A 56,301-nucleotide genomic window follows, 5' to 3' on the forward strand; every position below is an offset into this window, starting at 1 on the left:
CGGCGGCGAAGCTCTGCAGCGCCTGGGCGAAGCCGTCCAGTGGAACCAGGCGGCGCTCGTAGTGCAGCGACTGGCCCGTCAGTTGGGCAAAGCGCGCGTGGATCCACGGCGAGCGGCTATGGGCGATGGGGTTGCCCATCACGCAGTAGAGGTCGGCGGCGGCGGTCATCAGCGCAGGTCGGTTTCCAGGGTCTGGTCGCGCGTGAACTTGAAGCGCGAGACCACGGCGATCTGATCGGCCTTGGCGCGCATCGCCGGGCCGAAGTGGCCAAAGGGCCCCGCGGCGCGGGCGATGGCCTCGGCGCGGCGGTCCAGCAGGCGGTTGCCCGAGCCCTGCACCACCTCGGTGGCCAGCACGCGGCCGTCATGGTTCACGGTCAGGATCATGATCAGCTCGCCGTAGAGCTTCTTGCCGCCCTGCTCGGGGAAGTTCTGCGTGCCCTTGTCCTCGACCTTGCGGCGCAGCGCGTCGTAGTACACGGCATACACCTCCTCGCGCGTGGCGGGGCTGATGTAGCGCTTGCGCGGGCGGGCGTTTTCCTCGTTGATGCGCTTTTCGATCTCGGCCAGCAGCTTCACCAGCTGGCGGCGCTTTTCGTCCTGGGCCTGGCTGTCGGTGCTCTGGCTGGGCTTGCGCGGGTCGGGCTCGGGCAGCACGGCGAGCTGCTTGCGCAGCTGGGCCAGCATCTGGGTCTGCTGCTCCAGCATTTGGTCCATCTTGCGCTGGGCTTCTTCCAGGTCGTCGCCGATCGTGGTGAGGGCCGAGTAGGGCAGGGGGCTGGTGGCGCGTCCCTTGGCGGCCTCGCCGCCACCGGCCAGCGACGCCTGCGCGATGGCCTGCGCCTTGTCGGGGCGCTCGTTGGACTGCGCGTTGACCAGGATCACCTCCAGCGGCGTGTCCTGGAACACGCGGTTGAAGCTCTCGGGGTCCACGAAGCGCACCGTGAGCAGTGCGGCATGCACGGCGATGGAGACGCCCAGCGCGATCTGCAGCGTCGTCAGGCGTTGAAGCAGGGTGGAGATTTTCATCGTCGGGCCGCCATCACTGCAGGCCGCGGCGCCCCTGTAGGGCGGCGCGCTGCATGGCGGTGGAGCAAGGGAGCGGTTGTCACGGCGCCCGATTATCAGCGGTGCCGCCGGCGCCCTCGCCCTCGGCCTCGTTGACATCGACCGCGATGGCGATCGGGCCGGCCACGGCCTCCTCGTCGCCCTCGTCCTCGTCCACCGGGCCGTCGTCGCTGGCATCCAGCGGGTCGTCCAGGCGCGCCACCAGGGTGCCCGCCACGTCCAGCGTGATCTCGTCGATCTCGCCGAGCTTGACGCGCACGCGTGCGCCGCGCGGCAGTTGCTGCGCGCCCAGCACGGGCAGCACCAGTGGCAGGGTGTCGGCGCGCACCAGGAAGCTGCCGTTCGGCCCTTCCTTGAACACGGTGGCGTCCAGCTCGGTGATCTGGTTCTGCTGCAGGTACTTGAGCGTCCAGAAGCGCTCCATGCCGGCCTGGTAGCCGTTGTAGGCGCTGTAGGCGGCATCGAAGCTGCTGATGATGGAGAACAGCTCCGCGTCCTTGGGCTTGAACGGTGCGGCCAGTGCAGCTGTCTTGCCGTGGCGCGCGCAGGCAATGATCTGCCACTGGTTCACCAGGTCCACGTAGCGGCGCAGCGGCGAGGTGGCCCAGGCGTAGCTCTTCACGCCGATGCCGGCGTGCGGCAGCGCCTTCGTGGACATGCGCACCTTGACCCCCGGCGCCAGGCTGGCCTGGCTGCGGTAGATGCCGGGCACGCCGTGCTCGGCCAGCATGTTGCCCCAGGTGCTGTTGGCGACGATGGCGGCCTCGGCCACGATCAGGTCCAGCGGCGCGCCGCGCTTGCGGGTGGTGATGTCCACCGTTTCGCTGCCGTTGGGCTCGGCGCCGTCGTTGCGGGGCTTGTGGGCCCCCACGCTTGCCGCTTCGCTGGCTGCGCTGCCCCCCGCGGGGGCGTTCGCGCCTTCGGGCGGCCGGGCGGCGCTCAGCCGGAAGGTGTAGTCGGGGCGGTTGAAGGTTTCGGGCTTGCCGCGCACGACTTCGCGCTGGGCCTTGAGCTGCTTGGCCAGTCGGTGCAAAAAGGAGAGCTGCTCGCGCAGATCCAGCAAGGCCTGTGGCGTGTTTTCATGTTGAATGGTTGGGTCGGCCAACCACTCTTCCGTCACGATGTGGTCCAGCTGGTCGTGGCGCAGGTTCACCGTTACGGGCACGCGCTCCAGGCGCGTCTCGGTGGCGGTGATGGCCAGCGTGGCCTCGTCGATCGTCACATACAGCGACACGGCCGGGTTGGCGCGGCCCTCGTCCAGCGTGTAGATCTGCACCACCTCGTCGGGCAGCATGGTGATCTTGTAGCCCGGCATGTAGACGGTGGACAGGCGCGTGCGCCCCAGCTTGTCCAGGTCGCCCCCGGGTTGGATCGCCAGGCCCGGCGCGGCAATGTGGATGCCCAGCGTCACGGTGCCGGTGCCCAGGCCCTGTACCGACAGGGCGTCGTCGATCTCGGTGGTGGCCGAATCGTCGATGGAATAGGCCTGCACATCCGCCAGCGGCAGGTCGGCCGGCGGCTGGGGTGCCGCCAGCTGGGGAAAGCCCGTGCCCTTGGGGAAGTTGTCGAACAAAAACCGCTTCCAGTGGAACTGGTAGCTGGAGTCGATCGCACCCGCGGCCTGCAACAGGTCCAGCGGAGCCTTCTGCGCGCTGCGGCTGGCCTCGACCACGGCCTTGTACTCGGGCGCGTTCTTGTCGGGGCGGAACAGAATTTTGTAGAGCTGCTCGCGCACGGGCTGCGGGCAGGTGCCGGCGACGAGCTCGGCGGCCCAGGCGTCGATCTGCGCCTGGATCTGCTTTTTCTTCTCGATGGCGGCGAGGGCCTGCTGCAGCACCTCGGCCGACGCCTTGCGAAAACGCCCCTTGCCCGCGCGGCGGAAGTAGTGCGGCGCCTCGAACAGCGCCACCAGCATGCCGGCTTGCTCGGTCACCGGCGCCTGGGCAGAAAAATAGTCGCGCGCCAACTCGGCGAAGCCGAACTCCTCCTCGGGCGCGAACTCCCAGGCCAGCGGAAGCTCCACGCCGGCGGCGATCTCGCGCGCCTGCGCCAGCAGCTCGGCCGGGGCGGGCTTGTCGAACTTCAACAGGATGTTGGCGGCCTTGACCTTGACGCGTTTACCCGAGTCGAGCTCAATCTGTGCCGAGCTTTCGGCTTCGGAGAGGATGCGGCCGGCCAGGAACTTGCCGGCTTCGTCGAACAGTGCATGCATAGGGGCGCGATTTTCCCATGGCGGCGGGCAGCGCCCCTGTTCGCGGCAGGTGATTGCGGGTGTTTGTCACGCCAGGCCTTCGGCGTGCGTCCAATGGGCAAAGGGTCTCAACGAAAGCGAGGCGAGCCATGCACCCATCCGAGGACTTACCGCAGGCGGCGGTTGTCACTGCCATCCCCATCGCCGACCGTGCGGCGGACGCGGCCTTGGTGACACGCGCCCTCGCCGGCGAGGCGGGAGCCTTCGCCGCCATCATGCGGCGCCACAACCGGCTGATGTTTCGCGCCGCGCGCGGCGTGGTGCATGACGACGCCGAGGCGCAGGACGTGGTGCAGGAGGCCTATTTGCGCGCCTTCACGCGGCTGCGGGCCTTCCGCGGCGATGCCGCGCTGGGCACCTGGCTGGCGCGCATCTGCCTGCGCACGGCCTTGGACGTCTTGCGCCGGCGTGCGCGCAGCGTGGCCATCGACCCCGCGCAGGCCAGCGACCAGGAGCCGCAGCCGGAGGATGCCATGTCCTATTTCGCCCCGCCCGACGACGCACCCGACCAGGCATTTGCGCGTGCCCAGTTGCGCGCCCTGCTGGAGTCGGCCGTGCACAGCCTGCCGCCGCTGTACCGCAGCGTGTTCCTCCTGCGTGCCGTGCAGGAGATGAGCGTGCAGGAGGCGGCCTTTTGCCTGGACATCAGCGAAGAGCTGGTGCGTACCCGCTACCTGCGCTCGCGCGCCATGTTGCGCGACGCGCTGGGCGCGCGGGCGGAGGCCTGCGCCGACAGCGTCTTTCCGTTTGCGGGCGCGCGCTGCGACCAGGTCGTGCAGCAGGTGCTGGACGCACTGGCGCGGCGCGGGCTGCTGGCCTGACGGGCCGGCGCCACCCCGCCCACGCCTATGGCCCGTGCGCCGCTGTGCGCCGCGCCGATTACCCGCGCCGCCGGCGCGGCCCTTGTCCCTTTTCTTCAAGGAGATGACCATGAACCGCTCTTCCTTCTTCCTGCCTCCTTCTACTTCTGCGCTGCTCGCGCGCCGTCGCACGTTGGGCGCGGCCGTGCTCTCGGCCTCGGCCGTGGCGTTGCTGGGTGGGCGCGACGCGCTTGCCGCCGCTGCCAAGACCGATGCGCGGCAGCATGAGGCCGACGTGCGCATCCTCAACACCGCACTGGCGGCGGAGTACGAGGCCGTGGCCGCCTACCAGGTGGGCGCCGAGAGCGGTCTGCTCACCTCCGGCGTGCTGCCCCTGGCGCAGCAGTTCCAGGGCCACCACAAGGAGCATGCCGACGCGATCGCCGGCGCCGTGCAGAAGATGGGCGGCAAGCCTGTGCAGGCCAAGGCGCAGTACGGCTTCCCGACCGACAAGCTCAAGGCCGAAGCCGACGTGCTGCGCTTTGCCGCCGGACTGGAGCGCGGCGCCGTGTCGGCCTACCTGGGCGCGGTGCCGCTGTTTGCCGACCGTGCCCTGGCGCAGGTGGCCGCCAGCATCTTGGGCGATGAGGCCATGCACTGGGCCGTACTGCGCCAGGCCCTGGCTGAGGCGCCGGTGCCCTCGGCGTTCCTGTCGTGACCCGCGTCCAGGCGGGTGGGGGCATGCGGGCCTGGGCATTGGTGGGCGGATTGGCGCTTGGAGCTGCGGGCATGGCGGTCGCCGGGCCCGCGCCGGCAACGCAAGCGCCGGCCGCGCCCCAGCCCATGGCGCCTGACGCGGCCCAACTGGCACGCGGCCAGCAGATCTACGCGCGCTGCGCGGGCTGCCACGCCATCGAGGGCCACCGCACGGGGCCTCAGCACTGCGGCCTGTTCGGCCGCCGCGCGGGCACGGCGCCGGGTTTCGAGGGCTATTCCCCAGCCATGCGGGCCAGCGGCATCGTCTGGGACGAGCGCACGCTGCAGCGCTTTCTGAAGGACCCGCCAGCCACCGTGCCCGGCACGTCCATGGGCTACGCGGGCGTGAAGGACGATGGCGAGCGTGCGGCGCTCATCGCCTGGCTGCGCCAGGCCACGCAGCCGGGGAGCGCCTGCACCCTCAGGTAGTCCATTGCTCTGCCTTTGATAGCTGCCAGCGCTTGCTACAAAAGCGCTGGAGGCATTTTTGGCTTGAAGTGCGGCTGGTGCCATGGCGGCGCCTATGATGGGCGCCACCATGACGTCCACGATCGCATTTGCACCACCGCCCCGCCATGCGTCCTGATTTCGCGCCGCTGGCGGTCCTGGCGATGGCGCTGCCCTTCGTCTTTGGCATTACCGAGGCTCCGTATTCCAACTTTTGGCCGCTGCTGGCCAGCGGCGCCTGCGCCTGGCTGCTGGCGGCGCTGGCCTGGTGCGGCGCCTGGCGTCCCAGTGCCGCGCGCCTGGGCGCCCATCTGGCGGCGGGTCTGCTGCTGGCGGCGCTGGTGGCCGCGGCCATCGGCCTGGTGCAGTTCTTCATGGGCGACCCGGGGTGGGCGCCGTGGGTGCATGCCTCCAGCCCGGGCCTGGCCTTCGGCAACTTGCGCCAGCGCAACCAGCAGGCCACGTTGCTGGCGCTGGGCGTGTGGGCGCTGCTGTGGTGGGTGGCGCGCCTGCAGGAGCAGGTGGACGGCAACCCGGTGCTGGGAGGGCGCGGCGCGCGCTGGCCGGTGCTGGCGGCGGTCGCGGTGCCCTGGGCCATGGTGCTGCTGGCCACTGCGGGCGCGGCCACGGCTTCGCGCACGGGGGCGCTGGAGTGGCTGGTGGTATTGGCGCTGCTCGCCGTGTGGCGGCGCAGCAGCGGCGCACTGGCGCTGGGCATGGCCGGCGTGGGGCTGGCGGTTTATGCGGTGGCGGCGTGGGGCTTGCCGCAGCTGCTGCTGCGGTGGACGGGCATGCGCATGGACGGCCTGTTCATGCGGATGGCCGATGGCTCCCAGACCTGCGTCGGCCGCGCTACGCTGTGGTCCAACGTGCTGGAGCTGATCGCCCAGCGGCCCTGGGCCGGCTGGGGCTGGGGCGAGCTGGACTACGCGCACTACATCCACCCGTTTGCGGGAGAGCGTTTTTGCGTGCTGCTGGACAACGCCCACAACCTGCCGCTGCATCTGGCGGTGGAACTGGGCCTGCCGGCTGCGCTGCTGCTGTGCGGCGTGCCGCTGTGGGCCGCGCTGCGCGCGCGCCCCTGGCGCGAGGCGCAGCCCCACCGCCAACTGGCCTGGGGCGTGCTGGCCCTTGTGGGCGTGCACAGCCTGCTGGAGTTCCCGCTGTGGTACGGGCCGTTCCAACTGGCCACCGCGCTGGCCGTGCTGGTGCTGCTGGCGCCCTGGCTGTCGCGTGCGGCGCGCTGGCGCCCCGTGGGTGCGGTGGTGGCGGGCGTGGCACTGCTGGCGGCACCGGCCATGGGGTTCGTACTGGTACGGGACTACGCGCGCGTGAGCGCGCTGTACCGTCCCACGGCCGAGCGGCCCGCGGCGCTGCGCGCGCTGACGGCTGCCGACGCAGCGCGGCAGGTGTGGCTCTTCCGTGCGCCAGCGCAGTTCGCGCAACTCACCACTGCGGTGGTCACGCCCGCCAATGCGGCCGAGATGCATGCCCTGGCGCTGCAACTGCTGCACTACTCGCCCGAGCCGCGCGTGATCGAGAAGCTCATCGCCAGCGCGCGGCTGCTGGGCCGCGAGGACGAGGTGGCGCTGCACACCGACCGCTACCGCCGCGCCTATCCGTACGACTTCGGGCGCTGGCAGCGCGGCCAGCCTTCCGGTGGCCCGCCGCTGGAGCGCTGATCAGACCAGGTCGCAGAACGCCAGCACCTCGGGCAGGTGCTGGGCGAAGTCGCTCAGCGCGTGGTCGCCGCCGGGCAGTACGCGCTGGGTGGCTTGCGGGTAGCGCGCGACCATCTCGCGCCAGTCCAGCAGTTCGTCACCCTGCGCGGCGATCAGCAGCTCCGGCCCCGCGGGCGGCAGGTGGCGCACGTCCAGCGCCTGCAGCTCGGCGATGTACTCGGGGCGGAAGAAGAACCGCTCTTCGGGGTTGTGCCACGCGGTCTGCTCGCCGATGTAGCGTTCCAGGTCGCGCGCGGGGTGGACGGCGGGGTTGAGCAGCACGCTGGTACAGCGCGCCTGTTGCGCCACCCAGCTGGCGTAGTAGCCGCCGAGCGACGAGCCGACCACCGCCATGCCCGGTCCCTGTGGCCAGGTGGCGATGCCGCCTGCGACCAGCGCCATCGCCGCGCGCGGCGAAGGGGGCAGCTGTGGGCACCAGAACGTTACGCCCGGGTGGTGCTGGGCCACGTGCGCGGCCACCTGGCGGGCCTTGGTGGACTGGGGCGAGGAGCGAAAGCCGTGCAGGTACAGCAGGTGGGTGGTGGGCATGGCTGTCAGCGTCGGCGCTGTCGAAAGGCAAGTGCCGGTCCGGCAACGGTTTTTGGTGGATGATGCGTGGATCTTGTAGCCAGCTTACGCCATGCCCGATTCCGTTTCCCGTCCGGCCACCCTGGGCGCTGCAGCGGGCGCCATGCCCGCTCGCCAGCGCCTGGGGCGATTCGAGTTGCAGCACGTGCTGGGCCGGGGCGCGCAGGCGACCGTGTGGCTGGCGCGGGACACGCGCCTGCACCGCGAGGTCGCGGTCAAGTGGCTGGCCGACGGCGGCGACGCGCAGGCGCAGGAGCAGTGGCTGCGCGAGGCGCGCCATGTGGGCCGGCTGTCGCACCCGCGCATCGTGCCGGTGTTCGAGGCCGACGTGCACGAAGGCCAGCCCTACCTGGTGTTCGAATATGTGCCAGGCTGCACGCTGGCCGAGCATCTGGCGCATCAGGGCCGCTGTGCGGTGCACGACGCGGTGGAGCTGATGGTGGACGTGCTCGAAGGGCTGCAGGCGGCGCATGAGGCCGGCATCGTGCACTGCGACCTGAAGCCGTCGAACGTGATGGTGGATGTCCAGCGCCATGCGCGGATCATGGATTTCGGCATCGCCGCGGCCATGGCCAGCCCTGGGGGCGGCCCCATTGCGCGCGGCACGCCGGCCTACATGGCGCCAGAAGCGGTGGCGGGCGCGGCGCCCGCGCCCGCGTCGGACATCTACGCCGCTGCGCTGGTGCTCGTGGAACTGCTCACCGGCAGGCGCTTGATTACTGAGCGCGATCGGGCGCAGGCGCTCGCGCATGTCGCCCGCCACGCGCCGCAGCTGCCCGAGGATCTGGGGGCGGGCGTGGACGATGGCCTGCGCTCCATCCTGCGCCGGGCCCTGGCGCGCGACCCTGCCGAGCGCTACGCCAGCGCGCAGGAAATGTGCGATGCCTTGCGTGCCTGGGCGGCGCCGGTGAGCGCCCCTACCGCGGCAAGCAATGCCGCGCTGGACTTCCTGCTGCGGCGCATGCGCCACAAGAGTGACTTTCCGGCGCTGTCCGATTCGGTGGCGCGCATCCAGCGCATGACCCACTCGGAGGACGACAGCATTGCCGATCTGACCAACGAGATCCTCAAGAGCGTTGCCCTCACCAACAAGCTGCTGCGATTGGTCAACAGCGCCCCCTTTTCCCACCTGGGGGGCGGCATCGGCACGGTCTCGCGCGCGGTGAGCCTGGTGGGCTTCAATGCGGTGCGCAACATGGCGCTGTCGCTGGTGCTGCTGGAGCACATGCAGGACCGGGGGCATGCCAAGCAGATGCGCGAGGAATTCTTGCGCACCATGATGGCCGGCGCCGTGGCGGCGCAGCTGTGCGGGCCGAGCGACCAGCGCGAGGAAGCGTTTCTCGGCGCGATGTTCCAGGGCCTGGGGCGCATGCTGTGCTCGTTTTATTTCCCGGAGGAGGCGGCCCAGATCCGTGCGCTGGTGGCCTCTGACCGGCCGTCGGGGGGCGATGAGGCCGCGGCTTTGCAGGTGTTGGGACTGAGCCTGGAAGACCTGGGTGTCGGCGTGGCGCGTGTGTGGAGCCTGCCCGATTCCCTGCAGCGCTGCATACGACCGCCGCAGGGGCGGCCGCCGCAGCGCCCGCCCGAGGGCGTGGAGCGGTTGCGCTGGGTGGGACGTGCCGCGAACGAGGCGGCCACCATCATGCTGCAGCATGAGCCGGAACCCGCTGGCGCCCGCCTGCAGCAGCTGGCGGCGCACTATGCGGTCGCTTTCTCCATGACGCAGCAGGAGTTCGTCAAGGCCACGGTGCTGGCACGCGAGCAGCTCATCGCCATGGCCGACGCCCTGGACTTGCGCGTGGACAAGGGCTCGCCCGCGGCGCGACTGCTGGCTCCGCCCGCCGCCCTGGATGCGCCGCCGGTATTGGCCGACCCGGCCACGGGCCATGAGCTGCATTACGACGCCCTGCAGACCCTGCCCCTGACGCTGGCGCAGTCCACTGATGCGGCGTCTTCCGTCAGCCAGGCGGCCGAGGTGCTGGCCGCTGGCATCCAGGAGGTCAGCAACGCCATGGTGGAGGACTTCCGCCTGAATGACATCGTGCGCATGGTGCTGGAAACCATGCTGCGTGCCCTGGGCGCGCGGCGCATCGTGTTCTGCCTGCGCGAGGTCAAGACCGAGCGCATGACCGGGCGTTTCGGACTGGGCGAGGGCAGCGCAGACGCCGTGCGCGCCCTGGCCGTGCCCCTGAAGGACGCGGATGACCTGTTTGCCGCCGTGTGCCAGCGGGGCGCCGATACCCTGATTGCCGACGCCACCGAGGAGCGTGTGCGAGCGCGTCTGCCGGCATGGTTCCTCGGCAGCTTCGATGCCACCAGCTTTCTGCTGCTGCCGCTGTCGATCAAGCAGCGTCCCTTTGCTCTCATCTATGCCGACCATGAGCGCCCTGGCGGCCTGGTGGTGGACGACAAGGTGCAGGGGCAGCTGCGCACGCTGCGCAACCAGCTGGTGCTGGCGTTTCGCCAGGCCGACTGATGCCTAGTCCTGGAATCACGCAGGGGGCTTGGCCTAGCGCCCGATAATCGCGCCCCATGGCCGCCGCTTTCGACAAACCTTCCCTGCCGCAACGCCTCCTGCCGCTGCTGCGCGGCTTTGACTGGCCGCTCATCGCGCTGCTGCTGGCGTTGTCATCCATCGGCCTGGTGGCCATGTATTCGTCGGGTTTCGATCACGGCACGCGCTTTTACGACCATGGCCGCAACATGCTGCTGGCCGCAGGCATCCTGTTCGTGGTGGCCCAGGTGCCGCCGCAGCGGCTGATGATGCTGGCCGTGCCGTTGTACACGCTGGGCGTGGCGCTGCTGGTGGGCGTGGCGCTGTTCGGCATCACCAAGAAGGGGGCGCAGCGCTGGATCAACGTGGGTGTGGTGATCCAGCCCAGCGAGCTGCTGAAGATCGCCACCCCACTGATGCTGGCCTGGTGGTTTCAGAAGCGCGAAGGCCAGCTGCGTGCGCTGGACTTCGTGGTGGCGGGGGCGCTGCTCATGGTGCCCGTGGGCCTGATCATGAAACAGCCCGACCTGGGCACCTCGCTGCTGGTGATGGCCGCGGGGCTGTCGGTGATTTTCTTTGCGGGCCTGCCCTGGAAGCTGGTGGTGCCGCCGGTGCTGCTGGGCGCGGTGGGCATTGCGCTCATCGTCTGGTTCGAGCCGCAACTGTGCGCCGAGGGCGTGCGCTGGCCGGTGCTGCACGACTATCAGCAGCAGCGCATCTGCACGCTGCTGGACCCCACGCGCGATCCGCTGGGCAAGGGCTTTCACATCATCCAGGGCATGATCGCCATCGGCTCGGGCGGCGTGTGGGGCAAGGGCTTCATGGCCGGCACGCAGACGCACCTGGAGTTCATCCCCGAGCGCACGACCGACTTCATCTTCGCCGCGTTCTCCGAGGAGTTCGGCCTGGTGGGCAACCTCACCCTGATCGTCTGCTTTGTGCTGCTGGTCTGGCGCGGGCTGGCGATTGCGGCCAACGCCAATACGCTGTTCGGGCGCCTCATGGCGAGTGCCGTGGCGATGATCTTCTTCACCTATGCCTTCGTGAACATGGGCATGGTCAGCGGCATCCTGCCCGTGGTGGGGGTGCCGCTGCCGTTCGTCAGCTACGGCGGCACGGCCATGGTCACGCTGGGGCTGGCGCTGGGGGTGCTGATGTCGGTGGCACGCGCACAGCACCAGCCCGAGCAGGGGCCGCCGCGGGCGCGGTAGCGGGGCTGCGGAGGGAACCTGCGTGCACGCAGGGTCTAGGGCGCCTGCCTACAATCGGCCGATGATTTCCCGCGAACCCACCATCGAACGCCTGGGCCTGGCCCGTGAGCTGCTGCTCACCCCCTTCGGCCTGGACGAGTCCCACCTCTCCCGCGCCCTGGCGGAGATCCGCGCGCACCGCGTGGACGACGCCGACCTGTACTTCCAGTACACGCGCAGCGAAGGCTGGAGCCTGGAGGAGGGCATCGTCAAGACGGGCTCGTTCTCCATCGACCAGGGCGTGGGCGTGCGCGCGGTGAGCGGCGAGAAGACGGCCTTCGCCTACTCGGACGATATTTCCGAGGCCTCGCTGCTCGACGCGGCCCGTACCGTGCGGTCTATTTCGGCCGCGGATAAGGTGGGACGCGCGCGAATAGCTTCCAAAAAGATAGCAAACAGCCGTTCGCTGTACCCGCACATCGACCCCATCGCCTCGATGGACAGCACCGACAAGGTGCGCCTGCTGGAGCGCGCCGAGCAATGCGCCCGCGCCAAGGACCCGCGCGTGGTGCAGGTCATGGCGGGCCTGGCCAGCGAGTACGACGTGGTGCTGGTGGCGCGTGCCGATGGGCTGATGGCCGCCGACGTGCGCCCGCTGGTGCGCCTGTCGATCACCGTCATCGCCGAGCAGAACGGCCGCCGCGAGGTGGGCTCGGCCGGCGGGGGCGGGCGCTTCGGTCTGGCCTATTTCACCGACGAGCAGATCGGGCAGTATGTCCATGAAGCCGTGAATGCTGCGTTGGTCAACCTCGAGTCGCGCCCCGCGCCCGCGGGCGAGATGACCGTGGTGCTGGGCCCCGGTTGGCCCGGTGTGCTGCTGCACGAGGCCGTGGGCCACGGGCTGGAGGGCGACTTCAACCGCAAGGGGTCGAGTGCCTTCAGCGGCCGCATCGGGCAGCGCGTGGCGGCCAAGGGCGTCACCGTGCTGGACGATGGCACGCTGGCCGACCGCCGCGGCTCGCTCAACGTGGACGATGAGGGCCACGCCACGCAGCGCAACGTGCTCATCGAGGACGGCATATTGAAGGGCTACATCCAGGACGCGATGAATGCGCGCCTCATGGGTGTCAAGCCCACGGGCAACGGCCGGCGAGAGAGCTATGCCCACATCCCCATGCCGCGCATGACCAATACCTACATGCTGGGCGGCGACAAGGACCCGCAGGAAATCGTCGCCAGCATCAAGAAGGGCCTGTACGCCACCAACTTTGGCGGCGGACAGGTGGACATCACCAGCGGCAAGTTCGTGTTCTCCGCGAGCGAGGCCTACTGGGTGGAAAACGGCAAGATCCAGTACCCCGTGAAGGGCGCGACCATCGTCGGCAGCGGCCCGGAGTCGCTCAAGAAGGTGACCATGATCGGCAACGACATGCGCCTGGACAGCGGTGTGGGCACCTGCGGCAAGGAAGGCCAGAGCGTGCCCGTGGGAGTGGGCCAGCCCACCATGCGCATCGATGGCCTGACGGTGGGCGGCACGGCCTGAGCGCCGCGGCCGGTTGTGTGCCATGCCCACGCCACTCTCCAGCCGCCCGCAGACTTTCACCGATCCGGACCGTAATCCGCACGGCGGCGAGGCGGACGAGGACGCGCGTGCGCTGCGCGACAGCCTGGGCGAGCTGGCCCAGCATATCGAGGCCGCCACGCGCGCGCGCCGGGGGCAGCTGGGGCCCGAGGCCGTGCGGCGCAGCGCCGAGGCGCTGGCGTATTGCGCAAGGCGCCACCAGTTGCACCTCACAGGCATGGGGTCGGCCTGGCATGCGCTGTATGAATTCGGTGTCTACCAGCGCGCGTTGCGCGAATTGCGCGATGCCCTGGCGCAATGGCAGCAGGCCTTGCAGCAGCGCAGCCCCTCTGAGGCCGAGCGCTTCGGCGCGTTCGAGCGGCAGGCGTGGCGCACGCTGGGAGAGGCGCGGCTGGTGCTCGACATCTATATGCAGGGCGACCCTTGCATGGAGCGATCGGCGCCCGACACCCGGCCTGTCGCGGAGCTTCCACCGCGTGCGCCACTGCTGGCGCGCCTGCGCCGGTGGTGGTTCGAGGGACGGCATCCGTAAGCGGTTGTAGCGCGACGGCAACACGGTGCCTATGTTGCGGTGCCGCAATACGTGCTACATTGGTTCGCATGTCAGTTCACAGCGCGTTTTACTTTTACTTTTGGTTCTCTGTCCCTGGCGGATGAGAGGTACGCGCGCACCCAGACTGAGCCCCCTTCTCTAAGAAACCGCCGAAGCTGAAAAGCCCGGCGGTTTTTTGTTATCTGTTCTCCGTTTTCCATCTTCACCCCCCACACACCCGAGAGGAAGCACCCATGAACGCCCATGTCTCCAGCAGCGATGCCTGGTATCCCAACGTCGAGAAAACCAGCGAAACCGACGACCAACGCATCAAGGACATCACCGTGCTTCCTCCTCCAGACCACCTGATTCGCTTCTTCCCGATCCGCGGGTCGGAGGTGGAGTCGCTGATTGCCAACACACGCCGCAGCATCCAACGCATCATGAGCGGCGAGGACGACCGGCTGCTCGTCATCATCGGCCCCTGTTCGATCCACGACCCGCACGCCGCGGTGGACTATGCGCGCAAGCTCAAGGCCGTGCGTGAGCAGTACAAGGACCAGCTGGAAGTGGTGATGCGCGTGTACTTCGAGAAGCCCCGCACCACCGTGGGCTGGAAGGGCCTGATCAACGACCCCTACCTGGACGGCAGCTACCGCATCGACGAGGGCCTGCGCATCGCGCGCCAGCTGCTCATCGACATCAACCGCCTGGGCGTGCCGGCGGGCAGCGAGTTCCTGGACGTGATCTCGCCCCAGTACATCGGCGACCTGATCAGCTGGGGCGCCATCGGCGCGCGCACCACCGAAAGCCAGGTACACCGCGAACTGGCCTCCGGCATTTCGGCCCCCATCGGCTTCAAGAACGGCACCGACGGCAACATCCGCATCGCCACCGATGCCATCCAGTCCGCCAGCCGCGGCCACCACTTCCTGTCGGTGCACAAGAACGGCCAGGTGGCCATCGTGCATACCGCGGGTAACAAGGATTGCCACGTGATCCTGCGCGGCGGCAAGGCGCCCAACTACGACGCCGCCAGCGTTGCCGCGGCCTGCAAGGACCTGGAGGCCGCCGGCCTGCCGGCGTCGCTGATGGTGGACTGCAGCCATGCCAATAGCAGCAAGCAGCACGAGAAGCAGCGCGATGTGGCGCGCGACATCGCCGCGCAGATCGCAGGCGGCTCGCGCAGCGTGTTCGGCGTGATGGTGGAAAGCCACCTGCAGCCCGGAGCGCAGAAGTTCACGCCGGGCAAGGACGATGCCACGGCGCTGGAATACGGCAAGAGCATCACCGATGCCTGCCTGGGCTGGGACGACTCCGTTGCCTGCCTGGCCGAGCTGGCGGCCGCCGTGCAAGCGCGGCGCGCGCGCTGAAGCGGGCGCGGTGTAAGCTCGCGGCACGGGAATGGCGCGGCCGCGCCGTCCCGTTCACCCGTCAACACTATTCCATCAAGAGGCGAGACAGCTCATGCACAGCGAAGTATTGGTCACCCTGAGCCCCGATCAGGAATTCCGTCTGGACGCGCAGGGGGGACAGCCCCTGTCGCACGAGGACGCGCGCCGCTGGCTGGACGATGAATTTCTACGCCTGGAATGCGAGCCGCTGCGCGCCAGCGGCAAGGTGCTGCTGGCCGACAAGGTGCTGACCGTGGCCCGCGCCGCGGGGGCGACGCTGCTGGCCGATCCTGCATGGTCCGGCCAGTTTGCCCGCGCCACCGTCGCTGCGCTTGCCAGGCCCGTCGTGCGCGTGGACGTGCCGGGCATGGCTGTCAGCTTCTAAGTCTCAAGCCAAAAAGGCTGCTAGCGCTTATTAATCAAGCGCTAGAAGCTATTGTTTTGATAGTTCTGCGAGCAGTTGGGCGTGCACTCCGCCAAAGCTGCCGTTGCTCATGCAGACGATGTGGTCGCCCGGCTGCACCGCCGCGCGGATCTGGCCCACCAGCGTGGGCAGGTCGGCCGCCGTCTGCGCGCGCGCACCCATGGGGGCCAGCGCCGCAGCGGCGTCCCAGTCCAGGCCGGCGGTATGGCAGAAGGCCAGGTCGGCCGGCTCCAGCGCCCAGGGCAACTGCGCCTTCATGGTGCCCAGCTTCATGGTGTTGCTGCGCGGCTCGAACACCGCCAGGATGCGCCCGCGGCCTTCGCCCTTGGGGCCCACGCGCCGGCGCAGTCCGTCCAGCGTGGTGCGCAGCGCCGTGGGATGGTGCGCAAAGTCGTCATAGACAGCGATGCCCCGCACCATGCCGCGCAGCTCCATGCGGCGCTTGACGTTCTCGAAGCGCGCCAGCGCCTCGGCCGCCTGGGCCGGCGTCACGCCCACATGCTCGGCGGCCGCGATGGCAGCCAGGGCATTGAGCTGGTTGTGCACGCCCGTCAGCGACCACTGCACGCGTGCCACTGTGCGGCCCCGCTGCAGCACCTCGAAATCGTGCGGCTCGCCTTGCGCGCCAAAGTCGCTCACCGCGGTGCCAAAGTTGGCCACGCCGCTCCAGCAGCCGGCGTGCAGTACGCGTGCCAGGCTCTCCTCCAGCCCGTTGACCACCACGCGGCCCGAGGGCGGCACCGTGCGCACCAAGTGGTGGAACTGCCGTTCGATCTGGCCCAGGTCGTCAAAGATGTCGGCGTGATCGAACTCCAGGTTGTTCAGCACGGCGGTGCGGGGGCGGTAGTGCACGAATTTGCTGCGCTTGTCGAAGAACGCGGTGTCATATTCATCGGCCTCGATCACGAACAGCGGCGCCGTGGCGAGCGGTCCTGGCCCGGCCAGGGGCCGTACGGGTGCGCCCAGACGCGCGGATACGCCGAAGTTCATCGGCACACCGCCCACCAGGAAGCCGGGCGCCAGGCCCGCGCATTCCAGAATCCAGGCCAGCATGGACGTGGTGGTCGTCTTGCCGTGCGTGCCGGCGACGGCCAGCACATGGCGGCCCTGTAGCACATGCTCGGCCAGCCATTGCGGCCCGCTGGTATAGGGCGCGCCCGCGTCGAGGATGGCCTCCATCAGCGGAAACTTCGGCGTGCCGTCCGCCAGCCGCGCGCGGCTGACCACGTTGCCCACCACGAACATGTCAGGCTTCAGCGCGAGCTGGTCGGCGCCATAGCCTTCGATCAACTCTATTCCCAAGGCGCGCAACTGGTCGCTCATGGGAGGGTAGACGCCGGCGTCGCAGCCGGTGACACGGTGGCCCGCCTCGCGCGCCAGCGCGGCCAGGCCGCCCATGAACGTGCCGCAGATGCCCAGGATGTGTATATGCATGGCTCCCGATTCTATGGACCTCGGTGGAACCTCCAGGATTTATGAGTAAAATGGGTCTAACGCCCGTTGATCAAGCGCGAACAGCTATCGAATAAGGAGCAAATGGCGGATGCATGGTGCATTGCCCCTGCGGCGGGTGCGCCGTCACGGTTGCGTCGACGGTATTGCGGGGCATTGGGGCGACAATGGACGTCCTGCGTTCTGGACCGTGCCGCCATGCAAAACGCCCTTGCCATCGAAATCGCCAATGCCGCAGCCCGCCTGGTGGTCGAGGAGGGGCTGGAGTGGGGGGCGGCCAAGCGCCGCGCGGTCAAGGAACTGGGGCTGCCCCAGCGCACGCCGCTGCCCGACAACGACCTCGTCGAGGACGCCGTGCGGGAGTACATCGGCCTGTTTTGCGCCGATACCCAACCCTCCGAATTGCGGGCGCTGCGCGAATTGGCACTGGTGTGGATGCAACGCATGCAGGACTTCCGCCCCTACCTGGGCGGTGCGGTCTGGCACGGCACGGCCACACGGCTGTCCGACATCTACCTGGCGCTGTTCTGCGACGATCCCAAATCGGCCGAGATTGCCCTCATCGACCACCATGTGAATTACGAGCCGCGCACCGTCATGGGTTTGCGGGGCGAGCCGGTCGATGCTTTGAGTCTGAGCAGCCGATCCGCCGCGTTGCACGAAGAGATCGGCGTGCATCTGCTGATCTATGACCTGGACGACCTGCGTGGCGCGCTGCGCCCCGACGCCCGGGGGCGCGCGCCCCGGGGTGATCTGCAAGCCGTGCGCCGGTTGCTGCAGGAAATGCCTACTTCCACCCTGTCTTCATGAACGAGCCCACTCTTTCCTCTTCGGCGTCTGCCGATTCCGCAAAGGCGCCGAGCGCCCATCCGCTCCGCCGCCGCCGCTGGCTGCTGGTGGGGGCCGGTGCCCTTGCCGCCCTGGGAGGAGCGGGCCTGGCGGCCTGGCGGCTGCGGCCGGGCCCGGTGCAGGAGGGCGTGTCCGACGCCGTCTGGGACGCGCAGTTTGAAGGCCCGGCGGGCGAAGTGCTGTCCATGGCCGCCTTGCGGGGTCGCCCCCTGCTGTTGAATTTTTGGGCCACCTGGTGCCCCCCGTGCGTGGAAGAACTGCCGCTGCTCAATGCCTTTTATGGGGAACACCGCGCCAAAGGGTGGCAGGTTGTGGGCTTGGCGATCGATCAGCCTTCCAACGTGCGCAAATTTCTAGAGCGCATGCCTCTCGATTTCCCAATCGCCTTGGGGGGGCTGGGCGGCACCGACCTGGCACGCGGGCTGGGCAACGAAAAGGGCGGGCTGCCCTTTACCGTACTGTTTGGCGCAAATGGCAGCATTTTGAAGCGTAAAATGGGCCAACTAACGGCGCAGGATCTCCAAGGCTGGTCCACAACGTGGTGAGCGCCTGTGTTTCCTCAATGGAGATGGTGGCAATTGGGGTCGTTTCGGTGAAATAGTCCGAAATTAGGGTAAATTCGCTCCCCATTCCGTTTCTAGCCGTTGGAGCCCCCATGGATTTGCGAAAACTCAAGACCCTCATCGATCTGGTCTCCGAGTCGAATGTTTCTGAACTCGAGATCACCGAAGCCGAGGGCAAGGTCCGCATCGTGAAGAGCGGCGGGGCCGTGGTGCAGCAGTTCGTCGCCGCTCCCGTCCAAACACCCATGGCCGCCGCGCCCGTAGCGGCCGCGCCCACCGCGCCCACCGCGCCCGTCGCTGAATTGCCTGCCCCCGCGGCGGCGGCCCCTTCTGGCCATATCGTCAAGTCGCCCATGGTGGGTACGTTCTATCGCGCGTCCAGCCCGGGCGCGAAGCCGTTTGTCGAGGTGGGCAGCAAGGTCAAGGAAGGTGACACGGTGTGCATCGTCGAAGCCATGAAGATCCTGAACGAGATCGAGGCCGACAAGTCCGGCACGGTGACCCGCATCCTGGGTGAGAACGGGCAGGCGGTGGAATACGGGCAGCCGCTGTTCGTCATCGAGTAAGCCGCGCATGAGCGCTTCAGCCCCCGCCGCATGCGCTCGTTGCGCGTGCCTGGCAGCACCAGGCGCTGGCGCGGGTTTTTGTCTGCATGCGGCCTTGAGCCGCGAGGCCAACCATGTTTAAGAAGATTTTGGTCGCCAATCGCGGCGAGATTGCCCTGCGAATCCAGCGTGCCTGCCACGAACTGGGCGTGAAGGCCGTGATGGTCTATTCCGAGGCCGACCGCGACGCCAAATATGTCAAGCTGGCGGAGGAGGCTGTGTGCATCGGCCCCGCGCCCTCGCCGCTGTCCTACCTCAACATGCCTGCCATCATTTCGGCGGCCGAGGTGACGGACGCCGAGGCCATTCACCCGGGGTATGGCTTCCTGTCGGAAAATGCCGATTTCGCCGAACGGGTCGAAAAGAGCGGGTTCCAGTTCATCGGCCCGACGCCCGACTCCATCCGCATGATGGGTGACAAGGTGTCGGCCAAGCAGGCCATGATCCGCGCGGGCGTACCCTGCGTGCCGGGCTCCGATGGCGAGTTGCCGGATGATCCGGTGCAGATCCGCCGCATTGCCAAGAGCATCGGTTACCCGGTCATCATCAAGGCCGCTGGCGGTGGTGGCGGCCGTGGCATGCGGGTGGTGCACACCGAGGCGGCGCTGGTTAATGCGGTGCAGATGACCAAGGCCGAGGCGCAGGCCGCCTTTGGCAACCCGGCCGTGTACATGGAGAAATTCCTCCAGAACCCGCGCCATATAGAGATCCAGATACTGGCCGACAAGTACCGCAATGCCGTGTACTTGGGCGAGCGCGACTGCTCCATGCAGCGTCGCCACCAGAAGGTGATCGAGGAAGCGCCGGCACCGGGTATTCCGCGCAAGCTGATCGAGAAGATTGGCGAACGCTGCGTGGCTGCCTGCAAGAAGATCGGCTACCGCGGTGCGGGTACGTTCGAGTTCCTGTACGAGAACGGCGAGTTCTACTTCATCGAGATGAACACCCGCGTGCAGGTGGAGCACCCGGTGACCGAGTGGATCACGGGCGTGGACATCGTGCGCACGCAAATCATGGTGGCTGCGGGCGAAAAACTGCCGTTCACTCAGCGCCAGGTTCAGATCCATGGCCATGCGATCGAATGCCGGGTGAACGCCGAGGACCCCTACAAGTTCATCCCGTCGCCGGGGCGCATCACGATGTGGCACGCGCCTGGCGGCCCGGGCGTGCGCGTGGACTCGCACGCCTATACGAACTACTACGTGCCGCCGAATTACGACTCCATGATCGGCAAGATCATCGTGCACGGCGATACGCGCGAGCAAGCCCTGGCGCGCATGCGCACGGCACTGTCGGAAACGGTGATCGAAGGCATCAATACCAACGTGGCGCTGCACCGCGAACTCATGGTGGACGCCAAGTTCGTAGCGGGCGGCACCAACATCCACTACTTGGAGGAGTGGCTGTCGCAGCGCCAGCGCTGATCGTCAGCACTTCTGACCTGCCCGCTGGCATCCGGAAACGGATGCCAGCTTTTTTCATGGATCGCGTGCAAGGAGGTTGATCCCATGTTCGAGCTGAACCTGTTGTGTCCCGAGGAACGGGTGGAGACCGTGAGCGACGCGCTCGATGCGCTGGAAGCCTTGAGCGTGTCCGTGGAAGATGCCGACGCGCACACCGATGCCGAGCAGGCGCTTTTTGGAGAACCTGGCATGCCGGCCCCGCGTGAGGGTTGGCAGCGTAGCCGCATCACTGCCCTGTTTCCTACGCAAGAGGCGGCCGAGGAGGCGCGGCAACTGTTGCAGGCCCAGGATTTCTTCGAGGGCTGCATCGTGCAGGGGGTGAGTGTGGTGCAGGAGCAGGACTGGGTCCGGCTCACGCAATCCCAGTTCGCGCCGGTGGACATCACGCCCGATTTCTGGATCGTGCCGACGTGGCACGAGATGCCCGCGGCTGCGCGCCGTAGCATCCGCCTGGATCCAGGGCTGGCCTTTGGCACGGGAACCCACCCAACCACGCGCATGTGCCTGCGCTGGATTGCCAAACATGGCGACGCGGCCGGGCAGGCGCTGGGGCGCGTGCTCGACTATGGCTGCGGCTCCGGCATCCTGGCGATCGGCGCCGCGAAATTTGGCGCCACAGAGATCGACGCGGTGGACATTGACACGGCAGCCGTGGAATCCACGCGACAAAATGCGCAAGCCAACGGCGTGCAGGTGAACGCGGGTCTGCCCGAGCGGGCGCAAGGGCAATACCAGACCGTGTTGGCGAATATTCTGGCGACGCCGCTGAAGGTGCTGGCGCCCTTGCTCAGCGGCCATGTTGCGCAGGGCGGGCACCTTGTGCTGGCCGGCATCCTGGAGCGGCAGGCGGAGGAGCTGCAGGAGGCCTATGCGCCGTGGCTGCAGCTGCAGGTGTCGGACCGTGAGGATGGCTGGATCCTGATGACCGCGCGTCGCTAACCGCGCGGGCTGCGCGGGGCCGTAGAGGGGCCCCTACAATCCACAGCCGATGAGCCAGATCACCCGCTGCCCCCACTGCTCCACCACCTTTCGGGTGGTTGCCGATCAGCTGCGGATATCGGAAGGCTGGGTGCGATGCGGGCACTGCAAGGAAGTGTTCGATGCATCGCAGCACTTGAAGGTGCAGGAGGCGGAGCCGTTGCTTTCCGACCTGCTTCTGGATGCGCTCAAGCCTCCGCCACAGCCCGTCGGTAAAGCCTCGGAAGGCATTCAGGTCTGGGGCAGTGCGCGGCATGTGGAGGCTCCAACATCGCTTGCGCCGGACCCGGTGATGTCTGCAGCGGCCGCGTGTGCACCGCAGGAAGTGGTTCCCGCGGTGGATGAAGGCCTGCGTACGGAAAGCGAACCTCCACCATGGGTTCCCCCACCGCCCCCGGTCCCTGCCTTTCTGCTGGCGAATCCGGAGGGCGCAGCGCCTGCAAAGACGTCGAAAGCAATGGCCACGCCCCCGGTGGATGCCGATGCGGCGCCGCTCTCTCCAGCCGCGCGCGATATTCCCGCCCCGCCAGTCCATACGCTCCCGCAGGGTTACGAGTTACCGGCGGCGCCTCTTGAGGACGATGCGGAATCGGAGGAACCCAGCAGCCACGAATCCGCGGAAGCCCCTGCCGTTCTGGTTTCACCGATGCCCACAGAGGAGGGGGGCACGTCCGCTACGGGGAGGGCCGCGCAGGAGACCATCGAATCACCAGAGATGGCGCCCAGTCCGGCTGAACCGCTGGAGTCCCTGGCGCCATCGGAGGATGCAGGCGCGCCATCGCTGGCGCGGGAAGAAGGGCACGCCGACGACCGCACGGACCCCGTCATTGAACCTGGCTTCGTGAAGGCTGCGCGCCGCAACGCGTTCTGGCGCAGGCCCTCCGTGCGTGTGGGCCTGTTCTTGGTCGGCTTGACGTTGGTGGTGGCCTTGCTTCTCCAAATAGCCATCCAGGAAAGGGACGACATCGCATCGCGTCATCCCGTGGCCCGCGCCTGGATGGAACGACTGTGCGGGCGCTTGCAGTGCGTGCTGCAACCTCCACGGCACATCACGGCAGTGGTCATCGACAGCTCATCGTTTCTGAAGGCGCGCCACGATCCGTCCGGGTACCAGTTGCAGATGAGCGTGAAGAATACGTCGACCCAGGCCGTTGCGATGCCGGCGCTGGAACTCACGCTGACGGATGCGCAAGACCAACCCATTGTGCGGCGCGTATTGCTGCGTGACGAACTGGGGGCCCCCCTGGAATTGGCACCAGGTTTCGTGTGGAGCGGTGCACTGCCGTTGCAGGTGATCCAGGGCGCTGCGCAGGTGGCCGGCTATCGGCTGGTGGCCTTCTATCCCTGATTTTTTACTCTTGAGCTTTGACCCTATGGCTGCGCTGATTTGCGGTTCCCTGGCCTTCGACACCATCATGACGTTCGATGGGCGTTTTGCAGAGCAAATATTGCCCGAGCAACTGCATATCCTGAATGTGTCGTTTCTCGTTCCCACATTGCGCCGCGATTTTGGTGGATGCGCTGGCAATATCGCATACAGCCTCAAGCTGTTGGGAGGCAACCCGCTGCCCATGGCCATGCTGGGCGCTGATGGCGGCGAATACTTGGCGCGACTGCAGCAACTCGGCGTCGACACCCGCTTTGTCGGCCGCGTGGAGGATACGTACACCGCCCAGGCGATGATCATGACCGATCGGGACAACAACCAGATCACGGCGTTCCACCCCGGTGCCATGATGCAGGCCCACCTGCACCGCATCCCAACCGACGCGGGTGCGCACGTGGGCATCATCGCGCCGGACGGCCGTGAGGCCATGCTGCAGCACGCGGTGCAATTCGTCGAGGCAGGCATTCCGTTCGTGTTCGATCCGGGACAGGGATTGCCCATGTTCGATGGCGCAGACCTGCGTCGATTCATCGAGCAGGCGAGCTGGATCGCCGTCAATGACTACGAAGGCAAGATGTTGTGCGACCGTACGGGCTGGAGCCTGGCAGAGATCTCGCATCGGGTCCGCGGCCTGATCGTCACACTGGGAGCACAGGGATGTGAAATTTGGGAACAGGGTGTCAGGACGCATGTTCCCCCTGTTCAACCGGCGCAGGTGGTAGACCCCACGGGCTGCGGGGATGCCTGGCGTGGCGGTTTGCTCTACGGCCTGGAGAAGGGGTGGACCCTGGCACGTTGCGCTCAGTTGGGCAACCGGCTGGGCGCCCTCAAGATCGCACAACGTGGTCCGCAGAATTACCAACTGGACTTCCAACCCGACTGAGCGAGTGGCTGGGATTGAAGAAGCGTTTCTGACTGCGGATTCGCCATAAAAAAACCCGGTGCAAGCACCGGGTCGTAGGCTGGACTGTCCCGTAGCCTTATGGCTTGCCACCCGTAGGGAAGGGCCATGCGGCTTGCGGGTTCAGCGTTGTTTGCGCGACAGGAGCAGGCGCTGCGGCAGGAGCCTTAGCCTTCTTCGCGGGCGCGGCTGCCTTCTTGGCGGGCGCTGCCTTCTTGGCTGCTACGGCCTTTTTGGCGGGCGCGGCTGCCTTCTTGGCGGGCGCTGCCTTCTTGGCTGCTACGGCCTTTTTGGCGGGCGCGGCTGCCTTCTTGGCGGGCGCTGCCTTCTTGGCTGCTACGGCCTTTTTGGCGGGCGCGGCTGCCTTCTTGGCGGGCGCTGCCTTCTTGGCTGCTACGGCCTTTTTGGCAGGAGCGGCTGCCTTCTTGGCGGGTGCTGCCTTCTTGGCTGCTACGGCCTTTTTGGCAGGAGCGGCTGCCTTCTTGGCGGGTGCTGCCTTCTTGGCTGCTACGGCCTTTTTGGCAGGAGCGGCTGCCTTCTTGGCGGGTGCTGCCTTCTTGGCTGCTACGGCCTTTTTGGCAGGAGCGGCTGCCTTCTTGGCTGCTACGGCGTTTTTGGCAGGAGCGGCTGCCTTCTTTACCGGCGCTGCCTTCTTGGCTGCTACGGCCTTTTTGGCGGGCGCTGCAGCCTTCTTGGCTGGAGCCGTCTTCTTAGCGGGAGCTGCTTTCTTTGCAGCGGGTTTCTTCGCAGTTGCCATCATTTTCTCCTTGGGTCGATTTGCAAAGAGCACCCCACGCCTGCATTGGGCGTGGAGCGATCCATGGCGACGACTGAATATGCGTCACCACGAATGCGGAAACGCCCCAAGGCCGCAGCGCCGAACGGTGCTGTGTGCGCGGAGCGTGGTTGAAAAATCATGGCCTGGTCTACGAAGATGTCAGTCCCAGGACAAGGCGCCGCCCGACTGGTACTCGATGACGCGCGTCTCGAAGAAGTTGCGTTCCTTCTTCAGATCAATCATCTCGCTCATCCAGGGGAATGGATTCTCTTCATTCGGAAAGAGCGCTTCCAGCCCGATCTGTGTGGCGCGGCGGTTCGCGATGTAGCGCAGGTAGCCCTTGAACATGGAGGCGTTCATACCCAGCACGCCACGCGGCATGGTGTCTTCGGCATAACGGTATTCCAGTTCCACTGCCTTGATGAACAGGGCCTTGATCTCGTCCTTGAACTCGGCCGTCCACAGATGCGGGTTTTCGAGCTTGAGCTGGTTGATCAGGTCGATGCCGAAGTTGCAGTGCATGGACTCGTCGCGCAGGATGTACTGGTACTGCTCGGCAGCGCCGGTCATCTTGTTCTGGCGGCCGAGTGCCAGGATTTGCGTGAAACCCACGTAGAAGAACAGACCTTCCATCAGGCAGGCAAAAACGATCAGCGACTTGAGTAGTGTCTGGTCGCTCTCGGGTGTGCCGGTCGTGAAGCGCGGATCCATGATCGCTTCGATGAAGGGGATCAGGAACTCGTCCTTGTCGCGGATGGACTGGACCTCGTTGTAGGCATTGAAAATTTCGCCTTCGTCCAAGCCCAGTGACTCCACGATGTACTGGTACGCATGGGTGTGGATGGCTTCCTCGAACGCCTGGCGCAACAGGAACTGCCGGCATTCCGGCGCCGTGATGTGGCGGTAGGTGCCCAGCACGATGTTGTTGGCGGCCAGCGAGTCGGCCGTGACGAAGAAGCCCAGGTTGCGCTTGACGATGCGCCGTTCGTCCTCGGTCAGGCCGTTCGGGTCCTTCCAGAGTGCGATGTCCCGCGTCATGTTCACTTCCTGCGGCATCCAGTGGTTGGCGCAGGTGGCGAGGTATTTCTCCCACGCCCACTTGTACTTGAACGGCACCAGCTGGTTGACGTCGGTCTGGCCATTGATGATGCGTTTGTCGACCGCAGACACGCGGCGGTGTTGGGGTGCTGCAGACGTAGTAGGGGCAGTGCGCGTCGAAGTGCTGGCGACGGACTGCAACACGGGTGCTTGGAAACCGTTTGGCGGAGGCTCCACAGGGCGGTCGTTGGAGTGACTGCCGTCCAAGAGTTTTTGCGATGAGGGCTTGACTTCGTCGTCCCAGGTGAGCATAGGTTTTCCAGTGGTCGGATTATGGAAGCAGTGCTTCAAAATGAAAAGCACCGAAGCGTTGCCAGGCGTGATCTGTTGCTTCACGACACATGCGAACGAGGCGACGGAGTGTCGCGCTGCGCCCGCATGCGCACGGCATCACTGGCAGGCTTCGCAGCCGGGGTCGTCAATGGCGCAGAACTTCACGTCGGTCGCAGGGATGGCAGCAGCCTGCGCCTGCGCTGCGGCCACGGCAGCGTTCAGTGCCGAGCTTGGTGCCATCGTTCCCTCCCCCGTGTCGCTTGCGCCGGACGCGACGGCATTGAGCTGGCGTGTGTTCACGGTGCTCATCTCCACATGCGTCGCGCTCTGCGTGCGCAGGTAGTAAGTGGTCTTCAGACCGCGTATCCACGCAAGCTTGTATGTCTCGTCGAGCTTCTTGCCTGAGGCGCCGGCCATGTAGATGTTCAGGCTCTGCGCCTGGTCGATCCATTTCTGTCGACGCGCCGCCGCTTCGACGAGCCAGGTGGGAGCGACTTCAAAGGCCGTGGCATACAGTGCCTTGACGGTGAGGGGAACGCGGTCGATCGCGTGCAGCGACCCCTTGAAGTGCTTGAGGTCCATGAGCATCACGTCGTCCCACAGGCCCAGCTGCTTCAGGTCGCGTACCAGGTACTGGTTGATGACCGTGAACTCTCCCGACAGGTTGGATTTGACGGAGAGATTGCCGAAGGAGGGCTCGATGGAGGCGTCCACGCCAACGATGTTAGAGATGGTGGCCGTGGGCGCAATGGCGATGCAGTTGGAGTTGCGCATGCCGTCTTGCGCGATCTTGGCGCGCAGCATGTCCCAGTCCAGACGGGTCGTACGGTCCACCTCCACGTACCCGCCACGTTCCTGCTCCAGCAACTGCAGTGAATCCAGCGGCAGGATGCCCTGGGACCACAGAGAACCCTGGTAACTGGAGTATTGGCCTCGTTCTTGGGCGAGATCGGTTGAGGCCCAGTAGGCGTAATAGCAGAGAGCCTCCATGGAGGTATCGGCAAACTCCACTGCGGCGTCGCTTGCGTAGGGGATGCGCAGTTCATACAGCGCGTCCTGGAACCCCATCAGGCCCAGGCCGACGGGGCGGTGGCGCAGGTTGGAGTCCTTGGCCTTCTGTACGGCGTAGTAGTTGATGTCAATCACGTTGTCCAGCATGCGCATGGCCGTGCTCACGGTTTTGCGCAGCTTGTCGTGGTCGACGCCTCCGTCCTTGAGATGGCGCGCGAGGTTCACCGATCCCAGGTTGCACACGGCCGTCTCTGCATCGCTGGTGTTGAGCGTGATCTCGGTACAGAGATTGGAACTGTGCACTACGCCTACATGCTGCTGGGGAGAGCGGATGTTGCACGGGTCCTTGAAGGTGATCCAGGGATGGCCGGTCTCGAACAGCATGGACAGCATCTTGCGCCAGAGGTCGACGGCCGGTACGCGTTTGAACAGGGGCAGCTCGCCGCTCTCGGCCTTGGCCTCGTAGGCGATGTAGGCTTTCTCGAAGGCCTGTCCGTACAGGTCGTGCAGGTCAGGGACATCCGAGGGGGAAAACAGTGTCCACAGGCCCTTTTCCATTACGCGTTTCATGAACAGGTCGGGAATCCAGTTGGCCGTGTTCATGTCGTGGGTCCGTCGCCGGTCGTCGCCAGTGTTCTTGCGCAGCTCCAGGAATTCTTCGATGTCCAGGTGCCAGCTTTCCAGGTAGGTGCAGACGGCACCCTTGCGCTTGCCGCCCTGGTTCACGGCCACGGCCGTGTCGTTGACCACCTTGAGGAACGGCACCACGCCTTGCGACTCGCCGTTCGTGCCCTTGATGCGTGCACCGAGGGCGCGTACGCGTGTCCAGTCGTTACCCAGGCCGCCCGCGAACTTGGACAGCAGGGCGTTTTCCTTGATGGATTCGTAGATGCCCTCCAGCTCGTCGGGCACCGTCGTCAGGTAGCAGCTGGACAGCTGCGAGCGCAATGTGCCGCTGTTGAACAGCGTGGGCGTGCTGCTCATGAAATCGAAGGAGCTGAGCAGTTCGTAGAACTCGATGGCGCGGGCGTTGCGGTCGTCCTCGCGCAGCGCCAGGCCCATGGCCACGCGCATGAAAAAGGTCTGAGGCAGCTCGATGCGCGTTTTGCGCACATGCAGGAAGTAGCGGTCGTACAGCGTCTGTAGGCCAAGATAGTCGAACTGCAGGTCGCGCTCGGCCTTCAGTGCGCTTCCCAGGCGCTGCAGGTCGAATTCCATCAGGCGCGGGTCGAGCAACTCGTTGTCCACGCCCTGGCGGATGAACTGTGGAAAATTTTCGGCGTAGGCCAGGGCCATGTCGGCGGGATTCACGTCGCGGCCTAACACCTCGCGCACGATGGTGTGCAGCAACAGTCGTGCCGTCGCGTAGGTGTAGCCGGGATCTTTCTCGATCAGGGTGCGCGCCGCGAGGATGGATGCCTTGTACACCTCGTCCATGGGTACGCCGTCGTACAGGTTGCGCATGGTCTCCGCGATGATGGGCGCGGCCTGGACGTCCGATCCCAGGCCCGTGCATGCGGCTTCTACCAGGCTCTGCAGGCGCAGAATGTCAAGCTCCACGCGCTGACCTTGGTCCTGTACATACAGGGCCGGCATCTGGGGTAGCAGTTGTTCCTTCTTCTGTGCGCGTTCTTGCGCGCGGCGCTCGCGGTAGAGCACGTAGGCGCGTGCCACCTCATGATGGCTGCCTCGCATCAAGCCCAGCTCCACCTGGTCCTGCACGTCCTCAATGTGGAACGTTCCTCCTGCGGGGCGCGAGCGCATCAGCGCGCGCACGACTGCCTGGGTCAGCTGATCGACCACTTCGCGCACGCTCGCCGAGGCTGCTCCCTGTGCCCCGTGAACGGCCAGGAATGCTTTCATCATCGCCACGGCGATTTTTTGCGGCTCGAAGGGCACCACGGCGCCGTTGCGGCGGATGATCTGGTAGTGCATCAGTGGATGGGCCCCGGTCGGCGTGGCCGACGGGGTGGCCCGTGCAGGCGATGGGGTGTCAACAGGAACGGATAGGGGCGCAGCGTGCATGGAGGTCCTCGGAGGTGTTCGGAGAAATGGCCAGGCGGACGGGCAGTCACCTTCGGCCGGCGAAACGGCGGCGTAGACTGTCGCCGCACACTATATCTAGTGTGTGTTGATGGTTCAAGACACTAGGGGTAGTGTATCCCCGTAAGAGGCTGGCAAGATCGTTTCGTCGTGATTGAACGCCCGGGCCTTCTACTGCCGTCGCAACCCCCGTAGGATCAGGCCCGCATCCGACGGCTTGAGCCATGGTGCGGCATGCTGGCCGATCTTGCGCGCAAACGCGCGTGCAACTTCATCCTGAGCAGTGAAGGCGAGGCGAAGGCGCAAAGTGCGGCAATGCGTCCGGGTGCCTGGGGGATCAACACCCTGGCGGAAAAAGAACACCCGCGCCGGCGAAGGCTCCATGAAGTACACGCCAGTCAAACCCAGGGCCTGGGTCGTGTTTGCGTTCAGGGGCGATGTGCTCATGTCCCGCGATGTAGCGCACGGGGTAGCGCTGCCGCAGCGCCTTGCAAAGGGTCACAAGGGTGGCGTACTGCGCCTGCTCGAAGCTCCCACCTTCCAGCCCCTCGAGCTCAACGCCGATCGAGTCGTCGTTGCAGGCATCGCGCCCCCGGTAGTGGGAACGGCCCGCGTGCCAGGCGCGTCGGCCCACGTCCACGAACTGCCACAGCACACCTGCGCGCGTGATGAAGAAATGCGTCGACACTTCCAGGCCGCGAATCTGCTGGAAATAAGGATGGGCGTCCCAGTTCAGCCGGTTCATGAAAAGCCGGTGCACATGACCCCCGCCGAACTCTCCGGGGGGAAGGCTGATGGAATGCACCACGATGAGGTCCACGCTGGCCTGCGGGGGGCGTGGCCCGTGGTTGGGCGAGTCCATGCGTCTCGCATTCGCGTACCAGCCGCCATGCCAGGCAGGCCGCCGGGTCGCAGGCTCAGGGCTGCGCGTCGCCATGGCTGTCGCCGTCTTGCGGTACCTCGATGTGCAGCCGGGCAATCCGGTAACGGATTTGGCGCAGGCTGATGCCCAGGCGGGCTGCGGTGGCCGTGCGGTTGAAACCCGCCTCGCGCAGGGCGCGCACGAGTATTTCCCGTTCCTGCTGGTCGAGCCAGGCTTGCAGATCGTTGGGCAGGGGCATGCCTTCGCTGATGCCGGACCAACGAGGGGGCGCGTGCGGCTCAGCGGGCTGCGCGATGGCTGGTGCGGACGGTACGGGCTGCGGTAGGGGTGGCGGTGCCTCCACGGTGGGGGCTGGCGCGCCTTCAACGTGCAGCTCATGGCCATCGCTGAGGGCTACCGCGCGGTGCAGCAGGTTTTCCAGCTCGCGCACATTGCCGGTGAGCGGGTGCTGTGCAATGCACTGCAGCGCTTCCTCTGTCAGGTGGGGAACGGCCACCCCCGATTCTTGCTCGATACGGGCCAGCAAGGCCTCGCACAGCGCGGGCAGGTCCTCTCGCCGCTCGCGCAACGGTGGGATCAACAGTTCGATGACATTCAGCCGGTAATACAGATCCTGGCGGAAGCGCCCCGCCTGCACGTCGGCGGCCAGGTCTCGGTGCGTGGCGCTGACGATGCGCACGTCCACGGCTTCTTCCTGCGTGGAGCCCAGGGGCCGTACCGTGCGCTCCTGGATCGCACGCAGCAGTTTGGATTGCATGGGCAGCGGCAGGTCGCCAATTTCGTCAAGGAACAGCGTGCCTCCACGGGCTGCCTGGAAGTAGCCCTCCCGGTCGTGCGTAGAGCCGGTGTAGGAACCCTTGCGCGCGCCAAAGAACTCTGCCTCCAGCAGGTTCTCGGGAATCGCGCCGCAGTTGACGGCGATCAGCGGGCCTTCGGAGCGCTGGCTGCTGGCGTGCAGCGCGCGGGCCACCAGTTCCTTGCCCGTGCCTGACTCGCCACGCACCAGCACGGGGGCCATGCTGCGCGCCACCTTGGCGATGCGCTGCTTCACATTGCGCATGGCTTCGGAGTCGCCGATCAGGCGATCCAGCACAGGATCTTGCATGTCCGGCCACTGCGTGACGTTGCGTGCGCCGGGGCGGGTGGCTTTGGGCGCCGCCAGTACGGCGCCAATACCCTGCACCGCCGAAGCCACCACGGCACGGAATTGCTTCAGGTCCACGGGCTTGGTCAGGTAGTCGAACGCGCCCGCGCGCAGCGCCTCCACCGCGTTCTCGGCCGATCCATAGGCCGTCATGACCACGCAGCGTTCACGCCGCTGCTGGCTGCGCAGGTCGTGCAGCAAGTCCATGCCGAAGCCGTCGGGCAGCCGCATGTCGGTGATCACGACGTCGAACTTCTGCGTCTGCAGCTGTTGGCGCGCGTCGTCCACGCTGGCGGCGGTCTCCACGCGGTAGCCTTCGCGCAGCAGGGTCAGCTCATAGAGGGTGCGCAGATCGGGTTCGTCATCGACGACAAGAATGGAGGCGGTGGATGCATTCATGGTCTGTGGGCCGTGTCAGACCACGATTGTGTCAAACAGTGATGCGCTGTCCGTAGGGCGCGAAAGGCTGCGAAAGGTCACAGTGAAGGCGTTTCCCGCCACCTCGCCGCGCGCCAGGCTGCGAGTGGTGCGCTGGTGACCGATGGCCGCCCCGTGGCGCTGGCACAGCTCGCGGCAGATGTACAAGCCCAGCCCGCTGGAGCGGCTTTCGGATGAGAAGAAAGGCTCGAACAGATGCCGCTCCACCGATTTGTCCAGCGGTGCGCCATCGCTCCACACCTGCACGCCGGCCTTCCCGCCGGGGGTGGCGCGCGTCGCGAGGCACAGCGAATCGGGTTCGGGCCCCTTGTAGCGCAATGCGTTGTCCAGCAGGTTCACCAGCACACGCCGCAGGTGCTCGGCGTCGAACTCCACCTGCGCCGCGCCCGCGTCCAGTACCAATTGGCCCTGGCGGCGTGCGGGGTCCTGCGCCGTCCAGTCGTTCCACACCTGCTGCACCGTGGCATCCAGTGCCACGGTGGAGGAGCTGGCCTGGTTGATCTGGTGCTGCACGCGCGCAATGTCCAGTACGTCCTCCGTGATGCGCACCAGCCGGTCGGCGTTTTGGCGCACCATGTGTGTCAGGCGCTTCTGTGTGGGGTCGTCCAGGTCTTCGTCCAGCAGTTCGTTGGCCTGCACGATCGCTGCCAGCGGGTTGCGGATCTCATGTGCCACGGCGGCCGACATGCGCCCCATGGCGGCCAGCTTCTCCGTGCGCAGGCGCGCTTCCATTTCGCGCAGGTCGTGCAGGAACATCACGCACAGCGGCTCCCCCGAAGAGTCGTCCGGGGCGTCCTGCGTGTGGGTGAGCCATGCGCGCACGCGCAGGGCCATGGGGATCTGGCCATCGTGCAGGACGTTGACATCGGCATGCTGGGGACGCTCCATCTGGAAAGTGGCGCACGCCAGATCCATGAGGGGTTTGAAGGCCGCCGTGTGGGTGAGCGTCAGGGAGGAATCTCCGGAGATCTTGTGGCCGAGCATCAGCAACGCCGCAGGGTTGGCCAGGCGGACCTGGCCATGCAGGTCCAGCACCAGCACGCCATCGGCCACGTGCTGCATCACCAGGGCACTGACCGCGCGGTGGGTGCGCGCATCCATCTGGCTGCGCCGGGCCATCTGCTGCTCGCTGGTGAGCTTGGCGGCCAGCAGGTGCACCAGATAGGCGACGATGAAGTAGCCGGTGCCTGTCAACGCCGCCTGCAGGTAGCGCTGCGTGCCGTCTCCGGCGCCGCCGTATGTGCCTAGCCACCAGGCCCAGGCCAGCAGCAGCAGCGTGGCGCCGGCCGTGGTTGCCAGAGCCAGAGTCAAGGATCCCAGCACGCCTGCCATCAGGACCGGAAGCCCGAACAACGGCGTGAAATTCAAGCCGCCCGACTGCTGCAGCGCCTGCAGCACGCTGACCAGCAACAGATCCAGCCCGATGGACGGCAACCACTGGATGCCGGGGCGCGGGTCGGGCACCGCGCCGTGCCCCCACACCCGCAGCGCCACCGTGGCCACCAGGTAGCCCAGGCAGATGCTGAACAGCAGCGGTTCGCCGGCCTGGTTGAGTGCAATGCCCAGCAACTGCAGCAGCAGCAGCGCCAGCGCCACCATCACGCGCGCTGTGAGGAAGGCATTCCACAGGCGATGAAAGGGCAGGGGAGAGGCGGCGGCTGCCAGCTTGGAGGGCATTGGCTCAGGCGGGCCCACGGTCCCGGTGGGCGGCGCTGCAGTACATATGCGCCCCCCCGGGCACGGCATCGCCACGTGGCAGGTGCACGCCGCAGTGGGCGCAGCGCACCATGTCCTGTGTCGGTGCGATGGACGGGCGCTGGGTGTTGCCTTGCCGCGGCGCAGACGCACGGCGCTGCGCGCGCCACACCGCGTAGACCACGGCCAGCACAGCGAACAGGACCAGGTATTTCATGCCGCCCGCCCCAGCACCACTTCCATTACGAAGCGCGAGCCCACGTAGGCCAGCAGCAGCAGTGCCGTGCCTGCATACAGCACGCGCACGGCGCTGCGGCCGCGCCAGCCAAAGCGCGAGCGGCCCAGCAGCAGCACTGCGAAGGTGATCCAGGCCAGCAGCGAGAACACGGCCTTGTGGTCCCACAGCCAGGCGCGGCCGTAGAGCTGCTCGCTGAACAGCCAGCCCGCCACCAGCGTGGCCGAGAGCAGCACAAAGCCCGCCGTCACGAAGCGGAACGTGAGCCGCTCCAGCGTCAGCAGCGGCATGCCGCTGTGCGAATCGGCTGCCAGGCGCATTTGGCGCTCGGCACGGCTCATGAGCCAGGCGTGCACCACGGCTGCGGCAAACAGGCCATAGCAGGCAATGCCCAGCGTGAGGTGCAGCGGCAGCCAGGGCGAGGCGGATACGTGCAGTGGCCGGCCCGGAAACAGCGCCGCCACCAGTACGGCCGCGCCGCCCAGCGCGCACAGCACCCAGCGCGCGCGCATCTGCGGAAACAGCTGCCGCTCAACGGCGTAGGTGGTCAGTACCAGCCAGGCCGTCATCGACAGGGCGGCGGCAAAGCCGAAATGCGGCGTGCTGCCCAGCAGGCCCCAGACCAGCGCAGCGCCATGCAGCATCCAGGCAGGGGCCATGATGGCCAATTGGCCGCGGCCTGTGTGAGTGCGCGGCGCCAGGGCCGCCGCCAGCGCGTAGGCGGCCGCGGTGGCCAGGGCGAGCAGCCAGCCGAGCGGGGAAGCACTGGGTAAAATCATGGGTTCGCAGTTTAGCCTTTCGCCCCTGGTCGTCGGGGCTGTGCCATCGGCCGGCATTACGCCCGGGCCGGTGCATCTGGAGCATTTGGCCATGGCCTCCGCACTCACCGAAAAACTCACCCGTCTCGTCAAGGAGATGCGCGGCCAGGCCCGCATCACCGAAGCCAACGTGCAGGACATGCTGCGCGAGGTGCGCATGGCCCTGCTGGAGGCCGACGTGGCGCTGCCCGTGGTGCGCGACTTCATCGCCCGCGTGAAGGAAAAGCCCTCGGCCAAGAGGTACTGGGCAGCCTGAAGCCCGGCCAGGCGCTGGTGGGCATCGTGAACAAGGAGCTGGCCGCGACCATGGGCGAGGGCGTGGCGGACATCAATCTCAACGCGCAGCCGCCGGCGGTGATCCTGATGGCCGGCCTGCAGGGCGCGGGCAAGACCACCACCACGGCCAAGCTGGCCAAGCACCTGATCGAAAAGCGCAAGAAGAAGGTGCTGACCGTCTCGGGCGACGTGTACCGCCCCGCCGCCATCGAGCAGCTCAAGACCGTGACCAAGCAGGCCGGCGCCGAGTGGTTCCCCAGCACGCCCGACCAGAAGCCGCGCGACATCGCCCTTGGAGCGCTGGACTACGCCAAGAAGCACTTCTTCGACGTGCTGTTGGTGGACACTGCCGGCCGCCTGGCCATCGACGAGGTGCTGATGCAGGAAATCAAGGACCTGCATGCCGTGCTGACCCCGGTGGAGACGCTGTTTGTCGTCGATGCCATGCAGGGCCAGGACGCGGTGAACACCGCCAAGGCTTTCAAGGAAGCGCTGCCGCTCACGGGCATCGTGCTCACAAAATTGGACGGTGACTCGCGCGGCGGTGCGGCGCTGTCGGTGCGCCAGGTGACGGGCGCGCCGATCAAGTTTGCCGGCGTGTCCGAAAAGATCGACGGCCTGGAGGTGTTCGACGCCGAGCGCCACGCGGGCCGCATCCTGGGCATGGGCGACATCGTCGCGCTGGTCGAGCAGGTCACGGCCGGCGTGGACATGGAGGCGGCGCAAAAGCTCGCCGCCAAGGTCAAGAGCGGCGACGGGTTCGATCTGAACGACTTCCTGGCCCAGTTGCAGCAGATGAAGCAGATGGGCGGCCTGTCCAGCCTCATGGACAAGCTGCCCGCGCAGCTCACGGCCAAGGCTGGTCAGGTAGACATGGACAAGGCCGAGCGCGACATCCGCCGCAAGGAGGGCATCATCTGCAGCATGACGGCGCTGGAGCGCCGCAAGCCCGAGCTCATCAAGGCCACACGCAAGAAGCGCATCGCCCAGGGCGCCGGCGTGCAGGTGCAGGAGGTCAACCGCCTGCTCAACGAGTTCGAGCAGATGCAGGGCATGATGAAGAAGATGAAGGGCGGCGGCCTCATGAAGCTCATGAAGAAGATGGGCGGCATGAAGGGCGGCCTGCCGGGCATGGGGGGCATGCCCCGCTTCTGAGCAGGGAGCGGTGACCGCTCCTATAAATAGAGCTGCTCGCGCTGGTATTTCAAGGGTTTCAGGCGGAAAAACATTGGAAATCCAGAGGTAGCAAGCGCTGGTAGCTATGGTTTTTGAGGGTCATCCGACCGCGGTCGTGACCTCGCCCATCACCACCTCGCCGCGCAGCGTGTAGGTACGCGCCTCGGTGATCTTCACGTCGATCATCTGGCCTATCAAGCGCTCGTGGCCGGGGAAGTTGACGACGCGGTTGCACTCGGTGCGCCCCATCAGCTCGCTGCCGTCGCGCTTGGACACGCCCTCCACCAGCAGACGCTGCACCGTGCCAACGCGCTCCTGGCTGATCTCCAGGATGTTGCGGTTGATCACGGCCTGCAGTTCCTGCAGGCGGCGCAGTTTCACCTCATGCGGCGTGTCGTCGTGCAGGTTGGCGGCGGGCGTGCCGGGGCGCGGGCTGAAGATGAAGCTGAAGGAATTGTCGAAGCGCACGTCGTCGATCAGCTTCATCATCTTCTGGAAGTCTTCCTCGGTCTCGCCGGGAAATCCCACGATGAAGTCGCTGCTCATCGCCATGTCGGGGCGGATGGCGCGCAGCTTGCGGATGGTGCTCTTGTATTCCATGGCCGTGTAGCCACGCTTCATGGCCATCAGAATGCGGTCGCTGCCGTGCTGCACGGGCAGGTGCAGGTGGCTCACCAGCTTCGGGATCTTGGCGTAGGCCTCGATCAGGCGCGGCGTGAACTCGTTGGGATGGCTGGTGGTGAAGCGGATGCGCTCGATACCGGGGATCTCGGCCACGTACTCCAGCAGCAGCGCAAAGTCGGCTTTCTCCGCCGTGTCGCCCATGGCGCCCAGATAGGCGTTCACGTTCTGGCCCAGCAGCGTGACTTCGCGCACGCCCTGGTCGGCCAGGCCGGCCACTTCCACCAGCACGTCCTCGAACGGGCGGCTGACCTCTTCGCCGCGCGTGTAGGGCACCACGCAGTAGCTGCAGTACTTGGAGCAGCCTTCCATGATCGACACGAACGCGCTGGCGCCCTCCACGCGCGCGGGCGGCAGGTGGTCGAACTTCTCGATCTCAGGGAAGGAAATATCCACCTGCGGCCTGGCCTTGGCGGCACGGGCGTTGAGCAGATCGGGCAGGCGGTGCAGCGTCTGCGGGCCGAAGACCACATCCACGAACGGGGCGCGCTTGATGATCTCCTCGCCCTCCTGGCTGGCCACGCAGCCGCCCACGCCGATGAGCACGCCCTTGTCCTTGAGGTGCTTGACGCGGCCGAGGTCGCTGAACACCTTCTCCTGCGCTTTCTCGCGCACCGAGCAGGTGTTGAACAGGATCAGGTCGGCTTGCTCCGGGTCGTCGGTGGGCTCATAGCCCTGGGCGGCGCCCAGCACATCGGCCATCTTGTCCGAGTCGTACTCGTTCATTTGGCAGCCGAAGGTCTTGATGAAAACTTTCTTGGACATGGCTTGTGTCTCTTCAATCTCGCGAAAGACCAGCCGCCGCGGCGCAGGCGGCAGCGGGGCGGTTGCGGGCTGGCCAGCGGGGCCGGCGAAACGCGAACGCGCGCCAGGCTTCAGCGCGGTGGATCAGCGCGGGTGTGTCAGCGCAGCGCGGCGGGCTTGGTGTCCCACTCGAAACGCACGTTGGTTTCGGTATCGCTGCCCTTGCGGGGCAAGGCGGCCTCGGCGGGCGTGAGGATCCAGGCGGTGAGCAGCATGCCCGTGCTGGCCTCTGTCACGTAGTTCACCTTCAGCGGCTTGCCCTGCACGGTGTGGGTCATGACCAGCGCGTTCTGCGGGCTGAACAGGCGCATGCCCGGCGCCACCTGGATGGCATTGCCGTTGAGCAGGGCCGTCGTGCGGTCTTGGAAGTTCAGCGTGCCGCGCAGCGCATTGGCGGGGAAGGTGCGCGCAAGGCCGGTGGCCGCCACCGTCTGGGCCGTGGCGGCCGTGGACGCGGCGCCGCCCAGCAGTGCCAGGCATGCGAGGGTCGCCAGCCAGGCGCCGCGGGTGCGGGTGGACGCGAAGGTGCGGGTGTTGCAGCGATTCATGGTGTACATCCAGGGGCTGAAACGAAAATTCTAGTGGCAGGCGCCGGCCCGCCACGCGGCTAAAGAAAAACCCGCAGCACCTGGGGCACTGCGGGTTGTATCTGGTGGTGGTACCGGGACTTGAACCTGGGACATCAGCATTATGAATGCTGCGCTCTAACCAACTGAGCTATACCACCGAAGCCCCGAATTATAGAACAAAAATTTATTGGTGCGTGAAGACTGCTGCGCGCTTGTTCACGAAGGCGTCCATGCCTTCCTTCTGGTCCTGGGTGGCGAACAGCGCATGGAACAGGCGGCGCTCGAACATCACGCCATCGCTCAAAGTCCCTTCGAACGCGCGGTTCACCGATTCCTTGGCGGCCATCACGGCGATCTGCGAGAAACCGCTGATGACGAGGGCCGCACCCAGGGCTTCTTCCATCAGCTTGTCCAGCGGCACCACGCGGCTGACGAGGCCGGAGCGCTCGGCTTCCGTGGCGTCCATCATGCGGCCGGTGAGGGCCATGTCCATGGCCTTGGCCTTGCCCACGGCGCGCGGCAGGCGCTGCGTGCCGCCCGCGCCGGGGATCACGCCCAGCTTGATTTCGGGCTGTCCGAACTTGGCATTGTCCGCCGCGATGATGAAGTCGCACATCATCGCCAGCTCGCAGCCGCCGCCCAGCGCGTAGCCGCTCACCGCCGCGATGACGGGCTTGCGGATGCTGCGGATCTGCTCCCAGTTGCGCGTGATGTAGTCACCCTTGTACGCATCGGCAAAGCTGTACTTGGCCATGGCGCCGATGTCGGCGCCCGCGGCGAAGGCCTTCTCGCTGCCCGTCAGGATGATGCAGCCGATCTTGTCGTCGGCGTCGAATGCCTTGAGGGCCTCGCCCAGCTCGGTCATGAGCTGGTCGTTGAGCGCGTTGAGCTGCTTGGGACGGGCGAGCGTGATGATGCCGACCTTGTCCGCTTCGGTGCGGACTTCGATGCATTCGTAGGCCAAGGTGATCTCCTGTTTGTAGTGGGTGGGATGCCGGGAATATACCCAAGCCCTCATGCCTGAGGGCCCGGCTGGGCCGGCCCCAGCCAGCGCTGGGCCGCGGCGGCGTCCTGCACGTCCAGGCGCACCGTGTCAGAGGCCGCGCCGGCGCCTGGCAGAGTGAGCGCCAGGCGCATCAGACGCTGGTCGCGCGCCACCAGGGCCGTGATCTGGGTGGCGCTGGCGGCGTACAGCGGCACATCGTCCAACTTGTGCAGGCGCCAGGCCTGGCCCGGCGTTTCCAGCGCCAGCCATTCGTCGCCGGCCATGAAGCCGGCCGCCTCTGCCGCACCGCCGCGCAGCACGGTCTTGATGTGCACGCCGTGGTTCTCGTTCACGCGCAGGCCCAGGCGCTGGGCGATCTGCGCGGGCTCCGCCTGCAGCCGGATGCCATGGGCGGCCAGCAGCTCGGCCAGCGGCAGCTCCGCCGTGCCGTGCGCCCACTGCCCGATCTCGCCGGACCAGTCGCGCCCCGACAACTCCTGCAAAACGGCCAGCAGGTCGGTCTCGGCCATGGGGCCGCCGCCCGTGCGCTGCCACAACGCGCGCATCACGTCGTCCAGCGTGGTGCGGCCTTCGCGGCGCAGCGCGAGGTCCAGGCACAGGCCCACCAGCGCGCCCTTGGTGTAGTAGCTCACGGTGCTGTTGGGCGTGTTCTCATCCTGGCGGTAGTACTTGACCCAGGCGTCGAAGCTGGCCTGCGCCACCGACTGCACCTGGCGGCCCGGCGTCTGCAGCATCTGGTTGATGTTCTTGGTCAGCAGACGCAGGTAGGTGGCGTGGTCCACCAGGCCCGCGCGGCGCAGCAGCAGGTCGTCGTAATAGCTGGTGAAGCCTTCGAAAAACCACAGCAGCTCGGTGTAGTTCTCGCACGCGTAGTCGTAGCGCGCGAACTCGGCGGGGCGCAGGCGCTTGACGTTCCAGGTATGGAAGTACTCGTGGCTGATGAGGCCGAGCAGGGTGGTGTAGCCCTCGGGCGTGGCGGCGTCGCCCACGCGCGGCAGGTCGCGCCGGCCGCAGATGAGGGCGGTGGAGTTGCCGTGTTCCAGCCCGCCGTAGCCGTCGTGCACCACGTTGAGCAGGAACACGTAGCGCGTGAACGGCGGCTGCTGCGCGCCATGCCAAAAGCGGATGGCCTCCTCGCAGATGCGCTGCACGTCGCGCAGCAGGCGTTCGCCATCCAACGACGGCGCGGCGCCCGCCACCACCAATTGGTGCGCCACGCCGCAGGCGGTGAACTGGGCGCTCCAGAACGGGCCCATCTCCACGGGGCAGTCGACCAGTTCGTCATAGTTGCGTGCGCGGTACAGCCCGAAGCCGGACGGTGCGACCGCCACCGGCTCCAGCCCCGTGGCCAGCGACCAGCCGGCCAGCGCGGGCGGGCACGCGACCTCCAGCGTGTGCGGCGCGTCCTCTTGCCCGTGCACGCGCAGGCACAGGCTGGTGCCGTTGAAGAAGCCCCGCGTGGCGTCCAGCCAGGCGGTGCGCACCGAGGTGTCGTAGGCGGCCACCTCGTAACTCAGCACCAGCGGCGTGCCCGCCGTGCACTGCGCGCGCCAGCGGTGCTTGTCCAGCTGCTGCACGGGCACGGGGGCGCCGCCCTGCTGCGCCTGCAGCGACTGCAGGTTCTTGGAGAACTCGCGCACCAGGTAGCTGCCCGGAATCCACACCGGCAGCGACAGCTCCTGCTGCGCCGCCGGCACCGCCACGGTGAGCGTGACGCGGTACAGGTGGGCGTGGGTCTGCGTGGGGTCGATGCGGTAGTGGACGGCGGCGGTGCTGGCGGCAAGAGACATGGCGGGATGCAGTGAGAGGGGTGATGTCAAAAAAAAATAGCTGCTTGCGCTTACTACACAAGGGTTTCAATATGAAATGTATTGAAAGTCCTCAGTGAGCAAGCGCTAGCAGCTCTCATATTTGCAGCGCATGCCGGTGAAGGATGCGCGGTGGGCGGCAGTGGCGCCTTACTTCCCGGCAGCGGCCAGGCGCTTTTCCACGTCCTGCGCGCCGATGGCGCCGGGCACGCGCGAGCCGTCGGCAAAGATCAGCGTGGGCGTGCCGGTGATCTTGTGCTTGCGCCCGAACGCCAGGTTGCGCTGCAGCGCTGCCGTGTCGCAGCTGGCCGCTGCGGGCGTCTTGTCGCGCAGCATGTGGTCGTCCCACGCGGCCGCGCGGTCCTTGGCGCACCAGATGTTGCGCGACTTCTCGGCCGAGTCGGGGCTGAGGATGGGGTAGAGGAACAGGTACACCGTCACGTTGTCCACGTTCTGCATGTCCTTCTCGAAGCGCTTGCAGTAGCCGCAGTTCGGGTCCTCGAACACCGCCAGCTTGCGCTCGCCGTTGCCACGCACCAGGGTGAAGGCGTCCTGCAGCGGCAGGGCCTTGAAGTCCACCGCCGTCAGCTTGTTAATGCGGTCCTCTGTCAGGTTGCGCCGCGCCTTGGTGTCGATCAGCTCGCCCTGGATCAGGTAGTTGCCCTGGGCGTCGGTGTAGAACAGGTCGGTGCCGATGCGCACCTCGTACAGCCCCTTCATGGGCGTGGAGCGCACTTCGTCGATCTGCTGCAGCTGCGGGATGCGCTCGGCCAGCGCCTTGCGGATCGCGGCGTCCTGTGCCGATGCGTTCAGGCCCAGGCACAGGGCAGTGGCGGCCAGCAAGGTGGGGAGGAGTTTCATTGCGTTGGTTTCCGTTCTACTCAGAAAAAGGGGGCTCGTCGTATCAGTCAGCGCCCATGGCCTGGCGGGCCACCCAGGCCTTGAGCGGGCCGCTGCGCTCGAAGCCCTTCATGCCCCAGTTGCGCAGCGCGGCCAGCGCGCCCTCGCGCCGGGTGAAGAGTTGCTGCAGGCCGTCCATGGCCATGCCCATCGGCAGCAGCGCGGCCTTGCGTTCGCGCTCGTAGCTGCGCAGCAGGCGCAGATCGCCCACGCTGCGCCAGGCCGCGCGCTCGTGCAGCACACGCGCCAGCGTGCGCGCGTCGCCCAGGCCCAGGTTCAGGCCCTGGCCGGCCAGGGGGTGCACGTTGTGTGCGGCGTCGCCGGCCAGTGCCCAGCTACGGCGCGCACCCAGGGCAGGCTGGCCGGGCAGGGCGCCGCACCAGTGGCGCGCCTGGGCCTGCTGCAGCGGCCAGCTCGCGCGCGGGCCCGCGAGCTGCAAAGCGCCCAGCGCATCGCGGCTGGCTTCGCGCAGGCGCTGGGTGAAGCTGCCTTCGTCGGCCTGCAGCCAGTGCGGAGCCTGCTCCTGCGGCACCGACCACACCACGGCCACGGTGCGCCCCTGGGCGCCGTCCAGCGGCAGGAAGGCGAGGATGCCGCCGTCGGGCAGGAACCACTGGCGCGCCACCTGGCCGTGGGGCCGCTCGCACACCAGCCGCGTGGCGATCGCGTGTTGGGCGTAGGGGGTGATGTCGAATTCGGCACCGAACTCGGCGCGCGTGCGGCTGGCGCGGCCTTCGCACACCACGGTGAGCGCGGCGTCCACGGGCGCGGCGACCGGCTCCACCAGCGGCTGAAAGCGCACGGCATCTGCCAGGCGCGCCTCCAGCGCGGGCACGTCCACGATCCAGGCCAGCGCGTCGTGGCCCTGCTGGGCTGCGTCAAAGCGCACCTGGCCGTCCTGGTCGGCGTGCACCTGCATCTGCAGCACGGCCGTCGCATGCTGCGCGTCGGGCCAGCCGCGCACGGATTCCAGCAGCGCGCGCGAGGCGGCGTTGAGCGCGTAGGCGCGCACGTCGCCGTCGGAGGGGGAGCCCTCCGGCGGGCCCACCAGCGCCACGCGCAGGCGGTCGCGCGCCAACAAGAGTGCCAAGGTGCGGCCCACCACGCCCGCGCCGCGGATACATACGTCAAATGTCTGCGCCATCCCGGGATTGTAGGAGCCGCGCTACGCCCCTGCGCCGGGTGGGGCGGCGGCACAATCGCGGGCCAGTCCCCTCATCCATCGACAGCGACAGGAGCAGCAGCGTGAGCTTTCGTGCAGACCATGACTTGACCGGTACCGTGGCCCGGCTGTTCATCCATCCCGTGAAGTCCTGCGCGGGCATCGAGGTGCAGCAGGCTTTGCTGACCGATACCGGGCTGGACCTGGACCGCGCCTGGATGGTGGTCGACGCGCAGGGCGTGTTCCTGTCGCAGCGCACGCTGCCGCGCATGGCGCTGATTCGCCCGCAGTTGCGCAGCGACGACCTGGTGCTGCGCGCACCCGGCATGCTGGCGCTGCATGTGGCGCTGGACCGGGTGGAGCAGCCGGCCACCGTGCAGGTGTGGGACGACACCGTGCCCGCCTGGGACATGGGCGACCTGGCCGCGCAGTGGTTTTCGGACTTTTTGGGGCTGCGCTGCCGGCTGGTGCGGTTTGACCCGGAGCACCGCCGGCTGTCCAGTCTGCGGTGGACCGGCGGCATCGAGGCGCCCACCCAGTTCGCGGACGGCTTTCCGCTGCTGGTGGCGAGCCAGGGGTCGCTGGACGGCCTCAACGAGCGGCTGCTGGCCGCGGGCGAGGGGGCGGTGGGCATGGAGCGCTTTCGGCCCAACCTGGTGATTGCCGGGGTCGAGGCGCACGACGAAGACCGCATCGACGAGCTGTTCATCGGCACGGGCGAAGGCGAGGTGCGGCTGCAGCTCGTCAAGCCGTGCACGCGCTGCCCCATCCCCAACATCGACCCCGCCACGGCCGAGAGCACCCCGGCCGTCAGCACGGCCCTGCGCCGTTACCGCCAGGACCCGCGCATGGATGGCGCGATCACCTTCGCCATGAATGCCATCGTGCGCGAGGGCTCGGGCACGGTGCTGCGCGTGGGCCAGCCCGTGGCGGCCAACCTGCGGTTCGACTGAGGGGGCCCTGCGGGGGCGCCTGGCGAGGGGAGCGCCTGCGGGGCATTGGCGCGCGCGCTTCGCTTCATACCCCCTCCCGTAAAATGGCGGGTTTGTCTCCCGAACCTACGAAAGCCCTGCCATGAGCCTGAAATGCGGCATCGTGGGCCTGCCCAACGTCGGCAAGTCCACCCTCTTTAACGCCCTCACCAAGGCCGGCATTGCCGCCGAGAACTACCCTTTTTGTACCATCGAGCCCAACACCGGCGTGGTGGAGGTGCCCGATCCGCGCCTGCAGCAGCTGGCAGAGATCATCAATCCCGAGCGCATCGTGCCCGCCATCGTCGAGTTCGTCGACATCGCGGGCCTGGTGGCTGGTGCCTCCAAGGGCGAAGGCCTGGGTAACCAGTTCCTGGCGCACATCCGCGAGACCGATGCCATCGTCAACGTGGTGCGTTGCTTCGAGGACCCGAACGTGATCCACGTGGCCGGCCGCGTGGACCCCATCGCCGACATCGAGGTCATCCAGACCGAGCTGTGCCTGGCCGACCTGGCCACCGTCGAGAAGGCCCTGCAGCGCTACAGCAAGGCGGCCAAGAGCGGCAACGACAAGGAAGCCGCCAAGCTGGTGCAACTGCTCACGCCCATCCAGGCTGCGCTGGATGAGGGCAAGCCGGCGCGCACCGTGCCCGTGTCCAAGGAAGACGCGCCGCTGCTCAAGCAGTTCTGCCTGATCACCGCCAAGCCGGCGATGTTCGTGGGCAACGTGGCCGAAGACGGCTTCGAGAACAACCCCCTGCTGGACAAGCTCAAGGCCTATGCCGAGGCCCAGGGCGCGCCCGTGGTCGCCATCTGCGCCAAGATCGAGGCCGAGATGGCCGAGATGGGCGACGAGGACCGCGACATGTTCCTGCAGGAAATGGGGCTGGAGGAGCCGGGCCTGAACCGCCTGATCCGCGCGGGCTTCAAGCTGCTGGGCCTGCAGACCTACTTCACCGCCGGCGTGAAGGAAGTGCGCGCCTGGACCATCCACGTGGGCGATACCGCGCCGCAGGCGGCCGGCGTGATTCACGGCGACTTCGAGCGCGGCTTCATCCGCGCGCAGACCATCGCGTTCGAGGATTTCATCCAGTACAAGGGCGAGCAGGGCGCCAAGGACGCGGGCAAGATGCGCGCCGAAGGCAAGGAATACATCGTCAAGGATGGCGATGTGATGAACTTCCTGTTCAACGTCTGACCACCGGGGCCGGTCCCGCAGCCTCTGCGGGACAGACCGGAACGGCGCCGCAGGCCATGGCGGCGGCCGGGGTGCGCACCGGCGGCGAGCGCCGCGGGGTCTGGCGCTCTGGGCAGGGTGCGGAGCCTGCCGGCAATCGCACGAACCGCAGAGAGGAGTCCAGGCATGGGGGCTGCAAAGCCGTCGCCGCACGCCGTGATGGAGGTGCGGCGCTTTCAGGCAGGGGACTTTGCCGCCTACCGGCGCTGGTACGCGGACCCGCTGCTGGACCGGCATCTGGGCCCCATGGATGACGAGTGGCTGGCGGATGTGCTGGCCGACACCAATGGCGAGGAATGGGCGGTACTGGCCGATGGCGTGCTGCTGGCCGTCGTCGGGCTCACGCCCGACCCGGAGGTGGGTTGCTGGGTGATCACCGATTTCGCCGTCGATCCCCGGCGTCGTGGCCAGGGCTGGGGGCGGCGCGCCTGGCAGGCGCTGTGCGCGCTGCCCGCCCTGAAAGCACGACCGCACTGGCGCGCCTACGTGGCCGACGACAACCCGCAGGCGCAGGCCTTTTTCGAGGCGCAGGGCTGGCGGCGGCTGGAGGCGCTGGGCATCGAGGATGGCCTCTGGACCTACTGCTGGCAACGCGCCGGGGCCTTGGCCGGGTGCGGTACGGCTCCGGCATAGGGCGCGCGAAAGCAGGAGCCGGCCTGGCGCAAGTGGGGTGCCGGCGACGGTACCCGCCGGGAGGCGCCTGGCGGCCGCACCACCAGCCTGCGGCTTGAGAATTCAAGCCAAAAGCGGCTCTGGCGCCCTGTGTATAAGCGCTGGAAGCTATCAAATTTGAAGTGATTTCGCACGGCGTCATCGTGGACGCCGTGTGCCTATGGGCGCAGAAAGGGCAGCGGCACCTCGGCCGGGATCGGGCAGGTGTAGGGCTGGCCCTGCCGGCGCTCCAGCAGCTCCGCCTTGGCCTGGGCGATCAGTCCGGGTTGCTGTACCAGCTCGATGGCCGTCGCCGTGAGCACCCTGGCGGCGCGCACCATGCCGGCGTGCGCCAGGGAGGACTTGCCCTGCGACACCATCTGCCATGAGTGCAGCGGCGTTCCGAAGGCATAGCAGGCCACCCAGGCCTGCACGGTGGGGGTGATCCAGCTCACGTCGGCCACGTCGGTCGAGCCGAACATGGTCTCGTTGGCCGCAGGGTCGTAGGGCGCCACACCTTCGAACACGGCGGGCACCTGGCCGCGCAGCACGCTGGCCAGCGGGCGGCTGACGGCGTCGATGTCGCCCGGGCTGAGCGTGGCCTGGAAGTCCGCCGCCCGGCCCCGTTCGCGGGCATCCACGGCCAGCGCGCCCTCGGCCTGCAGTCTGGCGTAGAGCACCTGGTTCAGCGTGGTGTTTTGCAGCAGGTTGGAGCAGGCCTTGTCGAACACGATCTCCACGCGGCAGTCGGTCATCAGTGCCGCGCCGCGCGCCACGTTCTGCACGCGCTCGTAGAGCTCGGCGGCCTCGTGGTTGCGCGCCGCGCGGATCAGGTACAGCACCTCGGCGCGGGCCTGCACCACGTTGGGCGACAGGCCGCCCGAGTCCGTCACGGCGTAGTGCACACGGGCGTCCGAAGGCATGTGCTCGCGCAGGTAGTTCACGCCCACGTTCATGAGTTCCACCGCGTCGAGCGCACTGCGGCCCAGGTGGGGCGAGTGCGCGGCATGCGAGGCCTTGCCGTGGAAGATGAACCTGGCCTGGATGTTGGCAAGCGTGCTCTGGCTGAAGACGCCCGTGAAGCTGGCCGGGTGCCAGGTAAGCGCGGCGTCCACGTCATCGAACGCGCCTTCGCGCGCCATGAAGGTCTTGCCCGAGCCGCCTTCCTCGGCCGGACAGCCGTAGAAGCGCACGCGCGCCTTCGCGCCCGTGGCCTGCAGGTGCGCCTGCAGCGCAATCGCGGCGAAGTGGGCCGAGGTGCCCAGCAGGTGGTGCCCGCAGCCGTGCCCGGCCAGGCCGGGGCTGTCCACGGACGGCGTGCACACCAGGGCGCCGCTTTGCTGGTTCATGCCCGAGAGGGCGTCGTACTCGCCCAGGAAGGCGATCACCGGCCCCTCGTCGCCCCACTCGGCCATGAAGGCGGTGGGGATGCCGGCCACGTTGCGCGTGACGCGAAAGCCCACACCGGCCAGGGCATCGATGTGCAGCTGGGCGGACGCCGTCTCGGCATAGCGCAGCTCGGCCAGCGACCAGATCTGGTCCGCCAGCGCATGCATGCGCGGTGTTTCGCGTGTGAAGAAGTCCTGCAGTGAGCGCATGGGAATCGGCCTGCTTACTCGGGCTTCACGCCGGCCTTGTCCAGCAGCACCTTGTGGCGTTGTGTCTGCGCGGTGATCTGGGCTGCGAACTGGCTCTGGTCCATGTCGGTGGGGGTGGCGCCCAGGGTCTTGAGGCGCTTTTGCACGTCGGGCAGGTGCGCCGCCTTGACAGCCGCCTCCTGCAGCCGCTTGACGATGGCGGCGGGCGTGTTCTTGGGCGCGACGATGCCGAACCAGCTGATGCCCAGCTGGTTCAGGTCGTTGTAGCCTAGTTCCTTGAAGGTGGGCACGTTCGGCAGTTCGGGCGAGCGGCTTTCGGAGGCCAGCGCCACCGCAATCAGCTTGCCGCTCTTGATGTGGGGCAGGGACGAGGGCAGCTGGTCGGGCATCACCTGCACCATGCCGGCCAGCGCATCGTTGAGCGCAGGGCCGTTGCCGCGGTAGGGCACGACCAGGATGTCGGTCTTCAGTGTCTCGTTGAACGACGCCAGCATCAGGTGGCCCAGCGTGCCCGGCCCCGGTACGGCGCCGCTGATCTGCTTGGGCTGTGCCTTGGCCTTGGCCACGAAGGCCTCGAAACTGTTCACGCCCAGGCTGGGGTGCACCATGTAGACGGAGGGCATGGTGACCAGGTTGGCCACGGGGGTGAGCTTGGCGCCCAGGTTGGCCGCGCGGGTGTACAGCAGCGGGTTGATGGTCATGGTGCTCACCGTGGCCATGCCGATGGTGTAGCCGTCGGCTGCCGCGTTGGCCAGGGCCTCCGTGCCGAGCAGGCCGCCCGCGCCGGCCTTGTTGTCCACCACGATGGACTGGCCCAGCGTCTGGCGCATGCCTTCGGCCAGCACGCGGGCCACGATGTCGGTCGAACCGCCGGCCGCGAACGGCACGATCAGCTTGACGGGCTTGCTGGGATAGGCGTCGGCGGCCCGTGCGGCAGGGGACAGTGCGAGGGCGGCGCCCGCGGCGAGGGTGGAGAGGGTGAGTGACTTGAGGCTCAGGCGTCGGGCGGGCACAGGGGTGTTGCGCATGGGAGGTGTCCTTCAGGTTCAAGCGTCGAAAAACCAGACGCCGGGGTATGCGTGAATCGTTGCTGCTCATGCACGCATTGCATGTGCCGCGAATATAGAAAAAACCGGTTGCCCGCGGGCACCGTTTTGACAGGAAGGTATAAGCAGGACCGATGGCTGCATACTGGAGCATCCGAGTCTCTAAGGACAACCTGGAGAACCTATGCGCGAATCCGATAGCTTCCCCGAAGGCCGCGTGCTGTTCTCACGCCTGGCCAAGCATGTACGCCTGCGCCAGTTGCAACTGCTGCTGGCCCTGCAGCAGTGCTGCTCAATCGCGAAGGCGGCCGCCCATCTGGACATGAGCCAGTCCGCCGCCACCCAGGCGCTGGCGGAGCTGGAACGGGTGCTGGATCTGCGGCTGTTCGAGCGGCACTCGCGCGGCATCCGCCCCACCCAGGCTGGGCAGGCGCTGATCGACGCCGTGCGCAGCGTGATGAACCAACTGGAGGACGTGTCGGAAACACTGGCCGCGATCCGCATGGGCGCGTCGGCCGCGCTGCGGCTGGGCTCCATCCCCGCAGCCGCGCACGCCATCCTCGCGCAGTTGCTGGCGCAGTTCTATGCGCTGCGGCCCCAGGTGCATGTGGATGTGCAGGAGGGCGAGGGGCCGCGCCTGCTGTCGCTTTTGATCAGTGGCGGGCTGGACGCCGTGTTCTGCCGACGTCCTGCGCTGTTGCCCGAGAGCTTTGTGTTCGAGCCGCTGCTGCGCGACGAGGCAGTGGTTGTCGCAGCCGGCACCCATCCGCTGGCGGTGCGTCAGGCCGTGCCGCTGGCGGCGCTCGGGGACGCGCGCTGGGTGCTGCCGACTTCCAACATCGCTGTGCGCGACATCTTCGAGCACACGGTGCTGGCGCAGCTGCCGCAGGCGCAGTGGTTTCCGGTGTCCACCGTGTCGCTGCCGGTGCTGGAAGGGCTGCTCGGCCACCCGCGCGCCGTGGCCCTGGTGCCGCGCAGCATCGTGCCCGGCCTGGCGCATGACCGCCCGGCGGGCGGAATCCGCATTCTGGACATGGCGGTGGACCGCGCGGCCTTGGCGCTGGCCGACCTGGGGGTGATGCATGCGCGGGAGCCGGGTCCCCCGTTGCTGCAGGACCTGCTGAAGCTGTGGCGTGCCGCGCATCCCCTGGGGTGAGGCGCTCAGCCGGGCGCGGGGGTCAGGCGTGCAGCCAGCGTACCCAGTCGCCCGGCACCAGGTACAGCAGGCCGACCGTCATGCTGGCATAGCGGAAGAACTTGCCAATCGCCATGTAGAGCAGGCAGGGCCAGAACGGCATGCGCAGCCAGCCGGCCACGGCGCACAGCGGGTCGCCCACCACGGGCAGCCAGCTCAGCAGGCAGGTCTTGGGCCCCCAGCGGCGCAGCCACACGCGGGCGCGCCGTTCGGTGCGGCTCAGTTCGCGGGCGGGCTTGGCGGGGGCCTGCGCATGGCCCGCATGGCGGTGCCGGCGGGCGGCGTCCCAGGCGCGGTGCGCGCCCAGGCCCATCCACCAACTGACCGCGCCGCCCAGCGTGTTGCCGGCCGTGGCCACCAGGATCGCGGGCCAGAGCAGTTCGGGGTTCAGCTTGACCAGGCCGAACACCGCCGGCTCCGAGCCCACGGGCAGCAGCGTGGCGGAGATGAAGGCCACGATGAACACCGTGCTCAGGCCGAATTGGGGCAGAGCCAGCAGGTCCAGCAGTTGGTGCATCCAGATTTCCATAGCAGGGCTGCGAGTGTAGGGGCAGCGGTGCGCTGGCTGCGTCGCCACCCTCGGGCGCAACATGCGCAATCCCAGTGCTGGCTTTTCGGTTGCTGAAATTTTGGGCAGGTAGAATCCGCCCCTTCGCCCACACACCCCCAGCCCGCCCGTACCGTCCATGCAGATCGGCCCCATTCCCTTGGCCAACCGCCTGTTCGTCGCCCCCATGGCGGGCGTGACGGACCGGCCGTTTCGCCAGCTGTGCAAGCGGCTGGGCGCGGGCTATGCGGTGAGCGAGATGGTGACCTCGCGCAAGGACCTGTGGAACAGCCTCAAGACCAGCCGCCGCGCCAACCACGAGGGCGAGCCCGGCCCGATCGCGGTGCAGATCGCCGGCACCGACGCGGCCATGATGGCCGAGGCCGCGCTCTACAACATCGACCGCGGCGCACAGATCATCGACATCAACATGGGCTGCCCCGCCAAGAAGGTCTGCAACAAGTGGGCGGGCTCCGCCCTGATGCAGAACGAAGCCCTGGCCGTGGAGATCGCCGAGGCCGTGGTGGCCGCCTGCGCACCGCGCGGCGTGCCGGTCACGCTGAAGATGCGCACCGGCTGGTGCCAGCAGCACAGGAACGCCGTGGTGCTGGCGCGCCGCTTCGAGGACGTGGGCATCCAGATGCTGACCGTGCACGGCCGCACGCGCGAGCAGGGGTACAAGGGCCAGGCGGAGTACGACACCATCGCTGCCGTGAAGGCCGCGGTGCGCGTGCCCGTGGTGGCCAATGGCGACATCACGTCGCCCGAGAAAGCCCGGGCGGTGCTGGCCGCCACAGGCGCCGACGCGGTCATGATCGGGCGCGCGGCCCAGGGCCGGCCGTGGATCTTCCGCGAGATCGGCCACTACCTCGCCACTGGCGAGCACCTCGCGCCACCGCTGGTGGCCGAGGTGCGCCGCCTGCTGCTGGAGCACCTGCAGGACCACTACGGCCTGTACGGCGAGGCCAGCGGCGTGCGCAGCGCGCGCAAGCACATCGCCTGGTATGTGCGCGCGCTGCCGGGCGGCGAGGCACTGCGACAACACATCAACACCATCGAGGACTGCGCGGCGCAGTGGCAGGCGGTGGCCGATTTCTTCAGCGCGCTGGGCGCGCAGATGGACCGGCTGCCGTCCGCACACGACGGCGCCGACGCGGTCCCGCCCGTGAGGGAAACAGAGCATGAGCCGGAACAACATTGAACAATGCGTGCGCGAGAGCCTGCAGGGCTACTTTCGCGACCTGGGCGGCGAGACGCCCGACGGCGTGTACGACATGGTCGTGCGCCTGGTGGAAAAGCCGCTGCTGGAGGTGGTGATGAGCCACGCCGACAACAACCAGTCCCGCGCCGCCGAATGGCTGGGGCTGAACCGCAACACGCTGCGCAAGAAGCTGGTGGAGCACAAGCTGCTCTGATGTTGCTTCTAAAAGAATAGCTGGTGGCGCTTTCCCATCAAGCGCTACAGCCCGATTTCATCAAAATCATCACGAGTCCCCCATGAACGCACTCCTTTCCGTCTCCGACAAGACCGGCATCGTCGAATTTGCCCAGGCACTGCATGCGCTGGGCATCCGCCTGCTGTCCACCGGCGGCACCGCCAAGCTGCTGGCCGAGAGCGGCCTGCCCGTCACCGAGGTGGCCGAGGTCACGCAGTTCCCCGAGATGCTGGACGGCCGCGTGAAGACGCTGCACCCCAAGGTGCATGGCGGCCTGCTGGCGCGCCGCGAGCTGCCTGCGCACATGGCGGCGCTGAAGGAGCACGGCATCGACACCATCGACCTGCTGGTGGTCAACCTCTACCCGTTCGAGGCCACGGTGGCCAAGGCCGGCTGCACGCTGGCCGACGCCATCGAGAACATCGACATCGGCGGCCCCGCCATGGTGCGCAGCGCTGCCAAGAACTGGAAGGACGTGGGCGTGGTCACCTCGGCCGACCAGTACGACGCGGTGCTGGGCGAGTTGAAGGCCGCGGGCAAGCTGTCCGACAAGCTGCGCTTCGCGCTGTCGGTGGCGGCGTTCAACCGCATCGCGCAGTACGACGGCGCCATCAGCGACTACCTGTCGTCCATCCAGTTCGACGAGGCCAAGCTGTCCGAGAGCTACGTGCCCGAACGCGCGCTGTTCCCCGGCCAGAGCAACGGCATCTTCACCAAGATCCAGGACCTGCGCTACGGCGAGAACAGCCACCAGCAGGCCGCGCTGTACCGCGACCTGCACCCCGCGCCCGGCTCCATCGTCACCGGCGTGCAGCTGCAGGGCAAGGAACTCTCGTACAACAACATCGCCGACGCCGACGCGGCCTGGGAATGCGTCAAGAGTTTCAAGCTGCCGGCCTGCGTGATCGTCAAGCATGCCAACCCCTGCGGCGTGGCCGTGGGTACGAGCGCGCTGGAGGCCTACAGCAAGGCCTTCCAGACCGACCCGACGAGCGCCTTCGGCGGCATCATCGCGCTGAACCGCCCCGTGGACGGCGCGGCCGCGCAGCAGATCGCCAAGCAGTTCGTCGAAGTGCTGATGGCGCCCGACTTCACGCCCGAGGCGCTGGAGGTGTTCAAGGCCAAGGCCAACGTGCGCCTGATGAAGATCGCGTTGCCTGCCTCCGGCGGTGCCACGGCGTGGGAGCAGGGGCGCAACCTGATGGACGCCAAGCGCGTGGGCTCGGGCCTGCTGCTGCAGACGGCCGACAACCATGAGCTGCAACTGCCCGATGTGAAGGTGGTGACCCTCAAGCAGCCCACGCAGGAAGAGATGCAGGACCTGCTGTTCGCCTGGAAGGTGGCCAAGTACGTCAAGAGCAACGCCATCGTGTTCGTGAAGGGCGGCATGACCATGGGCGTGGGTGCGGGCCAGATGAGCCGGCTGGATTCGGCGCGCATCGCCAGCATCAAGGCGCAGGCCGCGGGCCTGTCCCTGCAGAACACCGTGGTGGCCAGCGACGCCTTCTTCCCGTTCCGCGATGGGCTGGACGTGGTGGTCGACGCGGGCGCGACCTGCGTGGCTCAGCCCGGCGGTTCCATGCGCGACCAGGAGGTCATCGACGCGGCCAACGAGCGCGGCGTGGCCATGGTCTTCACGGGCGTGCGCCACTTCCGCCACTGACACGCGCTGACCACGCCGCATGCCGGTGGACCCAGACCCGCTGCACGACGACACACCGCCGCCCCGGCCCCGCTGGCTGGGCTGGGCGCTGGTGGTGTTCATGGTGCTGGTGGTGCTGGGCGTGCTCAACGTGGGCTGGCGCATCCTGCAGCCGGGGCCCGCAGCCCAGGCGCTGGACGCCGCCCAGCAGGCGCACCCGGAACGGGCCGCGGGCCGCGCGCTGGTCGAGGCATCGGATTGCCTGCGTTGCCATGGCCTGGAGCGGCACGCCGTAGGCCCGGGCTTTCGCCAGATCGCCGCGCGCTACGCCGGCCGCAGTGATGCGGCCGCGTACCTGGCCGGCAGGATCCGCGAGGGCAGCGTGGGCGTATGGGGCCGCACGCTGATGCCGCGCCATCCCCAGATCACCGAGGCGCAGGCCCTGCAGATGGCGCAGTGGCTGTTGGCGCTGCCGCCCGCCGAGGGTGGTGTGCTATTGAATCAATAGCTGTTAGCGCTTATTAGACGGGCGTTAGAGTCAGAAAACGCTGTAAACCACTCGCGTGGACGGCGGCACCGCTTGCGCCGTCCCGCTCACACCTTCCGCAGGCGGCCCGGCGTGCCGGCCTGTACGGCCAGTGTGGTCTCGGCGCTGGTGGTGAACTGGCGGCTGGTGATGGTGCTCACGTACACCCACTGCGCACGGCATTCGGTGGCCGTGGCGGTCACCACCATGTAGCCGCGGCGCGCGGTGTCGCAGTACTTGAGTGGCTCCACCAGCTGCAGCAGCGCCGCCGACAGCGTGGCCGGGTTTTCATTGGGCAGGTATTCCTCGAAGCCGGGCGAGCTCACCGACGAGGTGGCGAACTCCACGCCCACGGGGTTGCCGTTCATGTCGTTCAGCTCGCTGGCCCAGGCGTTGTGCGTGTCGCCCGCCAGCACCACCAGGTTCTTGTTCATGGCGCGGGCCATGCCCAGCACCGTCTCGCGGGCGGCCTGGTAGCCGTCCCACGCATCCAGGTTGTAGGGGATGGAGGGCTGCGCCAAGATGGCCTGCTCTTCGGGCGTGAGCGTGGCGGGCGCCGTGCGCGCCTTGGCGACGATGGCCGCGTAGCGCGACACCGTCACGCCGCTGCCCGGCTGCAGCGTTTCCATGAGGATGGGCGCGGGGATGTTCATGCGGCCCATCAGCACCTGCTGGCCCAGCATCTGCCAGGTGGCGCTGGAGGCGGCCATCTGCTGCTGCAGCCATTGCGTCTGCGCGGTGCCCAGCAACTGGCGCGCGGGGTTGCCGACGGCTGCGGTGAAGCCCGCTGCGTCGAAGCCGCCGGGCTTGAAGAAGGCGGCGTAGTCGACCTGCGCATCGCGTCCCACCACGCGCGTGTCCAGCATGTGCAGCGCCAGCAGGTTGCCGAAGGCGAAGCTGCGGTAAATGACGTCCGGCTGCGCGTTGCGTGTGGGCATCCACTCGTGGTACGCCTGCAGCGCCACGGCCTTGCGCGCGGCGAAGCTGCCTTCGGCGGCTTGGTGGTTTTCCGCGCCGTTCATCCAGGTGTCGTTGGCGATCTCGTGGTCGTCCCACACGGCGATCATGGGCGCGGCGGCGTGCAGCGCCTGCAGGTCGGCATCGGTCCGGTACTGGGCATGGCGCGTGCGGTAGTCGGCCAGGCTCAGGATCTCGTTGGCCGGCTGGGACAGGCGGCTCAGCGCCGCCGCGTTGCCCGAGGCGTAGCCGCCCTGGCCGTATTCGTAGAGGTAGTCGCCCAGGTGCACGGTGGCGTCCAGGTCGCCGCGCCGGGCGGCATCGGCGTACACGTTGAAGTAGCCGGCCGGGTAGTTGGCGCACGAGAACACGGCCAGCTTCACCTGGGCCACGCTGCCCGTGGGCAGGGTGCGGGTGCGTCCCGTGGGCGAGGTGGCCTCGAAAGCCTTGAAGCGGTAGTGGTAGGCGGTGGCGGGCTTCAGGCCCGTGGCGTCCACCTTGACCGTGTAGTCGCGCGCGGCGCTGGTGCGCACCTCGCCGCGCGCCACGATGCTGGCGAAGGCGGCGTCGCTGGCCACCTCCCACTGCACGGGGATCTCGGCGCTGAAGTCGGCGGGCGGCGTGACGCGCGTCCAGAGCATGACGCGGTCGGCCAGCGGGTCGCCGCTGGCCACGCCGTGCGTGAACTGTACGGCGGGTGCGTCATCGTCGCCGCCGCCGCAGGCCGCCAGGGGCAGGGTGCCCAGCGCGGCGGCGCCCAGCGTGATCTGCCGCACGAAACGGCGGCGCCCGCCGTCTGCGGCGGGCGGGGTGCTGGCGTGCGCAGCCTGCAGGAGGTTGGTGAGGGGCTTGGAATCGTCGTGTCGCTGCATGGCGGGCGGGTGAAAGGTGATGAACCCGCCAAGGCTCGCAGCAAGGGATGACGGTTTCATGAACCACCGTCGCGCACGCGTCAGTGCGCCCATCCGCCGGTCACCCGCAAGGATGGGTGCGGGTGAGTAGGCACGTTTTATGCCTCCAGCGCTCTCCCATCAAACGCTGGAAGCTATGAAAACTATAGCTTCTGGAACACGTCGCGCGCCACGGCCACGGTGTCGGCGATGTCCTGCTCGGTGTGGGCGGCACTCACAAAGCCGGCTTCGTAGAGCGCTGGGGCAATGTAGACGCCGCCGTCCAGCAGGCCGTGGAACAGCGTGTTGAAGCGCATGCCGTCGGTGTTGAGCACCTCGGGGTAGTTCTGCGGCAGTTGCGGCAGCAGGAAGAAGCCGAACATGCCGCCCTGGGTGTCGCCGCAGAACGGCACACCCGCAGCGCTGGCCGCGCCCGCGAGGCCGTCGATCAGGGCGCGGGTTCGGGCGCCCAGGGCGTCGTAGAAACCGGGCTTGGCGATCTCGCGCAGCGTGGCCAGTCCGCAGGCCGTGGCCACCGGGTTGCCCGACAGCGTGCCCGCCTGGTAGACCGGACCCAGCGGTGCAAGCTGCTCCATCACGGCGCGCGAGCCGCCGAAGGCCGCCAGCGGCATGCCGCCGCCGATGACCTTGCCGAGCACGGTGATGTCCGGCTTGAAGCCCGGGATGGCCTGGGCGTACAGGCTTTGCGCCCCGCCCAGCGCCACGCGAAAGCCGGTCATCACCTCGTCGATGACCAGCAACGCGCTGTGCTGCGTGCACAGCTCGCGCGCGCGGCGCATGAAGGGCACGCTGGCGCGCACGAAGTTCATGTTGCCGGCGATGGGCTCCATGATCACGCAGGCCACGTCGGGGCCGTGCAGCGTGAAGGCCTCCTCCAGTTGGGCCACGTCGTTGTATTCCAGCACCAGGGTGTGCTGCACCACCTCTTGCGGCACGCCGGCGCTGGTGGCGTGGCCGAAGGTGGCCAGGCCCGAGCCGGCCTTGACCAGCAGCGAGTCGGCATGGCCGTGGTAGCAGCCGTTGAACTTGATGATCTTGTTGCGCCGGGTGGCGCCGCGCGCGAGGCGGATGGCGCTCATGCCGGCCTCGGTGCCCGAGCTGACCAGGCGGATCATCTCCATGGAAGGCACGTGGCGGATGATCTCCTCGGCCAGCTCCACTTCACGCTCGGTCGGCGCGCCGAAGCTGAAGCCCTCCAGGGCTGCTTTCTGCACGGCCTCCAGCACGGCCGGGTGGCCATGGCCCAGGATCATGGGTCCCCAGGAGCCGATGTAGTCGATGAAGCGCTGGCCGTTGGCGTCCCACATGTAGGCGCCCTGGGCACGCGTGATAAAGCGGGGC

Annotated in this window: 49 protein-coding genes, 1 tRNA gene and 1 pseudogene (2 of these 51 only partly in view); 26 read left to right on the forward strand and 25 right to left on the reverse strand. The window is 67.5% G+C overall.

Annotated features, from left to right (window positions below; translation table 11 throughout):
* The 3 genes from aroE to BA022_RS17960 all read right to left on the reverse strand — a co-directional run.
* Positions 1-169 carry the start of a shikimate dehydrogenase gene (gene aroE, locus BA022_RS17950; RefSeq protein ID WP_088888349.1) on the reverse strand. It extends 680 nt beyond the left edge of the window, so only the first 169 of its 849 coding nucleotides appear in the window; it begins with the start codon at positions 167-169; its stop codon lies beyond the left edge, outside the window.
* Entirely contained in the window at positions 169-1,029 is an 861-nt protein-coding gene (locus BA022_RS17955; RefSeq protein WP_015914250.1) for an energy transducer TonB, read from the reverse strand. Before BA022_RS17955 ends, aroE begins: the two co-directional genes overlap by 1 nt.
* Positions 1,030-1,108: 79 nt before the next feature.
* Positions 1,109-3,280 carry a ribonuclease catalytic domain-containing protein gene (locus BA022_RS17960; RefSeq protein ID WP_088888350.1) on the reverse strand — a complete coding sequence of 724 codons (2,172 nt, stop codon included), beginning with the start codon at positions 3,278-3,280 and terminating at the stop codon, positions 1,109-1,111.
* 128 nt (positions 3,281-3,408) lie between these two features.
* Here BA022_RS17960 and BA022_RS17965 point away from each other — a divergent pair, with 128 nt between their 5' ends.
* The 4 genes from BA022_RS17965 (at position 3,409) to BA022_RS17980 (ending at position 7,004) form a co-directional block, all read left to right on the forward strand.
* Entirely contained in the window at positions 3,409-4,140 is a 732-nt protein-coding gene (locus tag BA022_RS17965; protein ID WP_088888351.1) for an RNA polymerase sigma factor, read from the forward strand.
* A gap of 109 nt (positions 4,141-4,249) precedes the next feature.
* Positions 4,250-4,837, forward strand: a complete 588-nt coding sequence (locus BA022_RS17970; protein ID WP_088888665.1) for a ferritin-like domain-containing protein — start codon at positions 4,250-4,252, stop codon at positions 4,835-4,837.
* 71 nt (positions 4,838-4,908) lie between these two features.
* Complete coding sequence (locus tag BA022_RS17975; protein WP_228403655.1) at positions 4,909-5,304, forward strand: c-type cytochrome; 396 nt, start codon at positions 4,909-4,911, stop codon at positions 5,302-5,304.
* Positions 5,305-5,450: 146 nt separating this feature from the next.
* Positions 5,451-7,004, forward strand: a complete 1,554-nt coding sequence (locus tag BA022_RS17980) for a PglL family O-oligosaccharyltransferase (RefSeq protein WP_088888353.1) — start codon at positions 5,451-5,453, stop codon at positions 7,002-7,004.
* On the opposite strand, the gene BA022_RS17985 is transcribed toward BA022_RS17980, so the two are convergent.
* Positions 7,005-7,592 carry a YqiA/YcfP family alpha/beta fold hydrolase gene (locus BA022_RS17985; protein ID WP_088888354.1) on the reverse strand — a complete coding sequence of 196 codons (588 nt, stop codon included), beginning with the start codon at positions 7,590-7,592 and terminating at the stop codon, positions 7,005-7,007. It lies immediately after the preceding gene.
* A 91-nt stretch (positions 7,593-7,683) separates the two neighbouring features.
* Between BA022_RS17985 and BA022_RS17990 the strand changes: the two genes are divergently transcribed.
* The 6 genes from BA022_RS17990 (at position 7,684) to BA022_RS18015 (ending at position 15,208) form a co-directional block, all read left to right on the forward strand.
* Positions 7,684-10,107, forward strand: coding sequence for a serine/threonine protein kinase (locus BA022_RS17990; RefSeq protein WP_088888355.1), 2,424 nt, complete (start codon positions 7,684-7,686; stop codon positions 10,105-10,107).
* A gap of 56 nt (positions 10,108-10,163) precedes the next feature.
* Positions 10,164-11,336, forward strand: coding sequence for a rod shape-determining protein RodA (gene rodA / locus BA022_RS17995; protein ID WP_011806742.1), 1,173 nt, complete (start codon positions 10,164-10,166; stop codon positions 11,334-11,336).
* A 61-nt stretch (positions 11,337-11,397) separates the two neighbouring features.
* Entirely contained in the window at positions 11,398-12,858 is a 1,461-nt protein-coding gene (gene tldD / locus BA022_RS18000) for a metalloprotease TldD (RefSeq protein ID WP_088888356.1), read from the forward strand.
* Between the two features lie 22 nt (positions 12,859-12,880).
* On the forward strand, positions 12,881-13,429 hold the full coding sequence (locus tag BA022_RS18005) for a hypothetical protein (protein ID WP_088888357.1): 549 nt from the start codon (positions 12,881-12,883) through the stop codon (positions 13,427-13,429).
* A 254-nt stretch (positions 13,430-13,683) separates the two neighbouring features.
* On the forward strand, positions 13,684-14,802 hold the full coding sequence (locus tag BA022_RS18010) for a 3-deoxy-7-phosphoheptulonate synthase (RefSeq protein ID WP_047350663.1): 1,119 nt from the start codon (positions 13,684-13,686) through the stop codon (positions 14,800-14,802).
* Between the two features lie 94 nt (positions 14,803-14,896).
* The gene (locus BA022_RS18015) at positions 14,897-15,208 is read left to right on the forward strand and encodes a hypothetical protein (RefSeq protein ID WP_011806738.1); all 312 of its coding nucleotides are present in this window, start codon (positions 14,897-14,899) and stop codon (positions 15,206-15,208) included.
* A gap of 48 nt (positions 15,209-15,256) precedes the next feature.
* Here BA022_RS18015 and mpl read toward each other — a convergent pair whose 3' ends face one another.
* Entirely contained in the window at positions 15,257-16,681 is a 1,425-nt protein-coding gene (gene mpl, locus BA022_RS18020) for a UDP-N-acetylmuramate:L-alanyl-gamma-D-glutamyl-meso-diaminopimelate ligase (protein ID WP_088888358.1), read from the reverse strand.
* 216 nt (positions 16,682-16,897) lie between these two features.
* Between mpl and BA022_RS18025 the strand changes: the two genes are divergently transcribed.
* The 7 genes from BA022_RS18025 (at position 16,898) to BA022_RS18055 (ending at position 23,427) form a co-directional block, all read left to right on the forward strand.
* Positions 16,898-17,509 (forward strand): hypothetical protein, encoded by a 612-nt coding sequence (locus tag BA022_RS18025; RefSeq protein ID WP_088888359.1) that lies wholly within the window; start codon positions 16,898-16,900, stop codon positions 17,507-17,509.
* Positions 17,506-18,093: a TlpA family protein disulfide reductase gene (locus BA022_RS18030; protein WP_088888360.1), complete on the forward strand. Its 588-nt coding sequence runs from the start codon at positions 17,506-17,508 to the stop codon at positions 18,091-18,093. The genes BA022_RS18025 and BA022_RS18030 overlap by 4 nt, the downstream gene beginning before the upstream one ends.
* A 110-nt stretch (positions 18,094-18,203) precedes the next feature.
* The gene (accB, locus tag BA022_RS18035) at positions 18,204-18,677 is read left to right on the forward strand and encodes an acetyl-CoA carboxylase biotin carboxyl carrier protein (protein WP_088888361.1); all 474 of its coding nucleotides are present in this window, start codon (positions 18,204-18,206) and stop codon (positions 18,675-18,677) included.
* A gap of 113 nt (positions 18,678-18,790) precedes the next feature.
* The gene (gene accC / locus BA022_RS18040; protein ID WP_011806733.1) at positions 18,791-20,140 is read left to right on the forward strand and encodes an acetyl-CoA carboxylase biotin carboxylase subunit; all 1,350 of its coding nucleotides are present in this window, start codon (positions 18,791-18,793) and stop codon (positions 20,138-20,140) included.
* Positions 20,141-20,224: 84 nt separating this feature from the next.
* Positions 20,225-21,118: a 50S ribosomal protein L11 methyltransferase gene (gene prmA, locus BA022_RS18045; protein ID WP_088888362.1), complete on the forward strand. Its 894-nt coding sequence runs from the start codon at positions 20,225-20,227 to the stop codon at positions 21,116-21,118.
* 49 nt (positions 21,119-21,167) lie between these two features.
* The gene (locus BA022_RS18050; protein WP_088888363.1) at positions 21,168-22,505 is read left to right on the forward strand and encodes a DUF3426 domain-containing protein; all 1,338 of its coding nucleotides are present in this window, start codon (positions 21,168-21,170) and stop codon (positions 22,503-22,505) included.
* A gap of 25 nt (positions 22,506-22,530) precedes the next feature.
* Positions 22,531-23,427: a carbohydrate kinase family protein gene (locus BA022_RS18055; protein ID WP_088888364.1), complete on the forward strand. Its 897-nt coding sequence runs from the start codon at positions 22,531-22,533 to the stop codon at positions 23,425-23,427.
* 97 nt (positions 23,428-23,524) lie between these two features.
* Here BA022_RS18055 and BA022_RS18060 read toward each other — a convergent pair whose 3' ends face one another.
* The 8 genes from BA022_RS18060 to BA022_RS18095 all read right to left on the reverse strand — a co-directional run bounded on the left by BA022_RS18060 (position 23,525) and on the right by BA022_RS18095 (position 33,822).
* Entirely contained in the window at positions 23,525-24,202 is a 678-nt protein-coding gene (locus tag BA022_RS18060) for a histone (protein WP_088888666.1), read from the reverse strand.
* A gap of 180 nt (positions 24,203-24,382) precedes the next feature.
* Positions 24,383-25,573 (reverse strand): ribonucleotide-diphosphate reductase subunit beta, encoded by a 1,191-nt coding sequence (locus BA022_RS18065; RefSeq protein ID WP_088888365.1) that lies wholly within the window; start codon positions 25,571-25,573, stop codon positions 24,383-24,385.
* 138 nt (positions 25,574-25,711) lie between these two features.
* Complete coding sequence (locus BA022_RS18070) at positions 25,712-28,630, reverse strand: ribonucleoside-diphosphate reductase subunit alpha (RefSeq protein ID WP_088888366.1); 2,919 nt, start codon at positions 28,628-28,630, stop codon at positions 25,712-25,714.
* 355 nt (positions 28,631-28,985) lie between these two features.
* The gene (ampD, locus tag BA022_RS18075) at positions 28,986-29,585 is read right to left on the reverse strand and encodes a 1,6-anhydro-N-acetylmuramyl-L-alanine amidase AmpD (protein WP_088888367.1); all 600 of its coding nucleotides are present in this window, start codon (positions 29,583-29,585) and stop codon (positions 28,986-28,988) included.
* A complete protein-coding gene (locus BA022_RS18080) occupies positions 29,566-31,074 on the reverse strand; it encodes a sigma-54-dependent transcriptional regulator (RefSeq protein ID WP_088888368.1) in 1,509 nt (502 codons plus the stop codon). The genes ampD and BA022_RS18080 overlap by 20 nt, the downstream gene beginning before the upstream one ends.
* 15 nt (positions 31,075-31,089) lie before the next feature.
* Entirely contained in the window at positions 31,090-32,790 is a 1,701-nt protein-coding gene (locus BA022_RS18085) for a sensor histidine kinase (RefSeq protein WP_088888667.1), read from the reverse strand.
* 4 nt (positions 32,791-32,794) lie between these two features.
* The gene (locus tag BA022_RS18090) at positions 32,795-33,025 is read right to left on the reverse strand and encodes a PP0621 family protein (protein WP_088888369.1); all 231 of its coding nucleotides are present in this window, start codon (positions 33,023-33,025) and stop codon (positions 32,795-32,797) included.
* Positions 33,022-33,822: a cytochrome C assembly family protein gene (locus BA022_RS18095; RefSeq protein WP_088888370.1), complete on the reverse strand. Its 801-nt coding sequence runs from the start codon at positions 33,820-33,822 to the stop codon at positions 33,022-33,024. The genes BA022_RS18090 and BA022_RS18095 overlap by 4 nt, the downstream gene beginning before the upstream one ends.
* Before the next feature lie 91 nt (positions 33,823-33,913).
* Here BA022_RS18095 and ffh point away from each other — a divergent pair.
* Positions 33,914-35,292, forward strand: a pseudogene (gene ffh, locus BA022_RS18100) (signal recognition particle protein).
* 120 nt (positions 35,293-35,412) lie between these two features.
* Here the strand turns inward: ffh and miaB are convergent.
* The 7 genes from miaB to BA022_RS18135 all read right to left on the reverse strand — a co-directional run bounded on the left by miaB (position 35,413) and on the right by BA022_RS18135 (position 42,225).
* The gene (gene miaB / locus BA022_RS18105; RefSeq protein WP_088888371.1) at positions 35,413-36,759 is read right to left on the reverse strand and encodes a tRNA (N6-isopentenyl adenosine(37)-C2)-methylthiotransferase MiaB; all 1,347 of its coding nucleotides are present in this window, start codon (positions 36,757-36,759) and stop codon (positions 35,413-35,415) included.
* Between the two features lie 137 nt (positions 36,760-36,896).
* Entirely contained in the window at positions 36,897-37,346 is a 450-nt protein-coding gene (locus BA022_RS18110) for a hypothetical protein (protein WP_015914225.1), read from the reverse strand.
* A 102-nt stretch (positions 37,347-37,448) separates the two neighbouring features.
* Positions 37,449-37,525 (reverse strand) — tRNA-Met (locus tag BA022_RS18115).
* Between the two features lie 26 nt (positions 37,526-37,551).
* Positions 37,552-38,331 carry an enoyl-CoA hydratase gene (locus BA022_RS18120; RefSeq protein WP_088888372.1) on the reverse strand — a complete coding sequence of 260 codons (780 nt, stop codon included), beginning with the start codon at positions 38,329-38,331 and terminating at the stop codon, positions 37,552-37,554.
* 50 nt (positions 38,332-38,381) lie between these two features.
* Positions 38,382-40,163: a M61 family metallopeptidase gene (locus BA022_RS18125; RefSeq protein ID WP_088888373.1), complete on the reverse strand. Its 1,782-nt coding sequence runs from the start codon at positions 40,161-40,163 to the stop codon at positions 38,382-38,384.
* 168 nt (positions 40,164-40,331) lie between these two features.
* Positions 40,332-41,042 (reverse strand): DsbC family protein, encoded by a 711-nt coding sequence (locus tag BA022_RS18130; RefSeq protein ID WP_011806716.1) that lies wholly within the window; start codon positions 41,040-41,042, stop codon positions 40,332-40,334.
* A 43-nt stretch (positions 41,043-41,085) separates the two neighbouring features.
* On the reverse strand, positions 41,086-42,225 hold the full coding sequence (locus BA022_RS18135; RefSeq protein ID WP_088888374.1) for an FAD-dependent monooxygenase: 1,140 nt from the start codon (positions 42,223-42,225) through the stop codon (positions 41,086-41,088).
* Between the two features lie 101 nt (positions 42,226-42,326).
* Here BA022_RS18135 and BA022_RS18140 point away from each other — a divergent pair, with 101 nt between their 5' ends.
* The 3 genes from BA022_RS18140 to BA022_RS18150 all read left to right on the forward strand — a co-directional run bounded on the left by BA022_RS18140 (position 42,327) and on the right by BA022_RS18150 (position 45,084).
* Entirely contained in the window at positions 42,327-43,196 is an 870-nt protein-coding gene (locus BA022_RS18140) for an MOSC domain-containing protein (protein ID WP_088888375.1), read from the forward strand.
* A 121-nt stretch (positions 43,197-43,317) separates the two neighbouring features.
* Complete coding sequence (gene ychF, locus BA022_RS18145) at positions 43,318-44,412, forward strand: redox-regulated ATPase YchF (protein WP_088888376.1); 1,095 nt, start codon at positions 43,318-43,320, stop codon at positions 44,410-44,412.
* 165 nt (positions 44,413-44,577) lie between these two features.
* Entirely contained in the window at positions 44,578-45,084 is a 507-nt protein-coding gene (locus tag BA022_RS18150) for a GNAT family N-acetyltransferase (RefSeq protein WP_088888377.1), read from the forward strand.
* 197 nt (positions 45,085-45,281) lie between these two features.
* Here BA022_RS18150 and BA022_RS18155 read toward each other — a convergent pair whose 3' ends face one another.
* Entirely contained in the window at positions 45,282-46,700 is a 1,419-nt protein-coding gene (locus BA022_RS18155; protein WP_088888378.1) for a M20 family metallopeptidase, read from the reverse strand.
* A gap of 14 nt (positions 46,701-46,714) precedes the next feature.
* Positions 46,715-47,728: a tripartite tricarboxylate transporter substrate binding protein BugE gene (locus BA022_RS18160; RefSeq protein ID WP_088888379.1), complete on the reverse strand. Its 1,014-nt coding sequence runs from the start codon at positions 47,726-47,728 to the stop codon at positions 46,715-46,717.
* 202 nt (positions 47,729-47,930) lie between these two features.
* Between BA022_RS18160 and BA022_RS18165 the strand changes: the two genes are divergently transcribed.
* Entirely contained in the window at positions 47,931-48,902 is a 972-nt protein-coding gene (locus BA022_RS18165; RefSeq protein WP_088888380.1) for a LysR family transcriptional regulator, read from the forward strand.
* 22 nt (positions 48,903-48,924) lie between these two features.
* Here BA022_RS18165 and BA022_RS18170 read toward each other — a convergent pair whose 3' ends face one another.
* Complete coding sequence (locus BA022_RS18170) at positions 48,925-49,458, reverse strand: YqaA family protein (protein ID WP_088888668.1); 534 nt, start codon at positions 49,456-49,458, stop codon at positions 48,925-48,927.
* 169 nt (positions 49,459-49,627) lie between these two features.
* On the opposite strand from BA022_RS18170, the gene dusB reads away from it, so the two are divergent.
* The 4 genes from dusB to BA022_RS18190 all read left to right on the forward strand — a co-directional run bounded on the left by dusB (position 49,628) and on the right by BA022_RS18190 (position 53,074).
* The gene (dusB, locus tag BA022_RS18175; protein ID WP_088888381.1) at positions 49,628-50,689 is read left to right on the forward strand and encodes a tRNA dihydrouridine synthase DusB; all 1,062 of its coding nucleotides are present in this window, start codon (positions 49,628-49,630) and stop codon (positions 50,687-50,689) included.
* Complete coding sequence (locus BA022_RS18180) at positions 50,670-50,903, forward strand: Fis family transcriptional regulator (protein ID WP_011806682.1); 234 nt, start codon at positions 50,670-50,672, stop codon at positions 50,901-50,903. The genes dusB and BA022_RS18180 overlap by 20 nt, the downstream gene beginning before the upstream one ends.
* A gap of 82 nt (positions 50,904-50,985) precedes the next feature.
* Positions 50,986-52,587 carry a bifunctional phosphoribosylaminoimidazolecarboxamide formyltransferase/IMP cyclohydrolase gene (purH, locus tag BA022_RS18185; protein ID WP_088888382.1) on the forward strand — a complete coding sequence of 534 codons (1,602 nt, stop codon included), beginning with the start codon at positions 50,986-50,988 and terminating at the stop codon, positions 52,585-52,587.
* Positions 52,588-52,606: 19 nt separating this feature from the next.
* Positions 52,607-53,074 (forward strand): c-type cytochrome, encoded by a 468-nt coding sequence (locus BA022_RS18190; RefSeq protein ID WP_088888383.1) that lies wholly within the window; start codon positions 52,607-52,609, stop codon positions 53,072-53,074.
* 86 nt (positions 53,075-53,160) lie between these two features.
* Here BA022_RS18190 and BA022_RS18195 read toward each other — a convergent pair whose 3' ends face one another.
* Both BA022_RS18195 and hemL read right to left on the reverse strand, forming a co-directional pair.
* On the reverse strand, positions 53,161-54,921 hold the full coding sequence (locus tag BA022_RS18195; RefSeq protein WP_088888384.1) for an alkaline phosphatase D family protein: 1,761 nt from the start codon (positions 54,919-54,921) through the stop codon (positions 53,161-53,163).
* A gap of 182 nt (positions 54,922-55,103) precedes the next feature.
* Positions 55,104-56,301 carry the 3' portion of a glutamate-1-semialdehyde 2,1-aminomutase gene (gene hemL / locus BA022_RS18200; RefSeq protein WP_088888385.1) on the reverse strand. The gene runs 107 nt beyond the window's last position, so the window shows 1,198 of its 1,305 coding nt (coding positions 108-1,305); its start codon lies beyond the right edge, outside the window; it ends in the stop codon at positions 55,104-55,106.

Source organism: Diaphorobacter nitroreducens, from assembly GCF_002214645.1.
GTDB lineage: Bacteria > Pseudomonadota > Gammaproteobacteria > Burkholderiales > Burkholderiaceae_C > Diaphorobacter > Diaphorobacter nitroreducens.

Excerpts from the sequence above, each read along its gene's own strand:
- BA022_RS17955 (WP_015914250.1), bottom strand. The coding sequence starts at position 1,029 with ATGAAAATCTCCACCCTGCTTCAACGCCTGACGACGCTGCAGATCGCG.
- BA022_RS17960 (WP_088888350.1), bottom strand. The coding sequence starts at position 3,280 with ATGCATGCACTGTTCGACGAAGCCGGCAAGTTCCTGGCCGGCCGCATC.
- BA022_RS17965 (WP_088888351.1), top strand. The coding sequence starts at position 3,409 with ATGCACCCATCCGAGGACTTACCGCAGGCGGCGGTTGTCACTGCCATC.
- BA022_RS17970 (WP_088888665.1), top strand. The coding sequence starts at position 4,250 with ATGAACCGCTCTTCCTTCTTCCTGCCTCCTTCTACTTCTGCGCTGCTC.
- BA022_RS17975 (WP_228403655.1), top strand. The coding sequence starts at position 4,909 with ATGGCGGTCGCCGGGCCCGCGCCGGCAACGCAAGCGCCGGCCGCGCCC.
- BA022_RS17980 (WP_088888353.1), top strand. The coding sequence starts at position 5,451 with ATGCGTCCTGATTTCGCGCCGCTGGCGGTCCTGGCGATGGCGCTGCCC.
- BA022_RS17985 (WP_088888354.1), bottom strand. The coding sequence starts at position 7,592 with ATGCCCACCACCCACCTGCTGTACCTGCACGGCTTTCGCTCCTCGCCC.
- BA022_RS17990 (WP_088888355.1), top strand. The coding sequence starts at position 7,684 with ATGCCCGATTCCGTTTCCCGTCCGGCCACCCTGGGCGCTGCAGCGGGC.
- rodA (WP_011806742.1), top strand. The coding sequence starts at position 10,164 with ATGGCCGCCGCTTTCGACAAACCTTCCCTGCCGCAACGCCTCCTGCCG.
- tldD (WP_088888356.1), top strand. The coding sequence starts at position 11,398 with ATGATTTCCCGCGAACCCACCATCGAACGCCTGGGCCTGGCCCGTGAG.
- BA022_RS18005 (WP_088888357.1), top strand. The coding sequence starts at position 12,881 with ATGCCCACGCCACTCTCCAGCCGCCCGCAGACTTTCACCGATCCGGAC.
- BA022_RS18010 (WP_047350663.1), top strand. The coding sequence starts at position 13,684 with ATGAACGCCCATGTCTCCAGCAGCGATGCCTGGTATCCCAACGTCGAG.
- BA022_RS18015 (WP_011806738.1), top strand. The coding sequence starts at position 14,897 with ATGCACAGCGAAGTATTGGTCACCCTGAGCCCCGATCAGGAATTCCGT.
- mpl (WP_088888358.1), bottom strand. The coding sequence starts at position 16,681 with ATGCATATACACATCCTGGGCATCTGCGGCACGTTCATGGGCGGCCTG.
- BA022_RS18025 (WP_088888359.1), top strand. The coding sequence starts at position 16,898 with ATGCAAAACGCCCTTGCCATCGAAATCGCCAATGCCGCAGCCCGCCTG.
- BA022_RS18030 (WP_088888360.1), top strand. The coding sequence starts at position 17,506 with ATGAACGAGCCCACTCTTTCCTCTTCGGCGTCTGCCGATTCCGCAAAG.
- accB (WP_088888361.1), top strand. The coding sequence starts at position 18,204 with ATGGATTTGCGAAAACTCAAGACCCTCATCGATCTGGTCTCCGAGTCG.
- accC (WP_011806733.1), top strand. The coding sequence starts at position 18,791 with ATGTTTAAGAAGATTTTGGTCGCCAATCGCGGCGAGATTGCCCTGCGA.
- prmA (WP_088888362.1), top strand. The coding sequence starts at position 20,225 with ATGTTCGAGCTGAACCTGTTGTGTCCCGAGGAACGGGTGGAGACCGTG.
- BA022_RS18050 (WP_088888363.1), top strand. The coding sequence starts at position 21,168 with ATGAGCCAGATCACCCGCTGCCCCCACTGCTCCACCACCTTTCGGGTG.
- BA022_RS18055 (WP_088888364.1), top strand. The coding sequence starts at position 22,531 with ATGGCTGCGCTGATTTGCGGTTCCCTGGCCTTCGACACCATCATGACG.
- BA022_RS18060 (WP_088888666.1), bottom strand. The coding sequence starts at position 24,202 with ATGGCAACTGCGAAGAAACCCGCTGCAAAGAAAGCAGCTCCCGCTAAG.
- BA022_RS18065 (WP_088888365.1), bottom strand. The coding sequence starts at position 25,573 with ATGCTCACCTGGGACGACGAAGTCAAGCCCTCATCGCAAAAACTCTTG.
- BA022_RS18070 (WP_088888366.1), bottom strand. The coding sequence starts at position 28,630 with ATGCACGCTGCGCCCCTATCCGTTCCTGTTGACACCCCATCGCCTGCA.
- ampD (WP_088888367.1), bottom strand. The coding sequence starts at position 29,585 with ATGGCGACGCGCAGCCCTGAGCCTGCGACCCGGCGGCCTGCCTGGCAT.
- BA022_RS18080 (WP_088888368.1), bottom strand. The coding sequence starts at position 31,074 with ATGAATGCATCCACCGCCTCCATTCTTGTCGTCGATGACGAACCCGAT.
- BA022_RS18085 (WP_088888667.1), bottom strand. The coding sequence starts at position 32,790 with ATGCCCTCCAAGCTGGCAGCCGCCGCCTCTCCCCTGCCCTTTCATCGC.
- BA022_RS18090 (WP_088888369.1), bottom strand. The coding sequence starts at position 33,025 with ATGAAATACCTGGTCCTGTTCGCTGTGCTGGCCGTGGTCTACGCGGTG.
- BA022_RS18095 (WP_088888370.1), bottom strand. The coding sequence starts at position 33,822 with ATGATTTTACCCAGTGCTTCCCCGCTCGGCTGGCTGCTCGCCCTGGCC.
- miaB (WP_088888371.1), bottom strand. The coding sequence starts at position 36,759 with ATGTCCAAGAAAGTTTTCATCAAGACCTTCGGCTGCCAAATGAACGAG.
- BA022_RS18110 (WP_015914225.1), bottom strand. The coding sequence starts at position 37,346 with ATGAATCGCTGCAACACCCGCACCTTCGCGTCCACCCGCACCCGCGGC.
- BA022_RS18125 (WP_088888373.1), bottom strand. The coding sequence starts at position 40,163 with ATGTCTCTTGCCGCCAGCACCGCCGCCGTCCACTACCGCATCGACCCC.
- BA022_RS18130 (WP_011806716.1), bottom strand. The coding sequence starts at position 41,042 with ATGAAACTCCTCCCCACCTTGCTGGCCGCCACTGCCCTGTGCCTGGGC.
- BA022_RS18135 (WP_088888374.1), bottom strand. The coding sequence starts at position 42,225 with ATGGCGCAGACATTTGACGTATGTATCCGCGGCGCGGGCGTGGTGGGC.
- ychF (WP_088888376.1), top strand. The coding sequence starts at position 43,318 with ATGAGCCTGAAATGCGGCATCGTGGGCCTGCCCAACGTCGGCAAGTCC.
- BA022_RS18150 (WP_088888377.1), top strand. The coding sequence starts at position 44,578 with ATGGGGGCTGCAAAGCCGTCGCCGCACGCCGTGATGGAGGTGCGGCGC.
- BA022_RS18155 (WP_088888378.1), bottom strand. The coding sequence starts at position 46,700 with ATGCGCTCACTGCAGGACTTCTTCACACGCGAAACACCGCGCATGCAT.
- BA022_RS18160 (WP_088888379.1), bottom strand. The coding sequence starts at position 47,728 with ATGCGCAACACCCCTGTGCCCGCCCGACGCCTGAGCCTCAAGTCACTC.
- BA022_RS18165 (WP_088888380.1), top strand. The coding sequence starts at position 47,931 with ATGCGCGAATCCGATAGCTTCCCCGAAGGCCGCGTGCTGTTCTCACGC.
- BA022_RS18170 (WP_088888668.1), bottom strand. The coding sequence starts at position 49,458 with ATGCACCAACTGCTGGACCTGCTGGCTCTGCCCCAATTCGGCCTGAGC.
- dusB (WP_088888381.1), top strand. The coding sequence starts at position 49,628 with ATGCAGATCGGCCCCATTCCCTTGGCCAACCGCCTGTTCGTCGCCCCC.
- BA022_RS18180 (WP_011806682.1), top strand. The coding sequence starts at position 50,670 with ATGAGCCGGAACAACATTGAACAATGCGTGCGCGAGAGCCTGCAGGGC.
- purH (WP_088888382.1), top strand. The coding sequence starts at position 50,986 with ATGAACGCACTCCTTTCCGTCTCCGACAAGACCGGCATCGTCGAATTT.
- BA022_RS18190 (WP_088888383.1), top strand. The coding sequence starts at position 52,607 with ATGCCGGTGGACCCAGACCCGCTGCACGACGACACACCGCCGCCCCGG.
- BA022_RS18195 (WP_088888384.1), bottom strand. The coding sequence starts at position 54,921 with ATGCAGCGACACGACGATTCCAAGCCCCTCACCAACCTCCTGCAGGCT.